The 51,797-nt window shown below is 69.6% G+C and carries 46 protein-coding genes; 22 read left to right on the forward strand and 24 right to left on the reverse strand.

Annotated features, from left to right (window positions below; genetic code table 11):
* On the reverse strand, nucleotides 1-611 hold a 611-nt coding region (locus tag ACWEPL_RS47845; RefSeq protein ID WP_452440174.1), incomplete at its 3' end, for a TetR/AcrR family transcriptional regulator.
* Between the two features lie 22 nt (nucleotides 612-633).
* Here ACWEPL_RS47845 and ACWEPL_RS47850 point away from each other — a divergent pair.
* A complete protein-coding gene (locus tag ACWEPL_RS47850) occupies nucleotides 634-1,551 on the forward strand; it encodes an NAD-dependent epimerase/dehydratase family protein (protein ID WP_452440175.1) in 918 nt (305 codons plus the stop codon).
* Here the strand turns inward: ACWEPL_RS47850 and ACWEPL_RS47855 are convergent.
* The 10 genes from ACWEPL_RS47855 to ACWEPL_RS47900 all read right to left on the reverse strand — a co-directional run bounded on the left by ACWEPL_RS47855 (nucleotide 1,546) and on the right by ACWEPL_RS47900 (nucleotide 11,014).
* Nucleotides 1,546-2,631 (reverse strand): VWA domain-containing protein, encoded by a 1,086-nt coding sequence (locus ACWEPL_RS47855; RefSeq protein WP_363971514.1) that lies wholly within the window; start codon nucleotides 2,629-2,631, stop codon nucleotides 1,546-1,548. The two genes, ACWEPL_RS47850 and ACWEPL_RS47855, sit on opposite strands and share 6 nt — an antisense overlap.
* The gene (locus tag ACWEPL_RS47860) at nucleotides 2,632-3,624 is read right to left on the reverse strand and encodes a VWA domain-containing protein (protein ID WP_452440176.1); all 993 of its coding nucleotides are present in this window, start codon (nucleotides 3,622-3,624) and stop codon (nucleotides 2,632-2,634) included.
* Nucleotides 3,621-4,508 carry a DUF58 domain-containing protein gene (locus ACWEPL_RS47865; protein WP_363971518.1) on the reverse strand — a complete coding sequence of 296 codons (888 nt, stop codon included), beginning with the start codon at nucleotides 4,506-4,508 and terminating at the stop codon, nucleotides 3,621-3,623. The genes ACWEPL_RS47860 and ACWEPL_RS47865 overlap by 4 nt, the downstream gene beginning before the upstream one ends.
* Nucleotides 4,509-4,514: 6 nt before the next feature.
* Entirely contained in the window at nucleotides 4,515-5,504 is a 990-nt protein-coding gene (locus ACWEPL_RS47870) for an AAA family ATPase (RefSeq protein WP_397366536.1), read from the reverse strand.
* Between the two features lie 26 nt (nucleotides 5,505-5,530).
* On the reverse strand, nucleotides 5,531-6,325 hold the full coding sequence (locus ACWEPL_RS47875; protein WP_452440177.1) for a S1C family serine protease: 795 nt from the start codon (nucleotides 6,323-6,325) through the stop codon (nucleotides 5,531-5,533).
* Nucleotides 6,326-6,492: 167 nt separating this feature from the next.
* On the reverse strand, nucleotides 6,493-7,659 hold the full coding sequence (locus tag ACWEPL_RS47880) for an erythromycin esterase family protein (RefSeq protein WP_452440178.1): 1,167 nt from the start codon (nucleotides 7,657-7,659) through the stop codon (nucleotides 6,493-6,495).
* 120 nt (nucleotides 7,660-7,779) lie between these two features.
* The gene (locus ACWEPL_RS47885; RefSeq protein ID WP_452440179.1) at nucleotides 7,780-9,270 is read right to left on the reverse strand and encodes a serine hydrolase domain-containing protein; all 1,491 of its coding nucleotides are present in this window, start codon (nucleotides 9,268-9,270) and stop codon (nucleotides 7,780-7,782) included.
* Nucleotides 9,271-9,414: 144 nt separating this feature from the next.
* A complete protein-coding gene (locus tag ACWEPL_RS47890) occupies nucleotides 9,415-9,762 on the reverse strand; it encodes a DoxX family protein (protein WP_452440180.1) in 348 nt (115 codons plus the stop codon).
* A 175-nt stretch (nucleotides 9,763-9,937) separates the two neighbouring features.
* Complete coding sequence (locus ACWEPL_RS47895; protein ID WP_452440181.1) at nucleotides 9,938-10,735, reverse strand: threonine ammonia-lyase; 798 nt, start codon at nucleotides 10,733-10,735, stop codon at nucleotides 9,938-9,940.
* A gap of 18 nt (nucleotides 10,736-10,753) precedes the next feature.
* Entirely contained in the window at nucleotides 10,754-11,014 is a 261-nt protein-coding gene (locus ACWEPL_RS47900; protein ID WP_452440182.1) for a RidA family protein, read from the reverse strand.
* A 152-nt stretch (nucleotides 11,015-11,166) separates the two neighbouring features.
* Here ACWEPL_RS47900 and ACWEPL_RS47905 point away from each other — a divergent pair, with 152 nt between their 5' ends.
* Nucleotides 11,167-11,661, forward strand: coding sequence for a carboxymuconolactone decarboxylase family protein (locus ACWEPL_RS47905; protein WP_452440183.1), 495 nt, complete (start codon nucleotides 11,167-11,169; stop codon nucleotides 11,659-11,661).
* 164 nt (nucleotides 11,662-11,825) lie between these two features.
* Complete coding sequence (locus ACWEPL_RS47910) at nucleotides 11,826-12,620, forward strand: CPBP family intramembrane glutamic endopeptidase (protein WP_452440184.1); 795 nt, start codon at nucleotides 11,826-11,828, stop codon at nucleotides 12,618-12,620.
* Here the strand turns inward: ACWEPL_RS47910 and ACWEPL_RS47915 are convergent.
* Entirely contained in the window at nucleotides 12,586-13,272 is a 687-nt protein-coding gene (locus ACWEPL_RS47915; RefSeq protein ID WP_452440185.1) for a response regulator transcription factor, read from the reverse strand. The two genes, ACWEPL_RS47910 and ACWEPL_RS47915, sit on opposite strands and share 35 nt — an antisense overlap.
* Nucleotides 13,269-14,546 (reverse strand): sensor histidine kinase, encoded by a 1,278-nt coding sequence (locus ACWEPL_RS47920; protein WP_452440187.1) that lies wholly within the window; start codon nucleotides 14,544-14,546, stop codon nucleotides 13,269-13,271. The genes ACWEPL_RS47915 and ACWEPL_RS47920 overlap by 4 nt, the downstream gene beginning before the upstream one ends.
* A 93-nt stretch (nucleotides 14,547-14,639) precedes the next feature.
* Between ACWEPL_RS47920 and ACWEPL_RS47925 the strand changes: the two genes are divergently transcribed.
* Both ACWEPL_RS47925 and ACWEPL_RS47930 read left to right on the forward strand, forming a co-directional pair.
* Nucleotides 14,640-15,230 (forward strand): DinB family protein, encoded by a 591-nt coding sequence (locus ACWEPL_RS47925; RefSeq protein ID WP_363971542.1) that lies wholly within the window; start codon nucleotides 14,640-14,642, stop codon nucleotides 15,228-15,230.
* Nucleotides 15,231-15,296: 66 nt separating this feature from the next.
* Nucleotides 15,297-15,986 (forward strand): DUF899 domain-containing protein, encoded by a 690-nt coding sequence (locus ACWEPL_RS47930; protein WP_452440188.1) that lies wholly within the window; start codon nucleotides 15,297-15,299, stop codon nucleotides 15,984-15,986.
* Here ACWEPL_RS47930 and ACWEPL_RS47935 read toward each other — a convergent pair.
* The gene (locus ACWEPL_RS47935; protein ID WP_452440190.1) at nucleotides 15,983-16,339 is read right to left on the reverse strand and encodes a hypothetical protein; all 357 of its coding nucleotides are present in this window, start codon (nucleotides 16,337-16,339) and stop codon (nucleotides 15,983-15,985) included. The genes ACWEPL_RS47930 and ACWEPL_RS47935 overlap by 4 nt on opposite strands.
* A gap of 6 nt (nucleotides 16,340-16,345) precedes the next feature.
* Nucleotides 16,346-25,951, reverse strand: coding sequence for a LamG-like jellyroll fold domain-containing protein (locus ACWEPL_RS47940; RefSeq protein WP_452440191.1), 9,606 nt, complete (start codon nucleotides 25,949-25,951; stop codon nucleotides 16,346-16,348).
* A gap of 160 nt (nucleotides 25,952-26,111) precedes the next feature.
* On the opposite strand from ACWEPL_RS47940, the gene ACWEPL_RS47945 reads away from it, so the two are divergent.
* The gene (locus ACWEPL_RS47945) at nucleotides 26,112-28,802 is read left to right on the forward strand and encodes a LuxR C-terminal-related transcriptional regulator (RefSeq protein ID WP_452440192.1); all 2,691 of its coding nucleotides are present in this window, start codon (nucleotides 26,112-26,114) and stop codon (nucleotides 28,800-28,802) included.
* Nucleotides 28,803-28,817: 15 nt separating this feature from the next.
* Here the strand turns inward: ACWEPL_RS47945 and ACWEPL_RS47950 are convergent, their stop codons facing one another.
* Nucleotides 28,818-29,471, reverse strand: coding sequence for a hypothetical protein (locus ACWEPL_RS47950; protein ID WP_363971553.1), 654 nt, complete (start codon nucleotides 29,469-29,471; stop codon nucleotides 28,818-28,820).
* Nucleotides 29,472-29,684: 213 nt separating this feature from the next.
* Here ACWEPL_RS47950 and ACWEPL_RS47955 point away from each other — a divergent pair, with 213 nt between their 5' ends.
* The 5 genes from ACWEPL_RS47955 to ACWEPL_RS47975 all read left to right on the forward strand — a co-directional run bounded on the left by ACWEPL_RS47955 (nucleotide 29,685) and on the right by ACWEPL_RS47975 (nucleotide 32,597).
* Entirely contained in the window at nucleotides 29,685-30,407 is a 723-nt protein-coding gene (locus ACWEPL_RS47955) for a sulfotransferase family protein (protein ID WP_452440193.1), read from the forward strand.
* Between the two features lie 49 nt (nucleotides 30,408-30,456).
* Nucleotides 30,457-31,065: a TetR/AcrR family transcriptional regulator gene (locus tag ACWEPL_RS47960; protein WP_397366550.1), complete on the forward strand. Its 609-nt coding sequence runs from the start codon at nucleotides 30,457-30,459 to the stop codon at nucleotides 31,063-31,065.
* A 10-nt stretch (nucleotides 31,066-31,075) separates the two neighbouring features.
* Nucleotides 31,076-31,603 carry an SET domain-containing protein gene (locus ACWEPL_RS47965; protein ID WP_452440194.1) on the forward strand — a complete coding sequence of 176 codons (528 nt, stop codon included), beginning with the start codon at nucleotides 31,076-31,078 and terminating at the stop codon, nucleotides 31,601-31,603.
* 45 nt (nucleotides 31,604-31,648) lie between these two features.
* Nucleotides 31,649-32,137 (forward strand): hypothetical protein, encoded by a 489-nt coding sequence (locus ACWEPL_RS47970; protein ID WP_452440196.1) that lies wholly within the window; start codon nucleotides 31,649-31,651, stop codon nucleotides 32,135-32,137.
* Nucleotides 32,138-32,204: 67 nt separating this feature from the next.
* Nucleotides 32,205-32,597 carry an RNA-binding S4 domain-containing protein gene (locus ACWEPL_RS47975; RefSeq protein ID WP_452440197.1) on the forward strand — a complete coding sequence of 131 codons (393 nt, stop codon included), beginning with the start codon at nucleotides 32,205-32,207 and terminating at the stop codon, nucleotides 32,595-32,597.
* Between the two features lie 603 nt (nucleotides 32,598-33,200).
* Here the strand turns inward: ACWEPL_RS47975 and ACWEPL_RS47980 are convergent.
* Both ACWEPL_RS47980 and ACWEPL_RS47985 read right to left on the reverse strand, forming a co-directional pair.
* Entirely contained in the window at nucleotides 33,201-33,614 is a 414-nt protein-coding gene (locus tag ACWEPL_RS47980) for a hypothetical protein (protein WP_452440198.1), read from the reverse strand.
* A 163-nt stretch (nucleotides 33,615-33,777) separates the two neighbouring features.
* On the reverse strand, nucleotides 33,778-35,037 hold the full coding sequence (locus ACWEPL_RS47985) for a cytochrome P450 (RefSeq protein ID WP_452440199.1): 1,260 nt from the start codon (nucleotides 35,035-35,037) through the stop codon (nucleotides 33,778-33,780).
* A gap of 261 nt (nucleotides 35,038-35,298) precedes the next feature.
* On the opposite strand from ACWEPL_RS47985, the gene ACWEPL_RS47990 reads away from it, so the two are divergent.
* Nucleotides 35,299-36,324, forward strand: coding sequence for a M36 family metallopeptidase (locus tag ACWEPL_RS47990; protein ID WP_452440201.1), 1,026 nt, complete (start codon nucleotides 35,299-35,301; stop codon nucleotides 36,322-36,324).
* Between the two features lie 640 nt (nucleotides 36,325-36,964).
* Here the strand turns inward: ACWEPL_RS47990 and ACWEPL_RS47995 are convergent.
* Nucleotides 36,965-37,381, reverse strand: coding sequence for a DUF4189 domain-containing protein (locus tag ACWEPL_RS47995; protein WP_363971573.1), 417 nt, complete (start codon nucleotides 37,379-37,381; stop codon nucleotides 36,965-36,967).
* A gap of 466 nt (nucleotides 37,382-37,847) precedes the next feature.
* Nucleotides 37,848-39,005, reverse strand: a complete 1,158-nt coding sequence (locus ACWEPL_RS48000; protein WP_452440202.1) for a PucR family transcriptional regulator — start codon at nucleotides 39,003-39,005, stop codon at nucleotides 37,848-37,850.
* Nucleotides 39,006-39,139: 134 nt separating this feature from the next.
* Between ACWEPL_RS48000 and ACWEPL_RS48005 the strand changes: the two genes are divergently transcribed.
* The 3 genes from ACWEPL_RS48005 to ACWEPL_RS48015 all read left to right on the forward strand — a co-directional run bounded on the left by ACWEPL_RS48005 (nucleotide 39,140) and on the right by ACWEPL_RS48015 (nucleotide 43,719).
* Nucleotides 39,140-40,465, forward strand: coding sequence for an aminotransferase class I/II-fold pyridoxal phosphate-dependent enzyme (locus ACWEPL_RS48005; protein WP_452440204.1), 1,326 nt, complete (start codon nucleotides 39,140-39,142; stop codon nucleotides 40,463-40,465).
* Nucleotides 40,466-40,500: 35 nt separating this feature from the next.
* The gene (locus ACWEPL_RS48010) at nucleotides 40,501-41,667 is read left to right on the forward strand and encodes an acetamidase/formamidase family protein (RefSeq protein ID WP_452440206.1); all 1,167 of its coding nucleotides are present in this window, start codon (nucleotides 40,501-40,503) and stop codon (nucleotides 41,665-41,667) included.
* Between the two features lie 1,212 nt (nucleotides 41,668-42,879).
* Complete coding sequence (locus ACWEPL_RS48015; protein ID WP_452440207.1) at nucleotides 42,880-43,719, forward strand: IS5 family transposase; 840 nt, start codon at nucleotides 42,880-42,882, stop codon at nucleotides 43,717-43,719.
* A gap of 208 nt (nucleotides 43,720-43,927) precedes the next feature.
* Here ACWEPL_RS48015 and ACWEPL_RS48020 read toward each other — a convergent pair whose 3' ends face one another.
* Nucleotides 43,928-44,317, reverse strand: a complete 390-nt coding sequence (locus ACWEPL_RS48020) for a hypothetical protein (RefSeq protein WP_363971582.1) — start codon at nucleotides 44,315-44,317, stop codon at nucleotides 43,928-43,930.
* A 178-nt stretch (nucleotides 44,318-44,495) separates the two neighbouring features.
* Between ACWEPL_RS48020 and ACWEPL_RS48025 the strand changes: the two genes are divergently transcribed.
* From ACWEPL_RS48025 to ACWEPL_RS48040, 4 genes are all read left to right on the forward strand, one after another.
* The gene (locus tag ACWEPL_RS48025; RefSeq protein WP_355200006.1) at nucleotides 44,496-44,618 is read left to right on the forward strand and encodes a hypothetical protein; all 123 of its coding nucleotides are present in this window, start codon (nucleotides 44,496-44,498) and stop codon (nucleotides 44,616-44,618) included.
* 204 nt (nucleotides 44,619-44,822) lie between these two features.
* On the forward strand, nucleotides 44,823-45,395 hold the full coding sequence (locus ACWEPL_RS48030; RefSeq protein WP_452440208.1) for a hypothetical protein: 573 nt from the start codon (nucleotides 44,823-44,825) through the stop codon (nucleotides 45,393-45,395).
* Nucleotides 45,396-45,956: 561 nt separating this feature from the next.
* Nucleotides 45,957-46,544 carry a hypothetical protein gene (locus ACWEPL_RS48035; protein WP_363971588.1) on the forward strand — a complete coding sequence of 196 codons (588 nt, stop codon included), beginning with the start codon at nucleotides 45,957-45,959 and terminating at the stop codon, nucleotides 46,542-46,544.
* A gap of 7 nt (nucleotides 46,545-46,551) precedes the next feature.
* Nucleotides 46,552-47,025, forward strand: coding sequence for a hypothetical protein (locus tag ACWEPL_RS48040; protein WP_363971590.1), 474 nt, complete (start codon nucleotides 46,552-46,554; stop codon nucleotides 47,023-47,025).
* 162 nt (nucleotides 47,026-47,187) lie between these two features.
* Here ACWEPL_RS48040 and ACWEPL_RS48045 read toward each other — a convergent pair whose 3' ends face one another.
* Nucleotides 47,188-48,105 (reverse strand): IS3 family transposase, encoded by a 918-nt coding sequence (locus ACWEPL_RS48045; RefSeq protein WP_452440209.1) that lies wholly within the window; start codon nucleotides 48,103-48,105, stop codon nucleotides 47,188-47,190.
* A gap of 268 nt (nucleotides 48,106-48,373) precedes the next feature.
* Here ACWEPL_RS48045 and ACWEPL_RS48050 point away from each other — a divergent pair, with 268 nt between their 5' ends.
* The gene (locus ACWEPL_RS48050; protein WP_452440210.1) at nucleotides 48,374-49,474 is read left to right on the forward strand and encodes an IS110 family transposase; all 1,101 of its coding nucleotides are present in this window, start codon (nucleotides 48,374-48,376) and stop codon (nucleotides 49,472-49,474) included.
* Here the strand turns inward: ACWEPL_RS48050 and ACWEPL_RS48055 are convergent.
* Both ACWEPL_RS48055 and ACWEPL_RS48060 read right to left on the reverse strand, forming a co-directional pair.
* Nucleotides 49,428-49,814, reverse strand: a complete 387-nt coding sequence (locus tag ACWEPL_RS48055; protein WP_452440211.1) for a transposase — start codon at nucleotides 49,812-49,814, stop codon at nucleotides 49,428-49,430. The genes ACWEPL_RS48050 and ACWEPL_RS48055 overlap by 47 nt on opposite strands.
* 30 nt (nucleotides 49,815-49,844) lie before the next feature.
* Complete coding sequence (locus tag ACWEPL_RS48060) at nucleotides 49,845-50,258, reverse strand: HIT family protein (protein WP_452440212.1); 414 nt, start codon at nucleotides 50,256-50,258, stop codon at nucleotides 49,845-49,847.
* A gap of 286 nt (nucleotides 50,259-50,544) precedes the next feature.
* On the opposite strand from ACWEPL_RS48060, the gene ACWEPL_RS48065 reads away from it, so the two are divergent.
* Nucleotides 50,545-51,255, forward strand: a complete 711-nt coding sequence (locus tag ACWEPL_RS48065; RefSeq protein WP_452440213.1) for a GNAT family N-acetyltransferase — start codon at nucleotides 50,545-50,547, stop codon at nucleotides 51,253-51,255.
* Between the two features lie 225 nt (nucleotides 51,256-51,480).
* On the forward strand, nucleotides 51,481-51,797 hold a 317-nt coding region (locus ACWEPL_RS48070), incomplete at its 3' end, for an alcohol dehydrogenase catalytic domain-containing protein (RefSeq protein ID WP_452440214.1).

Consider the following 51,797-nt stretch of genomic DNA (forward strand, 5'->3'; position numbering starts at 1 on the left):
GGGCCCGAGCCGATCCCGCGCGACCTGCTGGACGAGCTGCCCGAGGAGTACGCGGCCGGCTCCGGGTCGAGACCGCCCGGAGTGTGGCCGATCATGGCCCGGAGCAGCGGATAGTAGGTCAGGGACGCCAGGAGCACGGCCCCGGCCGCCTCCGGATCGTCGACGTCGGCCCGGCCCAGCTCCTTCTGCGCGGCGATCCAGGCGGCCCCCTGGGCGTACACGCCGGCCAGCACCCCCTCCCACATGCGCTCGAACAGATCGGGAAACCCGTCGTACTCGCGCAGCATGATGCGGATGAGATCGCGGTCGCTCTCCAGCGACTCCCAGACCACCCGCGCCATGCGCTCCAGCGCCGCGCGCCCGTCCGCCGGCCGCTCGGCCGTGGCCGCGGCGGCGCGCCGGGCGACGGCCTCCATGTTCTGCCGCACGGCCTCCTCCAGCAGCGCCCGTTTCGACGGGAAGTGCTTGTAGAGCGCGCCCGAGCCGGTGGTCAGCCCGCACGCCGCCTGGATGTCGGCGACCGAGGTCTCGGCGTATCCGCGGGTGGAGAACAGCCGCACCGCCTCGTCGATGAGCCGCTGCCGGGTGACCCCCGGGGTCGATCTCGCCATAGTGAGAGAGTACTCTCTTTCTATGCGAGTGTTCATCACGGGCGGCACCGGCGCGATCGGCCGCCACACGGTCCCTGCCCTGCTCGCCGCGGGGCACACGGTGACCGCTCTTGCCCGCACGCCGGGGAAGGCGGCCGCCCTCAGCAGCCAGGGAGCCGTCCCCCTCACGGTGTCACTGTTCGACCGCGAGGCGCTGGCCTCGGCCTTCGCCGGGCACGACGCGGTGGTCAACCTGGCCAGCGCGATCCCGCCGATGAGCAAGTTCATGAGCGTCACCGCGCACCGCCAGAACAACCGGGTGCGCGCCGACGGCTCGGCCGCCGTCGTGGACGCCGCGCTGGCCGCCGGGGTCGGCCGGGTCGTCCAGGAGTCGGTCAGCATGGTCTACCGCGACCAGGGCGCGCGCTGGATCGACGAGGACGCGCCCGTCGATCACTACCCGATGACCCGGGGCAACTTCGCCGCCGAGTCGAGCGCGCACCGCTTCGGCCGGGAGGGCGGCGGCGCGGGCGTGGTGCTGCGGTTCGGCTGGTTCTACGGGCCGGGGGCCGCGCACAGCGAGGAGATGTACGCCCAGGCCCGCCACCACGTCGGCATGGTGCTCGGTCACCCCGACGGCTACGTGTCCTCCATCCATCTGACCGACGCCGCCGAAGCCGTCGTCGCCGCGCTCGGGGCGCCCGCGGGCACGTACAACGTCGTCGACGACGAGCCGCTGACCAAGCGGGAGTACGCTCACACGCTGGCCCGCGCCGCCGGCACCCGCCTGTGGCTCAGCGTCCCCGGCCGCGCCGCCTACCTCTTCGGCCACCGCCTCACCTCGCTGACCCGCTCACTCCGGGTCAGCAACGCCCGCTTCCGCGCGGCCACGGGCTGGGCCCCGCGCTACCCCAGTGCCCGCGAGGGCTGGCCGGCCACCGCCGCCGTCCTCGCCTCATGACGCCGACGGGGACCGACGAGGCCTATCAGTGGTCCGGGGGCGGTTCCACCAGAGGGACAGGGACAGGGCCGCGGTGATGAGGACGGCGCCGCCGGCGGCGAAGGCGGCGGCCGTGTCCACCCGCTGGTGGATGACGGTGAAGGTGCCGGGCAGGGCGTCGAGGGCGCTCTGGAGCTGGCCGGCGTTCTCGGCGCGGTGGTAGGAGCCGCCGGTGGTCTGGGCGATCTGCTTGAGTGCGGGCTCGTCGATCATGCGGACGTTGCGGCCGCGGTCGAATCCGCCGCGGCCACCGAAGCCGCCGCCCCAGCCACCGAAGCCGCGGCCGTCGAACTGGGAGTTGTCGCAGACCATCGGGGCCGGGTTCGTGGTGCCGAAGCCGATGGTGAAGACGCGGACGCGGCGCAGGGCCGCCTCCTGGGCGGCGGTCTGCGGGTCGACACCCTGGGTGTTGGCGCCGTCGGTGAGCACGACGATCGCGGCCCCGGCATAGCCTGCCCCGCCGCCGTCGGTGGGGTTCGCGCCGGTGGGGGCGACCGACGGGTCGACCTCCGCGATCGCGTCGATCGAGGTGAGCATGGCCTGCCCGATCGCGGTGCCGCGGGACACGGTGAGGCCGTCCAGCGCCTTGATCAGCGAGTCGGTGTCGTCGGTGGGAGGCACGAGCAGCCCCGCGTTGCCCGCGAAGGTGACCAGGCCGATGCGCGGCCCGCCCCGCTGCGACTCGATGAAGTCGGCGGCGGCCTTCCTCGCGGCGGTGATGCGGTTGGGGTCGACGTCCGTGGAACACATGGAGCCGGAGGTGTCGAGCGCGAGCAGGATCGTCGCCGACGTCATCGGCACCGGCACCGACGCCTGCGGTCGCGCGGCCCCGACCGCGAGCAGCGCGAGTCCGGCGATGAAGAGGGCCGCGGGGATCTTCCGCGTCCAGCGCGTACGGCCGGGCAGGGCGCTGCGTACGAGCGCGATCGAGGTGACCCGCACGGCGGCCCGCCGTCGGCGGCGCCCCGCCCACCAGCGGATGGCGAAGATCAGCGGGATGATCAGGACGGACAGCAGCGCCCACGGCCATGACAACGACATTCAGATCACCCGTCCAGACCGGAGCACGGTGAGCGCCGCTCCGGCGGTGAGCAGCGCGAGGGCGAGCCCGATCAGGGCGCCGGCGAGGGGCAGCGGCTCGTCGGAGACGGTGAGCCGCAGATCGATCGTGTCGGCGATCCCGTCGAGCCGCGCGGTGTCGGAGGCGGGGTGGTAGGCGCCGCCGGTGGCCTGCGCGATCGAGGTGAGGGCGTCCTCGTCCAGCGAGGTCTGCAGGCGGTAGCCGTCGACCTGCACCGTCGCCCCTGCCGTGGTGCCGACCCCGACGGTGTGGATGTGGACGCCCGCCTTCTGGGCCACGGCGGCGGCCTGTTCGACGGCCGGATCGCCGGCCCCGCCCTGGTTCTGGCCGTCGGAGAACATCACGATCGTCGCCGACGGCCAGTAGCCGACGTCGGGCGCGGCGCCGTCGCGGCCGATGGCCACCTGCTTGCCGGTGATCAGCGTCAGCGAGGCCGTGATGGCCGTCCCCAGCGAGGTGCTGCCGGTGATCTTCAGCCGGTCGATGGCCTTGAGCGCGATGGAGTGGTCGGCATCGGGACGGGCGGCGGTGAGCCCGCCCCGTGCGAACGCGACGACTCCGATGTCGACGCTGTCCGGCTGCGCCGCCACGAACGCGCGGGCCGCCCGCTGCGCTCCCGCCAGCCGGGTGGGCGTGACGTCGTCGGCGCCCATGCTGTTGGAGACGTCGATGGCGAGGATGACGGTGCCCGCGGTCCGCGGGACCGGCACCATGGCCGCCGGTCCGGCGGTGGCGACCGCGAGTACGGCGACGCCGGCGATCGTCAGGCCGCTGCCGAGGTACGCCCGCCGCGCACCCGGTACGGCGACGCCGGCGGCGGCGAGCGCGGCCGTGCGGCGGCGCGCCGAGACGACGGCCGCCCAGGCGAGCGCCGCCGTGACGATCAGTCCGACGGCCAGCAGCAGCGGGGAGGACAGGGTCATGAGGGTGCCGTGCTCGACAGGCTCGGTCATGGCGATCGGTCCCGGGTTCGGGCGACGACCTCGACGAGCGCCTCGGCCAGGTCGCGGTCGGTGTCGACGCGGTGTACGGGCACCCCGGCCCGGCGCATGCCCGCCGCGAGCCGGGCGTCGCGGGCGTCGACGGCCTCGCGGAAGCGCACCCGCAGCAGCGGGTCGGCGGAGTCGACGACGAGCTGCTCGCCGGTCTCGGCGTCCTCGACCACGATCAGCCCGGCCTCGGGCAGCACGTCGTCGGCCGTGTCCACGATGCGCAGCGCGACGACCTCGTGCCGCCGGGCCAGGCGCTGGAGCGAGCGCTCCCAGTCGCCCTCGCCGATGAAGTCCGACAGCACGACGACGAGCGCGCGGCGGCGCGCGAGCCGTCCGGCCGCATCGAGCATCTCCGCCAGGTCGGTGGTGGTGCCACCACGCGCCGTTCCGGCGGTGCGTTCCAGCTCGGCGCCGATCCGCAGCGCGTGCCGCCGGGAGGTGCCAGGCGGCACGACGCGCAGCATCCCCGTGTCGAACAGCAGGGCGCCGACGCGGTTGCCGCCCCGGCCGAACAGCCGGGCCAGGACGAGCGCGAGCTCGGCCAGCACGTCGTGCTTGCCGCGCCCCGGCCGGCCCGCCAGCATCGACGCCGACCGGTCGAGCACGAGCCACACCGTCAGCTCGCGGTCCTCGGTGAACACGCGCAGGTGCGGCTCGTCCAGCCGCGCGGTCACGTTCCAGTCGATGTGCCGGGCGTCGTCGCCGTCGCCGTAGGGGCGCAACCCGGTGAAGTCGATCCCGGAGCCGCGGTGCGCGGTGCGGTGGGCGCCCTGGAGCCGGCCGTCCAGCCTGCGGACGACCTTCCACTCCAGGCGGAGCAGCAGCTTTTCGGGGGCGGTGGCCATGGCGGCTCAGCGGTTCTGCAGGACGACGTCGGGCGCGCGGACGGCCCCGAGCACCCTGGTGATGATCGTGTCGGCGTCGACGTCGTCCGCGAGCGCCTCGTACGACAGCACGAGGCGGTGGCGCAGCACGTCGAGCGCGAGCTCGGACAGGTCGTGCGGCAGGACGTAGTCGCGGCCGCGCAGGAACGCCAGCGCCCGGGCGCCCGTGACCAGCGCGATCGACGCCCGCGGGCTCGCCCCGTAGGTGACGTACCGCTCCAGCTCGCCGAGCCCGGCCGTCGCGGGCGAACGCGTCACGGCGACCAGCCGGACCGCGTAGTCGACGATCGCCGGATCGACGTACACCTGCTGGGCGCGGGCCCGCATCGCGATCAGATCCTCGGCGGTCACCATCGCCTGCGGCGGCTCCGGCGGACGCAGCGCGCGTTCGACGATCGCCTGCTCCTCGGACTGCGTCGGATAGTCGACGACCACCTTCATCATGAACCGGTCGACCTGCGCTTCGGGCAGCGGGTAGGTGCCCTCCGACTCGATCGGGTTCTCCGTCGCCATGACCAGGAACGGCTCGGGCACCCGGAACGTCTCACGGCCGATCGTCACCTGATGTTCCTGCATCACCTCCAGCAGGGCGCTCTGCACCTTGGCGGGGGCGCGGTTGATCTCGTCGGCCAGCAGCAGGTTGGCGAACACCGGGCCGAGCTCGGTCCTGAACTCCCCGGAGTGCTGGTGGTAGACCCGCGTGCCCACGAGGTCGGCGGGCACCAGGTCGGGGGTGAACTGGACGCGCTGGAAACTCCCGGCGATCGCGGCGGCCAGCGACCTCACCGCGAGCGTCTTGGCCAGGCCGGGCACGCCCTCGACGAGCAGGTGGCCGTCGGCGATCAGCGCGACGGCCATGCGCTCCAGCAGCACGTCCTGCCCGACGATCGTGCGTTTGACCTCGAACAGCACCTGTTCGAGCGGATGAGCCGGCTCGGGGGACTTGGTCGAGGTCATCGTCTTCCTTCTCGAGATGTGTCCGGTCAGATCTGGGGTCCTTCGCCCAGCGGGCCGTCACCGTCACCGCCGCCCAGGGCCACGCCGATCGGCACGGCGAACGCGATGCCGGCGAACGCCTCGTCGCCGCCCGGGTCGGCGATCGAGACCACGATCCCGATGACCAGGCCGCGAGCGTCCAGGAGCGGACCGCCGGAGCTGCCCGGGTTGACGGAGGCGTCGAACTGGATGAGCCCGCCCAGGTCGCGGTCGCCTTCTTCGGTGGTCCGGTTCAGGCCCGACACGACGCCGGTGGAGACGCTGTAGGTCAGGCCGAGCGGGTTGCCGATCGCCACGACGGGCGCGCCCACGGCCACGGCGCCGCCGAGCGTCGCCGGGACGACGATCTCCGGCAGCTTCGCGGGCTTGAGGGCCGCGACGTCGCGCTTGGGGTTCGACGACACGACCACGGCCTTCGCCTTGGTGCCGTCGGCGAACGTCAGGTTGACGTCCTTCGTGCCCTTGATGACGTGGTGCGCGGTCAGGATCGTCCCGTCCTCGGCCGCGATCACGCCGGTTCCGAGCGACTTCCCGGCCTGGATGACCACCACCGACGGCCCTATCCTCTCGAAGACCTCCGCCGTCGTGAGCGTCGCGCTGGGGGTCGGCGTCGGGCTCGGCCTGGGCGCGGCTGCTTCGCCGTTCCCGCCGCTGCTGCCCAGCCAGTACGCCAGCGCCGCCACGAGGACGAGCACGCCGCCCCCGACGACGAACCGCCGAGCCCTCCCGGCCCCGGCTCCCCGAGCCTCGGCCGCATCGGCCTCCTGCGGCACGTGCTCCATCGCCCCATAGTCATAAAACTGAGCTCAAAGTGCCACAAAATCCACCTGAGAACTCCATGAGAACCGGTGGAGCCTGCCGCGCGGGCGCCGGCACGGATCCGGCGTCCGCGTGCTGCCCCGCGACCGGGTCGTCGCGCCTGCCGTGATCAACGGGCAGGCCGCGCCTGTCAGCCCAGCTTTTTCAGGTTGACGGCCTGCTTGAGGAAGACGACGCCGTCGATCGTGTCGAGCTGGGCCGGGTCCAGCGGGAAATAGGCGAAATCATCGGAAACGCGCTTGGCGGGCTTCGTGACGGCCTCGGCCAGGCGGCGGGCGTCGATGAGAGAGTGGTCCCACGGGAGCGTGGACAGCATGCCCTCGACGGTGTCCGGGGACGGAATGTCGTCGCCGACCGTGCCGAAGGCCGAGGCCAGGAAGGCGAACCGGCCTCCCAGGTGCGTCTCGGCGATCGCCCCCGCGCTCCACCACTCCAGCTGCTGGTCGCCGAACGGCATGAAGGTCTTGTTCCGCTGCAGGTGGAGGTTGGAGGCGAAGACCAGGGCCGGGCCGTTCTCGGCGATGGCGCGCAGGTTGGCGGCCATCATCGCGTCCCGCAGCGCCGACAGCCGGGCCCACCGTTCCGGGGAGGCGTCGGCCATCCAGTAGTGGTAGCGGAGCAGGCCGATGGCGGTGCGCCCGTACAGTTCCGCCCGCTCCCTGTCCTCCGCGCTCAGCTGCGGCGCCTGCGTGTCGAGCGCCGCCAGCAGGTCGTCGGCGATCAGCCGCAGCCGCTGGGCGTCGGCGGACTGGCCGATCGACTGGGACGGGTCCATGGCGGTGGCCTCGTTCGACCACCGCTCGTCCGGGCCCAGCAGCGTGTCGAGGGTTTCCCTGCCGCACAGGAGCGGGCCGTCGAGGAGGTCGTGGAGGCCGGTGAGCGCCTGGCGGGGGCTCGCCGCCCAGTACTCCAGAGGGCCGTCGAACCCGAAGAACCGGAGCTTCTCATCATGCTCCTCGTTGTAGGCCCGCATCCAGCGTACGAGCTCGCGGTTGGCCGGTGACGTGCCGAAGGCGTGGCTGAAGCCGCGTTCCATGACGTCGTCGAGCGTGCCCGCGCCCGTCGTCACGTAGTCGTCCACCACGAGGCCCATGAGGCAGTCGCTCTCGATGGCGAACGACCGGTAGCCCTCGTGCTCGACCAGATGCCGGAAGATCTCGTTGCGCAACTCGCCGAGCTCTCCCACGAAGTGCCTGGCCTCGCCCAGGCCGAGCAGCAGGGGCCGGGCGGGAAGCGACCGGAGGAACGCCGAGATGTTCGCGCCATCGACCGGCCGGGCCGTGTCCTTGATGTCCATGCCTTCAACCGTATCGTTGAACACTCGGTGTAAACTTTTTCCCGGATATCCTCGCTATCGTCGCGATGGACCTTCAATCGAGGATGCATCCGCGAGGCGAGTGGACCCGGCGCGCGTTCCTCAGCCCGCGGCCTGCCCGTCGCAGAACACCTCGTTGACGAGCCTCCGCGTCGCCTTCTGGAACGCCTCCGCCAGGGACAGCTCGGCGTCGTCCACGTAGTTCAGCGCGGCGGTCAGGGTCCTGCCGCCGTCGGGCGTGCTGTACATCAGCGCCCCGTGGCCGGCGATGCCGCCGTTGTGGGAGATGACGGTGCCGCCGCACTCCGTGTCCTGCACGAACACCCCCAGCCCGTAGCCGGCCTTCGGCTCCGGCGTGCACATCTCGGCCAGCAGCTCGGCCGGCAGGAGCTTGCCGCCCATCAGCGCGGAGATGAACGTGTGCAGGTCCTGGGTGGTCGAGATCATGTCACCACCGGTGGAGATCCAGGAGGGGTTCTGGCGGGTGACGTCGACCGTCTCCTGCCGGCCGGGCTCCCCGTACCGGTAGTAGGCGTGGGCGTGCGGCTCGGGGATCTCCGGCGAGGTGTCCGGCACCACGGTGCCCGTCAGGCCGAGCGGCCCCAGGATCAGCCGCCGCATCTCCTCGGCCAGCGAGCGGCCGGTGACCTTCTCGATCAGCAGCCTGGCCAGCACGTAGTTGGTGTTGGAGTAGCTCCAGTCGGTCCCCGGCTCGAACCGCGCCGGCTTGGACAGCGCCAGCCGTACCAGCTCCTCGGGCCGGTACGTCCTGAACCGGTTGTCCACCCACTCCTGGCCCGACCAGACGATCCCCGGCACGTGCTCGGGGTAGTAATCGCCGGTGAAGTTGAACACCCCGCTGGTGTGCTGCAGCAGCATCCGCACCGTGATCCGCCGGTCCAGCCCGAACTCGGGCAGGTAGTCCTCCACCGGAGTGTCCAGCCCGATCCTGCCCTCGCCCACCAGCTGCAGCACCACGGTCGCAGTGAAGGTCTTGGTGTTGCTGCCGATCCGGACGTGCCCGTTCACCGGCGGCTCGGCACTCTGGCCCAGCTTGCGCCGGCCGGCACTGCCGACCCACTCGCCCCGCTCATCGTGCACGCGCAGCGTCACCCCGGTGAAACCGGAATCGACGATCTCCTGGATGGCCTTCTGCAGCTCCGGGCGATCCACCCCGGACGGCAGGGTGACCGAAGCGGCGTCGAGGGCTGCGGTGATCTTGCGGACCATCTCCGCCACGGCGGGGCTCGGCCCGCCCTGGTGGGTGGCTGCTTCGAGGGCGACGACGACGGTGCTGCGGAAGTTGCCGGCCTCGGCCGGGTCCTGCTCGTTGAGCAGGCTCATGGCGGCGGTCAGGGCCGGCAGCACGTGGTCGGCGAGCTCGGCCACGGACTTGCCGTTCAGCTTGATGTCTCTGGTCTTCGCGGCGAGCACGTGGCCGACCAAGCCGGTCGCGGAGGCCAGGGCGATGGAGCCCTCGGTGGCGATCCTGTGGGGCGAGCCTGCGGCGCCGGCGGCGGCCAGCAGCGAGACGGCACCGTACGCGGCGGTCCGCAGGGTGAGCTTGTCCTGGTCGGTGAGGGTGACGGACATGGGAGGCTCCTTCAGTACTGTGGCAGCTGAACGGACAGGCGCTGAACCGTTCATGGCGTCCACCATCTCCGACCGCTCTGATACCGGACCGTCGCCGCCCTGACGCGGCCGCTGACGCGAGACGGCGAGCGCGCCGGTGGCCCCTCAGGCGACGTGTCCCAGGGCCAGGGCGGCGATCAACGGGCCCAGGTAGAGCAGGGGAAAGACGACGGTCGAGTACGAGCGCGCCCGGAGCACGGTGACGACGGCCCCGGCGAAGTACAGCACCAGGCCGATTCCGGCCAGCACGCCGACGACCGGCACGAACAGGCCGGCCAGCAGGCCGGCCGACCCTGCGGCCTTGGCCGCGCCGAGCCAGGTCCACCACGAGCGGGGGACGCCGTAGTCCGTCAACGGCTTCACGACCCACTCGGCGCAGCGGAGGAGGGAGAAGGCGGAGAAGCCCACCCAGAGGGCGGCCAGGACGGTGACGACGGTTGCGGTGGTGGACATGGTGACGCTCCTCAGCTGGTGCTTTCTTACGACACCGATCCTGCGGGCCCCGGTTGATAGATCCGCGATACGTTCACGATGCGCGAGGGACCCGGCGGCCCCCCAACTCCCGGCGACCGCCGATCATCGGTACGCGGCCAAGCGGGGCTGGTGGATCGCCGGGACGACTCCGCCGTCATCGCGGCGTCCCTGGACGTACCGGAGTGCTTCGCGGTGCTCTTCGACCGGCATGCCACCGCGCCGCACCGCTACGCCAAAGCGGGAAGGTGATCTCGCCGACGACGGGCGACCGCGTTCCGTCGGCGATCGTGCGATAGGTCGAACCCGCGTCCCACTCGACCCGCCGCCCGCTCGCGAGCGAGTCGTGCGCGTCCGCGGCCAGCTCGGGCTCCACGCCGACCACGCGGGTTCGCGGGGGCAGCGACGCGACCACGACTCCCACCCCCGAGATCAGCCCGCCGCCGCCGATCGGCACGAGCACCGTGTCGATGTCGTCCAGCTCTTCGAGCATCTCCAGGGCGAGCGTTCCCTGCCCGGCGATGACGTCGGCATGGTCGTACGGCGGGATCAGCGTCATCCCCCGCTCCGCCCGCACGGCGTCGGCGACGAGCTCGCGCCGGGCGCCGGGCGCGATGATGACCTCGGCGCCCAGCGCCCTGGTCGCCTCCACCTTGACCGGCATCGCCGCGTCCGGCATGACGATCACGGCGGGAATGCCCGCCGCGCGTGCGGCCCATGCGACCGCCTGGCCGTGGTTGCCGCTCGAGTGCGTGACGACGCCGCGTGCGCGGGTGCCCGGCTGGAGCCGCCCGATCGCGTTCACGGCTCCGCGGAGCTTGAAGGCCCCGATCGGCTGCAGGCTCTCGGCCTTCAGCCAGAGCTCGCCTTGTGCCCAGGAGGCCGACAGCAGGGGCGTCCGTACGACGTCGCCGGCGCTCCGGGCGTGCGCCGCGACGACGTCAGCGATCTTCACGGGAAGCGCGGACCCCATTCAGGCTCCGTCCCGCACGGCGATGGCGTCCAGCTCGACCCGGGCGCGATAGGGCAGCTCCGCGACGGCGACGCAGGTACGGGCCGGCAGCGGCTCGGGAAGGGTCTCCTGATAGACGGCGTCCATGGCGTTGCGGTCGTCCATCGACACCAGATAGACGGTGATCTTCACGACGTGGCGGAACTCCAGACCGGCCGACGCCAGTTTGCTCCGCAGGTTCGCCAGGGCCTGCCACGTCTCCTCGGCGATGCCGCCCGCCACGCGGATGGGCTGACGCGATCGGCGTGCCGTCCGAACCGTGACCACCCCGGCTGGTACGGCGATACAGGAGGAAATCGTGAGGATACCCCCCCATCAGTCCCGGTGAACTGTCCGACGAGCAACGCCCGCTCGACGAACGGGTTCGGCAGATCATGAGCGGGCTGCGGACGCCGTTCACCTCGACCGACGAGAGCGGTGCGTTGATCGGGCCGTTTCCCGTGATGCTGCGCTTTCCCGGCCTCGCCCGGCCGCTGCTGGAGTGGTTCACGACGGTCACGAACGGCAGCGTGCTCCCGGCGCGGGTGCGTGAGGTCGCCATCCTCACCACGGGTGCACGGTACGGCGCCGCGTACGAGCTCTACTCTCACAGCAGGATCGCGGTGGAGACGGGGCTGCCGGACGGGGTCGTCGCGGGGCTGGTCACCGGGCAACGGCCCCCGGAGCTGACGCGGGAGGAGTCGGTCGCGCACGATGTGGCCGCTTGCCTCTATGCCGGCGCGCCACTTCCTGGAGCGCTCTATCGCTGCGCCGTCGGCGCCTTCGGCGAGTTGGGCACGGCGGAACTCGTCTTCCTGATCGCGCAGTACGCCGCCATCTCGATGGTGCTCAACGCCTATGACGTCCCGCTGCCACCGGACGCGGAGTGACACCGGGCGTCGTCGAGTGAGCGCCGGCTTCCTGGACCAGCGGTCTAGTCCCGCGGGCGGAAGGGGCAGGTCAGCGGCGGCCGAAATTCGGATCGCCGGTGGATGGCGGCGGCGACGCGTTCGAGAACACTGGCCAGGCCGGTTCCCCGAAGGAAGGTCTGCCTGTGTTCGAACGGCTCTCTGATCGCGCTACGTCGATCGTCTTCATCGTCCTCGTGCTCACGATCTCGCTGGGCACCGCCGGCATCGCCGGAGGGCTCGTCCTCGCCCTCTCGCCGCTGCTCGTCGTGATGGCCATGCTGCTCGTCATCACCCGAGAGGGGTATTCCAGAGACGGGTGGCGCCGACTCGGTATGGGACGGCTCGGCCTGCGGACCTGGCCGCTCGCGCTCGCCACCACCGCCGGCGTCTGCCTGCTCGCCACCGCGGGTGCGGTCGCGCTCGACTTCGGCCGGTTCACCGCGCCGCAGGGCGACTGGCTTCAGTCGGTGATCGCCGTGTCCGTCACCGGGCCGATCCTGTCGTTCGCGGAAGAGATCGGCTGGCGGGGCTACCTGCAGCCGCGGCTCGCGTTCCTGGGCGAGCGCTCGGCGATGCTCGTGGTCGGGCTGGTCTGGATCGCCTGGCACCTGCCGTACATCCTGTTCACGCCGTACTACCACAGCGAAGGAGACCGAAGCCTGGTGCTCCTGCTGTTCGGCGGCTCGGTGATCGCGTTCTCGTTCCTCTTCGGGTATCTGCGCGTCATGTCCGGCAGCGTGTGGCCGGTCGTGCTGGCCCACTTCGCACACAACGCCACCTTCGCCCTGTTGCTGGAGCACGCGATCTCGACCGGGCAGCCCGTGGTGGTGCGCGAGTACCTGGCCGGTGACACCGGGCTGTTCGTGCTCGCCGGCACGGCGGTCTGCGCCCTCGCGATCGGGATCAGCCGGTCAGCCCCTGTGTCTGCGCGAGGATGACCGCCTGCACACGGTCGCGTAGCTCGAGCTTGCGCAGCACCGAGCCGAGATGCGTCTTGACGGTCGACTCCGCCAGCTGAAGCCGCGCGGCGATCTCGGCGTTGGTGAGTCCCAGGCCGACGGAGGCGAGGATCTCGCGTTCGCGGGTGGTGAGACGCTCCAGTCTGGACGCGGCGGCGGGCGGGGGCTCGGCGGGTGTGGTCACGGGCGGTGCGAGGACGAACGAGTCGATCAGGCGACGTACGAGCCTCGGCGCGACAGGCGCCTCCCCGGCGGCGGCCGCCCGGATCGCCGCCAGCAGCTCCGCCGCGCCCGCGTCCTTGAGCAGGAACCCGGCCGCCCCGGCTCGAAGGGCGGCCAGGACGAGCTCATCGTCGTCGAACGTGGTCAGCATGACGACGTGTGGCGGGTCGGGTGTGGCCAGCAGCCGCCGGGTGGTCTCCACACCGTCGAGCCCCGGCATGCGGATGTCCATCAGGACGACGTCCGCACGGTGCTCCGGCCGCCGCAGCGCGTCCAGGGCCGTCTGCCCGTCGGCGGCCGATCCGACGACCCGCAGGTCCGGGGTGGCGTCGAGGATCATCTCGAACCCCGTCCGTACCAGCTCCTGGTCGTCCACCAGGAAGACGCGGATAACGCGGCCGGGGCTCATCGCTCGCCACTTCGCCCGGTGCCGCCCGGCGCGGCGGCAGAGCCCGCGGGTCGCGCGGAAGGCGGCAGAACGGCGACGGGGATCGCGGCATCGACCACGAACCCGCCGCCGGGGCGTGGACCTGCCTCCAGGGCCCCGCCCAGAGCGCGCAGGCGCTCCCGCATGCCGTCGAGGCCGTAGCCGGGCCTGGAGCCGTGGTCCGTGATCGCGTCGGCGACACCGACTCCGTCGTCCTCGACTCGTACCATGATCCCTCCCTGCGTCCTCGCGACCACCACATGCGCTGCCGCGTACGGGCCGGCGTGCTTCAACACGTTCGTCAGTGACTCCCGGACGACACGGAGCACAGCAAACCGTATCGCGGTGGGAACGTCGTCGAACGCGGCCGGCTCGGCTTCGACCTCCACGGCGAGTCCCGCCGCCCGTACCGAGTCGACGAGCTGCCGCAGCTCGGCGAGTCCGAGCCCGGCCCCGCGCAGTTCGTCCGGCCCGTCGGCGTCGGCCTCACGGAGAACCTCGATGACGCCACGCACCTCGGTGAGGGCCGACCGCGCGGTACGCCCGATGGTGGCGAAGACCCTTCCCGCGTCCCCGCGGTCCCAGGGTTGCGCGTGCTCGGCGGCGTACTCCGCGCCGTCGGCCTGCACGATCACGACGGTGAGAGAGTGGGCCACGATGTCGTGGATCTCCCGTGCCGCGGCGACACGTTGCTGCTGCACGACGAACCGTTCGCGGTGCAACCGGCTCTCCTCGAGCCGGGCACTGGCCTCACGCAGCGCACTCATGTTGGCCTGGCGGCCGCGGACGAGATTGCCGATGACCCAGACCAGCACCGACAGAACCCCCAGAACCACCGCGTTCTTGAACACGTTGACCAGGTATTCCGGCGGCGTGCTCCATCGGAGACCGGCGAGCACGCTCCCGGCCAGCGCGGCACCGAGGGCGAGCAGGCGGATCGGCAGAGAGACGACGTGCGCGGCAACGGTGTAGACGACGACCGCCTGCGCGATGTCGGCCGGCAACGGGATCGGCACCACCATGAGCTGGACGCCGAAGACCGCGGCCGACCAGAGGAGTACCGCGGTCGGGAAGCGTCGCCGCACGACGAGCGGGAGAATGGCCGCCGTCGCGACGAGGAAGGCGGGCAGCCCCGCAAGAGCGCTCGGCAGGCCGGAAACCAGCCACATCAAACCGGTCAGTGCCAGATCCAGCCGCCTGGGGTGCTCGCGTGACCACTGGTCGATGCGTGCGGCGAGGAAAGTCCGCTGTCTCAAAGGGCTCCCGATCCTTCGTGACCGTCCCGCCGAAGCGGCCGCCCCAGGATAGAGGCCCGGCCGCCGGCGCGGACACCTGGCACAATGCCCGACATGCAGACATCGGACCCGAAAGCGGACCTCCATCACTATCTCAAGACCGTCCGCGCGTCCCTCCTGTGGAAGCTCGACGGCCTCTCCGAGTACGACGTCCGCCGCCCCCTGACTCCGACCGGCACCAATCTCCTCGGTCTCGTCAAACACCTGGCCGGCGTCGAGCTCGGCTATTTCGGCGACACCTTCGGCCGCCCGTCCGGCGAGCCGCTGCCCTGGCTCGAGCAGGACGCCGAGGCGAACGCGGACATGTGGGCGACGCCCGACGAGTCCCGCGAGCAGATCATCGCCCTCTACCGTCGCGCCTGGGCCCACGCGGACGCCACGATCGAGGAGCTGCCCCTGGACGCGACCGGTGAGGTCGCCTGGTGGCCGGCCGAGCGCAACCCCGTCTCCCTGCACCGCGTCCTCGTCCACGTGCTCGCCGAGACCAACCGCCACGCCGGTCACGCCGACATCGTCCGCGAGCTGATCGACGGCGCCGTCGGCCGCCAGGACAACGACCTCCTGCCGGGCGCCGACGAGACGTGGTGGACGGACTACCGCGAACGCCTCGAACAGGCCGCCCAGAAGCAGGCCGGCCACCGATGAGTTCGGCGGCCGGGCCTGGTCTCTACCGATGTACCTGCAAACTCCGCACGTGATCAGTGAGGGACCATGAGCACGAACGCACTACCGCCCGTCGTCGACGCCGACACCTGGCAGCGTCAGCTCGAAGCACTGCGTGCCCGGGAGAAGGCCGCGACCCGGGAACTCGACGCCGTCGCCGCCCAGCGCCGCCGCCTGCCGATGGTGAGGATGCCGGACTACACCCTCGAGGGCGAGGACGGACCGGTTCGGCTGGCGGACGTCTTCGAAGGCAAGAAGCAGCTGATCGTCTACAACCACATGTGGTTCCCGGGCAAGGAGTGGCAGTGCCCGGGCTGCACGGGGTTCACCTCGCAGTTCACCCGGCTGGAGTTCCTGGACAGCTACGATGCCCGCTTCGTCGTCGTCACCCAGGGCCCGATCGACGAGGCGCTCGCCTACAAGCGGCGGGTCGGGAACAGGATGACCTGGTACTCCACCGCGAACAGCCCGTTCGGCGCCGACGTCGGCGCACCGCCCGGAGAGGGCTTCGCCGTCAACGTGTTCCTGCGTGACGACGACACCGTCTATCGCACCTGGCACACCAACGGCCGGGGCACCGAGCAGCTCACCCACACCTTCGCGCTGATCGACCTGCTGCCGTACGGGCGGCAGGAGGAGTGGCAGGACTCGCCCGACGGCTGGCCGCAGTCGCCCACCTACAGCCGGTGGTCCACCTCCGAGGACCTGGCCGCGCTCTACGGCCCGGACACCGCCTAGGCCGCAGGGGGGACGAGCTCGTAGTCCGGGATCGTGGCTTTCCGCCGCTGGTACGCCTGCTCGTCCGCCTCCCCCGCCGCCGCCTCGGGGATCTCGACGCTGCCGAGGTAAGGCCCCTTCAGGCAGTGGTCGCACCAGAAGTGGGCCTCACCGACGAGCAGGTGAGGGATCCGGAGCCGGTACACCAGGCGGAGGCAGGCCTGTCCGCAGTTCGGGCAAGGCCCGGAGATCGGTCCGGGCAGCTCGTCACGGGCCTGCTCGTAGGCGTGCAGCCAGCTCTCCCATCGGAGCGCCTGGTCATGGGTGTTCGGCAACGGGTCCGCCTCGGTGCTGTCCTCTGCGTACACGTCCATATTCCGTCACTGGTTACGTGGATGGTTGGCCCACCACTCGTCCTCGAAGGCGTAGGCCCGGTCCTCATACGGTCCCGCTTCTTCCATGGACCTCGGATAGACGCCGCCCTGGCGCAGGTCCTCGACGTGGTACCGCTCGTGGGCGAGGGTGCGGGCCAGCAGTTCCTCGCTGCGGAAGGCCGCTCGCCGGAGCAGGACCGTCTGGTCGGGATAGGTCACCCCGGCCAGCCCGTCCATCCTCTTGTCGATCTTGATGGTCAGGTCGTCGATCCGGATGTCCCAGTCCTGGGCCACCCGCCGGACCGTGTCCATGTTCATCGGGAGCCTGGCGGCCCAGCGCGGCCGGTCGCCGGCGCGTGCCAGCACGAAGGGGTCGTCGGCGGCGAGCGGCCCGCGCGCCCCCGTGCCGGATCCGTCTCCGGCGCTCCCGGTCCCGAGCGGACCGGGCGTGGAGAGGCAGGAGGAGCCGGCGCCCGTCACGCCGCGGCAGGGGTCCAGCCGCACCGCCGGGTCCTGCGGGACGCCCGGGCCCGGATCGACGCGGCAGTCCTGCATCGCGTCCGCGCCGAACACCCCCGAGCACTGGCCGACGACGTGCGGGGCCGGGGCGAACCCGCCGTTGGGCTGCCCGTCGCCCGCCCCGGCCTCGGTCGGCGTGAATGCCACGCCGACCTTGTCCAGGATCTTGTCGATGGCGTTGTCGACCCTGTGCGTGAGCCCCTTGTCGAGCGCGTCGGCCAGCGAGGTGCCCGCCGGACCGGGCAGCCGGTCGTGGTCGATGGGACCCGGCCTGGTCGCGCGCGTCTTCGCGGCGATGTCGGCGAGCTCCTGGGGCGTGGGCGGCGGAGGCGGTGGCGGAGGATCCGTCTTGGGTGTCTTGTGCGGCCCCTTCCCGCCCGTGCCGGGGGTGTCCTCGCCCGGGCCGCCGCCGGTCTTGCCCTTGCCCGGCGAGCTGCCGCCGTCCGGATACTCGATGTACGGCCCGCTGCCGTCCGGCCAGCCCTTCCACCAGTTGTTCTTCCACCACTTGCCCGCGAAGTAGCCCAGGCCCGCGCCGACGCCGACCGCCGCGAGACAGTAGAGCCACACCGGACCGCAGACCCGTGAGCCGCGCGCGGCCGCGCCGACCTCCCCGCCGCCGACGAGGATGTAGTCGGCCGCGTTCCAGATCGGCCGGGCGATGTCCACCTTGACGACCTTGATCACTTCTTTGGCCGTGCCGCACACGAAGGCGGGGCAGCCGAAGTGGCCGGTCGGGTCCACTCGGTTGAGCGGGTCGCCGTCCGCGTAGGTGAAGCGGTTGCCCTTCATCGACGGCACCGGATCCACCTCGAGCGTGTCCCTGCTGGGGAACGCGCCGGTGCCGGGGTCGTACCAGCGGGCGGCCATGTTGACCTTGCCGCTGGCCGGGTCGGTCCAGCCGCCCTGGTAGCCGACGCCCCGCTTGGTGCCCGAACTGGCGACGACCTTCCCGTACGGGTCATAGGCCACCGAATCGGTCAGCGCGCCCGCGCCGGAGAAGGTGGCGGTGAGGTCACCGTGCCGGTCGGTGTAGGCGTACAGGCCCGCGACGGAGACGAGGTCGCCGGCCGGGTCCCTGCCGTAGAGCTCGGCGCCGGCCGCGGCCGGGGTGTTGCCCAGCCCGGAGTAGCTGAACGCGACCCCCGCGGTGGAGGCGAGCCGGTCCAGCCCGTCGTAGGCGTAGGTCGTGGCGCCGTCGCTGATCATCCGGTCGAACGCGTCGTAGCTCGTCGCGCTCGCGCTCCCGCCGGTCGGCGTCCTGGATCTGAGGGTGCCGCGCGCCGTGTAGGCGTAGCCGGCCGATCCGTCGGAGACCAGTTGGTTGCGCGCGTCGTAGACGGCGGCGGCCGGGCCGGCCTTGGTCCGGTTGCCCGCGTCGTCGTACTCGTAGGCGACCGAGTTCCACGAGGTCAGCCTGCCCGCCAGGTCGTAGCCGTAGGTGTTGGCCCCGGCGCCCGCCGTACCGGTCGTGGTCTTGCTGGTGAGCCGGTCGGCGTCGTCGTAGCCGTAGCCGATGGCGGCCAGCGTCGCGCCCGCGGTGGTCTTGAGCGTGTCGGAGGTGGGCCGGTGCAGCGCGTCGTACTCGAAGGAGCGCTTGGCGCCGCCGTAGTCCACTCCCTTGAGCTGGTCCATCGAGTCGTAGGTGTAGGTCGCGGTCCCGCCGGTGAGCGGGTCGCGGACCGTGGCGAGGCGGCTGCCCGCGTCGTAGTCGTAGGTGGCGGTGCCCGCCTTGTCGGTGCGGGTCTTCATGCGGCCGTCGGCGTCGTAGGTGAAGGACGCCGTGCCGGACGGCCCCGCCGTGCTGACGAGGTGATCGCGATCGTCGTAGCCGAAGGTGTCGCCCCCGGCCGAGGTGAGCCGGCTCACGGCGTCGTAGCCGAAGCTGTGGGCGGTCGTGGCGCTCTCGGCGCCCGCGCCGGTCTCCGCGGTGAGCCGGTCCAGCGCGTCGAAGGTGCGGGCGACGGTGACCCCGCCCGGCTTGGTGACCTGGAACGGGCGGCCGGCCGCGTCGTAGTCGGTGATCGTCTGGCGCTGGGCGGGCGTGGTGTACGCCGTGGTCGCCGGGACGAGCATCGCCGTCTGGAGGTTCCACGGATTGTAGGCGTACGAGGTCGCGTTGCCGTTGCCGTCGGTGAAGCGGGTCCGGTTGCCCACCGCGTCGTAGCCGAAGGTCGTGGTGACGGTGTGCGTGGACGTGGTCTTCTCGTGCTGGCCGGTCATCCGGTTCAGCGCGTCGTAGTTGTAGGTGGCGACCCCGCCGCCGGGGCGGTCGACGGTGACCGGGTTGCCCCCCGCGTCGTAGCCGATCGTCATCGACCGCAGCCGGCCGCCCGACGCGTCGAGGTCGGCCATCGCGGTCGCCCGGCCTGCGCCGTCGTACGCGAGGGTGCTGCCGGTGCCGTCCGGGTTGACGACCTTGGTCACCCGGCCGGCGTGGTCGCGGGTGTACCAGTGGGCCTGGTTCAGCGGGTTGACGTCGACCACGACCTCGCCCGCCGCGTTGTAGCCGAACTGGCTGCGCGCGCCCGACGGCGTGTTGACGTAGGTCAGGTTGCCCGCGTCGTCGTACTCGTAGGTCGTGGTGTACCCGGCCGCGGCCGGCGTGCGTTCGACGGCGGTGGTGGAGATCCGGCGGCCGAGGTCGTCGTACGTCGCCCCGGTCACCCGGCCCGCCTGGTCGCGCGTCCAGAGCCACTCGCCGGCCGCGTCGAAGCCCGACCGCGACCGGTTGCCCGCCGCGTCCGTGGTGGCGACCACGTTGCCCAGCTGGTTGTAGGTGTAGGTGTCGCCGTGGCCGAGCGCGTCCACGACGCTCGTCATGCGGCCCAGCGCGTCGTACGTCCTGGTGGTGCTCCCGGTCACCGTGGCTCCGGCGCCGAGCTGCGTGTAGGCGGGCAGGGTGAGGACGAGCGGCCGGCTCATGGCGTCGTAGGTGATCGTGGTCCGGTAGCCCTCGGCGTCCTCGCTCGTCACGACGTCGCCGAAGCTGTTGAAGCCGGTCCGCGTCGTCGGCCTGACGTTGTACGGCGCGCCGCCGAAGTGCTCGATGGCGACCGTCGGCGCCTTGGTCGCGGTGAGCCGGCCCGCCTCGTCATAGGTGTAGTCGGTCACCGCGCCGCGCGGGTCGGTCATCGTCCGCGGCAGGCCCCGCTGGTCCCTGGTCCAGGCGGTCGTGAGCCATTTGTCGCCGTCCCAGACCTTCTGGGAGAGGGGCCGGCCCAGCGCGTCGAGGTCGTACGTGGTCCAGGTGTAGGCGCTGTTCTGGGCCTGGACCAGGGTGATCAGGTGATCGTCGTCGTCGTAGCCGTACGTGGTCTTGCGCTTGATGCCGGTGGGGTCCAGCAGGGCCTCGGTGGTGCGGTTGGCGGCGTCCACGGTGTACGCGGTCGTGCTCTTGCCGTTGCCGGTGATCCGCTGGATGAGGTTGCCCGCGCTGTCGTAGGTGTTCTGCTGGAGCGGGATGTCCCGGGTGGACCCGTCGGCGTTGCGGAAGCCCTCGGCCCAGACCGATTCGAGCAGGTTGTCGTCGAAGTAGCGGTAGCGGGTGGTACGGCCCATGGCGTCGGTGACCGTGGCCAGGCGCCCCGCCGGGTCGTAGGCGCGGGATTCGAGGACGAGCTCCTTGGGGGCGTCGTTGTCCAGCGGGTCGCCGACCCAGTTGGCGATGCTGGTGGTCAGCAGCAGGCCGGTCGGCCCGTAGGTGCGCCGGTGGTCGGCGCCGGTGGCGTCCACGGTGCTGGTGAGGTTGCCGTAGGAGTCATAGCCGTAGGTGGTGGTCTTGCCTGCGGCGTCCTTGACGGACGAGACGCGGGCCGCGGAGTCGTAGGTGTAGTTCGTGGTGCGGGCGGCGTCCTTGCCGGTGGGGTCCGTCTGCTCGACCTTGGAGACGTTGCCGTCGACGTCGTAGGTGTAGATGACCCACGGCAGATGCTTGACGCCGCTGATCGCGTCCGTGGTCGCGGGGCCGACGGTGGCGGTGAGGTGGTTGAGCGCGTCGTACCCCATCGAGGTGACGACGCCGTTCGGGAACGTGTCGGAGACCTCGGTCACGGCGGTGGGCCGGCCGGCGCCGTCGTAGTCGTACTTCGTGGTGAGCCCGGCCGGGTCCACCACCTGGGCGAGGTCACCGTTCTGGCGGTAGCCGTACCGGGTGGTCCTGCCGCCGGGGGTGGTCACGGAGGCGAGCAGCCCGTCCGGGGTGGTACCGCCGTCGACGGCGGCCTCCCTGCCGTCGGTGTAGGCGTATTTGGTGGTACGGCCGGCGGATCCGCTCACGGGAGGCGTGGTGACGCTGAGCAGGTCGCCCGAGATGTCGTAGGTGTAGCTGGTGCGGTGCGCCGGGTCGTTCCCGGCGCCGGCCCGGGCGTCGTACGCGCCGGTGAGCTTGTCGTTGCGGGGGTCCAGCGGGTCGCCGGAGTCCAGGTAGTAGGTGAAGTAGGAGGTCTGGCAGGAGCGCGGGCCCCGGCAGGTCACCTTCATGACCGGGTTGCCCCGGTCGTCGTTGAACAGCTGGGTGGTGTGCCCGTCCGGGTCGGTCACCGAGGCCAGGTTGCCGTTGAGGTCGTAGCCGTACCGCGTGGTGCCGCCCGCGGCGTCGTACAGCGAGGTCGGGCGGCCGCCGTGCAGGGGGTCGAAGCTGTAGACCATCGGCTTGTCGCCCGGGTCGGCGGCGAGCACCGTGGTGGCGGGGATGCCGAACGTCGCGACGTCCTGGTAGTGCGCCTCGATCGCGTCCGTGCTCAGGCTGCTCCAGTAGATCGCCACCTCGTCGATGGTGCCGGTGAAGTGGCCCAGGGTGTCGGAGGGCTTGGCGGGCCAGTTGCCGGCGATGAAGCCGGCGCCGACGTAGACGTGGTTCTGCGCGACGGTGGACACCGGCCCCTTGGACCTGGTCCCGACCACGGCGCCGTCCAGCCAGAGCCACTGGGTGCCGCCGGAGGCCGTCAGCACGACGTGGTGCCAGCTCGCGTCGGTCACGCTCTTGCTCGTGGTGATCGGCGCGACCGCGGCGCCGTCCCAGAACTGGCCGCGCAGCTTGCCGTCCGTCCCGACGTACAGCGCGGGCGTGTAGTTCGCCTGCGGCCCGGCCGGGTCGGTGATGGCCTGGGCCTGGTAGGCGAGCAGGACGCCGGGCTTGGCGGTCTTGAACCACAGCTCGGCCGACAGATCTCCGCCGCCCTTGATCTCCCCGTCGGGAAGCTCCAGGTAGGAGGTGGAGCCGTTGAACCCGGCGGCCGTGTCGCCGCCGGTGGCCAGGAAGATGGGCGCGGTCTGGTTCAGGGAGACGTTGTGGTAGGTCGCGTCGGTGTCGCGCCCGTCGCCGTACGCCGCGCTGGCCGCCCGGGTGCCGGAGTACTCGGCCAGGCGGTAGTACTCGCGCGGCCGGGCGCCCAGGACCGCGCTCGGGTAGTACTCGGTGCCGGCCTGCGTCTGGGCGGGGTAGACCCGCCACTTCCCGCCGCCCGCGTCGGTCACCGAGGCGACGCGGTCGTTCTGGGCGTCGTACGCGAGCGTGGCCTGCAGCTTGCCCGAGGGCAGCTTGACCGTCTCCAGCACGCCCGTGTACTGCCCGGCCGCGTACTGGGCGGCGACCGACGTGGAACCGAGCGGGTGGGTGTAGAAGGCGGGGTCGTCGATCTGGCCGGTGAAGTGGCCGCGCGCGTCGGCGGGCGCGGCCGGGCACCAGCCCGAGGTGGTCGTGTAGCCGGCCCCGACGCTGGCGTACGGCAGATGGGTGGCCTTGATCTGCTTGGTGCGGCTGGCCACCATCGACCCGTCCACGTACAGGCTCTGCCAGGTCCCGCTCGAGGTGAGCACCACGTGGTGCCAGGCGCCGTCGTTCACCGCCGCGGTCGACGCCATCGAGCCGCAGCTGCCGTCGTCGGCCATCTGGCCGTGCAGCTTGCCGTCGGTCCCGACGTAGAGCATCGGCAGGAAGCCCCAGGGCAGCGGGCCCCGGGAGTCCTCCAGCGTGTTCAGCTGCGCGCCGTACAGCACGCCGGCCTTGGTGGTCTTGAACCACATGCCGACCGCCGCGTAGGTGGTCTCGTCGGTGACGCTGTACGGCATGCGCAGGTACGAGCTCGTGCCGTTGAACGTCGCCGAGCCGTCCGTGGTCCCGGCCGGAGCGCCCGCCGCGCCGTAGGAGAGGTTGACCGCCTCCGCGTCGTCCTGGCCGACGAACAGCCGGGCCTCGTTGGACGCGCTCTGGTGCAGCCGGTAGTACATCGCGGGGGCGGCGTCCACGACGGCCGTGCGGTAGTGCGACACCATTTTGTAGGAGTATTTCGTGCAGGCCGTCGTCGTGCCCGGCGGGCAGACCTGGGCGAGCAGGCCGTAGCCGTAGCCGTAGGTCCACGCGGGCGCCCCCTGGGCGGGATCGGTGGCGACCGAGGTCACCACCCCGCTGTTCCAGGTGAAGTAGAGGCCGCGGCCGCTGACCTTGTTCACGACCTTGGCGAGGGTGCCGTCGCCGTTGTAGGTGAGGTACTCGGCGTGCTGGTCGTCGTCGTAGATCGCGGTCAGCCGGCCGTTCGGGTCGAACACGTACGCGCCGCCGGACTTGTCGCGGAGGAACCAGGCCAGATCGGTCTTCACCAGGCTCACCGACCGGCCCTCGGGCGGGGCGTACGTGCCGTCGGGGTTGCGGCCGAAGCGCGCCTGCCGCCCGTCGGGGTAGGTGACCACGACGTTGCCGGTGAAGTCGTTGTCGGTGACGATCTTCATGTCGTAGGCCGTGGTCCAGCCCACGCCGAACATCCCCGTGCGCGAGTTCAGGCTGCTGTACGAGCGGGTGACCGCCAGCGCGGGACCGGCGGTGGTGAGGCTCGCGTCCGTGGTCGTGGCCGCGTACTGGCCGGTCAGCGGGTCGATGCCCTTGACGGCGGCCGTGCCGGCGCTGTCGGAGACGTGTGAGGAGACCAGCGGCTGCGGCACGACCGTGCGGAACGTGCTCCACCCGGACGCCGGGCTGGAGTCCTTGCCGTCGGTGACCAGGACGCGCCACATGTACTGCTCGCCCCACTTGAGCTTGCCCTGCGGCACCGCCCAGCTCGCGGTCTGGGCCCCGGTGTTGGAGTCGCCCGTGACCAGACCGGCCGCGGGGCACGTGTCGGGGTCGGAGACCAGGCAGACGTTGAAGATGAAGTTCAGCTCCCCGCCGGGCCACTCGTCCCCGTCATGGCCGGAGGCCGTGAACTCCGGCGTCAGCGTGGACTCCACGTACCCGCTGCCCGGCCACATCGAGTCGATCTGGGGCGGCAGGTTGAGCACGGTCAGGCTCACGCACCAGACGGGTACGCCCCAATCGGAGAAGAACTGCCCGTTCGTCACCATGTCCCAGCAGATCTGGTACGAGCCCGGGTTGAGCGGGTCGATCGTGGCGCTCACCTTCGCCGAGCCGTTGTTGCCGATCGTGGAGGGCAGCGCGGCGGCCGCGGTGGAGCTGCCCACGAAGGTGCCGCCGGTGGTGTAGACCTTGTAGCCCAGCTTGACCGTGCCGGGGGACCAGGAGTTCATCCCGTTGTTGATCACCGTGACGGGGAGCCGGCCGGCGCTGTTGGCGGTCACCGGCGGGTCGACCGTGGCGCCGGAGTCGATCGCGTACAGCGCTCGCCAGGGGCTGTAGTCCACCTGCAGATATGGCGGATTGGCCGAGTTGGCGCTGGCGAACTCCTTGAAGCTGTCGGCGGTCAGCGCCAGGCCGTTGTTGCCCGCGCCGTTGGCCCAGTCCGACAGGGCGGACAGGCCCGCGCTGTTGATCCCGATCCACGCCCAGGCGGCGCCGCCGCAGGTGACGCCGCCGGTGAAGCTGGCCGAGCCCCAGGTGTCGCCGAGGGTCACGCCGGGATAGGAGGCGATCGTGCCGACGTTCCAGCTGCTGGTGATGGCCTTCACCGTGACGGGGTTGGCCGAGCAGGAGTTCGACAGGGTGTTGTAGAGGAAGAGCGCGGCGCCGGTCACGTAGGCGTGGGGGATCTGGGAGGCGAGGTTGAAGTTGATGTAGGCGTTGTTGCGCTTGGTGCCGTCCTGGGAGCCGACCAGGAGCTGGTCGCTGCCGGAGTGGTTCGCGCCGGAGTGGTTGTCGACGTACGTGTCGGAGGCGGCGCCGCTGGTGGTGCGCACGTACGAGGAGGGGTCGACGACCACCGGGAACGCGCGGTCCTTGTCGCGCAGCCACTTCTGGTCGGCGCTGACGCGCAGGACGTCGCCGACGAGGGTGTAGCGGACCGCGTCGGAGCGGGCGCCCTTGGCGTCGAGCATGAATCCGGCGGGGACGGTGATGCGGACGGCGCCCCGCTCGTCCACGAACTCCACGCCCTGCGACGAGCTTCGCGCCGTCAAGCCCTTGGCCTGGAAGGGGAAGTCCCAGGGGCCGGTCGCGGCCTGGCGCGAGGTCAGGATCAGCGACTCCTTGATACCGTTCCAGGTCGCCTCGACCTCGATGTCCGTCTCAGGCAGCACCCCCCGATATTTCGCGATATTTCGCGAAATAGTGGCCTTGGTGCTCTTTGCGCCTTGGAGGGCGAAGGACAGGCTGTGCTCCGCGTCCAGGGTGAGCGATTGGAGCCTGGGGTCGGCGGCGTCGTCGGCCACCTCGACCCCGACGTCGTTGGCCGCCTGCCGCCAGCGTCCGTCCGCGCCGGTCAGGTTGACGTCGATGTCCGCCCACTCCCCCGTGGCCGTGCGATAACGCACTGGCCTGGAGTACGTGCGCACGGTGTAGGTGTGGTCGGGGTTCTGGAAGACCTTCGACGTCGCGTCTCCCAGCGTGGGCACCGCCTTGCTCTGCTCGGCGACGAACCCGTGGGCTTCCCTCTTGCCCGGCTTGCCGGTCGCCTTGCCCACCCGCTGCGGGGTGTTCGACAGCCGGAAGACAGGCTCGGGCGGCTTCGGGGCCTCCCGCGGCACGGTCCCCTTGGGCGGCTTGGCGGTGGCCCGCTCCGGCAGCTCGGTCTTCGCCCGGGTCGCCTCCGCCGTCGCCTGGTGGGCGCGGTTCGCCGCCGAGCCCAGCAACTGCTCGGGGAGCGTGGGCTCCTCGGGAGCCGCGTAGGCTGCCTGACCTGCTACGCCGATGACAAGAGTGGTCACCGTCAGTGCAGCGCAAAGACGGGTGGCCCAACGGTTCCTCACGGCGGCGACCGTAATCGCGGCCCGTCCGTCCCACATCAGTACGGATGACGTGGATCAAGCACGTCTGAATGTTCCCGGTTAGGTATGAGATCAACTACGAGTCCGGTACTCTCGCCTCGTGCTGCACGGGCGGATCGCGGAGCAGGCCGGAATCACGCGACTTCTCGCTGGTGAGAGCGGCGCCTTGATGGTCCGCGGGGAAGCCGGGGCGGGCAAGAGCGCGTTGCTCGACTTCGCGGCCGAGATCGCCCGTGATCAAATCGTGCTGCGCGCCTCCGGCACCCCCGAGGAGTCCCACCTTCCGTACGGCGGCCTGCACATGCTGCTGGCGACCACCCGCCCGCACTGGAAACACCTGCCCGCCGGGCAGCGCGACCTCCTCGACCGCCTGGGCGAGCCGGAGCCCCTGGAACAGGTTCCCGGCGAACCCGCCTGGCCGCGCTCGCCGTACCTGCCGGTCTGGAACCTCCTGCGCCACCTGGCGGGACGGCGGCCCGTGCTCTGCCTGATCGACGACGCGCACTGGCTGGACCGGGAGAGCCTGGCGGTCCTGTCCTTCTGCGTCCGCCGCCTCGCCGCCGCGCGCGTGGTGATCCTGGTGGTCGCCGAGGGCGAGCTGCCCGCGCTGCGGGAGATCGACGAGCTGGACCTGCGGGGTGTCGACAGGCAGGCGGCGCTGGACATCGTCGCCGAGTGCCGGCCGGGCATCGTCCCGCAGGTGCGCGAGCGGATCGTCGCGGATGCTCGCGGCAATCCGCTGGCCCTGCGCGAGCTGGCCGCGGGGATCGGCCCCGCGCAGGTCGAGGGCAGGCTGTCGCCGCTGGGCCTCCACACCGGCTGGCCCGGACGTTCGCGGCGGGCCGACCAGCTGTACGGCGAGCGCTTACGCGCGCTGCCCGGCCGGACCCGCTCACTCCTCCTGCTGGCCGCCGCCGACCCCGCGGCCTCCCTCTCCGAACTCCTCGCCGCCGCCCGAGCGACCCCGGCCGATCTGGAGCCTGCCGAGACCGCCCAGCTGGTCGAGGTGCGGCCGACCGGGCTCACCCCTCGCCACCTGCTGATCCTGGTCGCCGCCTACCAGTCCGCGCCGGTCTCGGCCCGCATCGCCGCACACCGGGCCCTGGCCGAGGCGTCGCCCGAGCGGCGGGTCTGGCATCTCGCCGCCGCCGCGCTGGAGCCGGACGAGGAGATCGCGCGCGAGCTGGCGGCCATCGGGACGTCGTCGGCGCTGGAGCGCGCGGCCGAGCTGACCGCCGACCCCGAGCTACGCGCCCGGCACCATGCCGCCGCCGCGCTCGCCGCGTGCGACGCGGGGCACCTGCGCCGCGCGGCGGACCTGGCGACCCGGGCGTCCAAGCTGAGTACCGCACCCTCGACGCTGGCCTCGGCCGCCCGCGTGCTGGCCACCGTGGAGGCCGAGATCGGCTCGCCGGCCAAGGCCGCACGGATGCTGCTGGACTCGGTGGCCAGGATCGACGACGACGACCACGCGACGGCCATCGTCATGATCGCCGACGCGATCCGCCTGTTCGGCTACAGCGGCGACGAGGGGCTGGCCGGCCAGATCGCCGCCGCCGTCTGGGCGGCGCCGGCGGCTTCGCAGGTCGCGTGGCCGGAGACCCAGCCCACCTGGTCCGCTCCCCTGGCCCGGTCGCTGCCCCCGCTGGCGAAGATCATGGCGGGTGGCCCGTTCAGCGGCTTCGCCGCCATCGGCGAGCTGGTCGAGCACACGCCCGCCCTGGCCACCCAGCAGGCCATCACCGCCACCTCTTTGGGCCTGATGGCCGCCGACGCCGGCGCGGCGCTCCGCCTCACCTCCACGCTGGTGGCCGACTGCCGCCACCAGGACCTGATGGGGCTCCTGCCGTACGCGCTGCAGCTCCAGTCCCACGCGCTCCTGCTGAGCGGCCGCAACGCCGAAGCGCTCAGGCAGGCCACCGAGGGGCTGAAGCTCGCCGGTGAGCTCGGCCAGACCCACCGGGTCGGCCACCTGAGCGGCGTGGTCGCGCTGATCGCCGCGATGAACGGCGACGAGAAACGCTGCCGGGCCTACGCCGAGTCGAGCCTGGCCCACTGCGCCGACCACGACGCGCCGGCCAGCGCGGCGCTGGCCACCTGGGCGCTCGGCCTGCTGGAGCTGGGGCTGGGCCGGGCGGGCGCCGCTGTGAACCTCCTCGAGCGCGTGGTCATCGGCCCGGCGCACCACCCGGTGATCGCGGTCCGCTGCGCGGCCGACCTGGTCGACGCGGCGGTCCAGGCCGACCTGCCCGGCGCCGCCGTCGAGCCCCTCGCCCTGCTGGAGCAGTGGGCGAAGGACACGCGCCAGCGCTGGATAGGCGCGGTGGCGCTCCGGTGCCGGGCGCTGGTCGCGCCGGACGGCGAGGCGGAACCGCTCTTCGTCGGCGCGCTCGACCTGCACGGCCTGCCCCAGGCTTCCTTCCAGCGGGCCAGGACCGAGCTCGCCTACGGGCAGTGGCTCCGCCGTACCAGGCGCAGGTCCGAGGCCCGCTCCCACCTGCGGGCCGCGCATGCCGCGTTCGAGCAGTTGGGCGGGCTCCCCTGGGCGGAGCGCGCCGCGACCGAGCTGAGCGCGGCCGGGGAGCCGAGCCCGGCAAAGCCGCTGCCGGAAGCCCTGCGCGGGCTGACGCCGCAGGAGCGGCACGTGGTGTTCCTCGCCGCGCAGGGGGCGTCCAACCGGGAGATCGCCGCCCGGCTCTTCCTCAGCCCGCGGACCGTCGGCTACCACCTCTACCGCGCCTTCCCCAAGCTGGGCATCACCTCGCGGACCGAGCTGGCGAATCTGCTGTAGAGGCGGCGGGCGCCCTCAGGGGTAGTACGCGGCCAGCTTGGCCTTGATCTTGGCGACGGTGCCGTCGAAGGGCATGAGCTGCGGGTCGCCGTGCCGGTAGTCGAGGAGCTGGACGGCGTACACGGCGCGACCTTGGCGGACCACGGCGACCCAGAAGTGGTACGTCAGGGTCGAGTACGGGTTGGTGGCGGCGGTGACCCGCAGGACCTCCACGCCGTCCGCCTCACCCGCCCGGGTGATGTCGAACACCGCCGAGCCGCTCTCGCCCGGCTGGTTGCGGTCGACGCAGGTCGCCAGGTCGGCCCGCCATTGCCGCTCGAAGGCGGCCGCGCCGTCCGCGCTCGGGAAGACCCAGACGTCGTTGTAGGAGTGGAACCACGTCGGCGTGGAGAATCTCGCGCTGACGCCCGCGCTCGCGCCGGTGCCGCGCCCGTACTCCCAGCAGGTCGGGCCGGTGACGCCGGGCTCGAAGTACGGGTTGACCCACGGGTCCCCGTACGACTCGCCGGCCGGGGGCTGATCCGCCTTGGTCAGCAGCACGCCGCGGTCGACTCCGGCCTGGGCGGTCGAGGCCAGTGGGACGGAGGCGGTCGCGGGGAGGGCGGTGAGGAGCATCGCGCAGACGACGGTGGCACCGCTCAGAGCAGCCCGGACTGCGGATAAATGCATGTGGTGTCCTCTCTCCGAAACTTGACTCCATTGATCATCCGATGTCATGCGGGAGAGTCATGCAGATTCGGCAATCGTGATCGAAGCGCAACAAAGATCACGGGAATCGCGGCATGATCCCCTACCGGCGGAAAAATGTACAGCCGTTGAGTTTTGTTGCCCGTCCTCCTAGCCTGAGGGCGACCGTCATCGCGGACGACAGGGGAACTCGGCATGATGAAAGTCATCGGCGCGGGCCTTCCACGCACCGGCACCACGTCAATGAAAGCCGCGTTGGAGCGGCTGGGCTTCACCCCCTGCTACCACATGGTCGAGGTGATGACCCATCCCGGCCACGTCGATCACTGGCTGGAGGCCACCGCCGGGAAGGTCCGGACCCGGGAGGACTGGGACCGGGTCTTCGAGGACGGCTACCAGGCGGAGGTGGACTGGCCCGCCAGCTTCTACTGGCGGGAGCTGGCCGACGCCTATCCCGAGGCGAAAGTCATCCTCACCGTACGTGACCCGCACAAGTGGGACCCGAGCATCCGGATGCTGCTCTCCGGCGAGAACCGTCCGGCCCCTTCGGACGAGATGCCCGAGCAGATCCGCCGGCTCTTCACGACCATGCAGCGCATGCGGCCCGCTCTGGACCAGATGGGGCGCTCCCTTTTCGGCCCCGACTGGACCTTCGGGAACGACCCCGGCGACGAGGAGCTGGTCGTCGCGGCCTTCAACCGGCACGTGGAGACGGTGAAGCAGAGCATCCCGGCGGATCGGCTGCTGGTGTTCGACGTGCGGGAGGGGTGGGAGCCGCTGTGCGCCTTCCTCGGCGTGGACGTCCCGGCCGGCGAGCCGTTCCCGCATCTGAACGACGCCGAGTCGATGCGGCAGGCGTTCGAGCGGATGAAGGCGGGCGACATGTCCGGCTTCCCGCTCGGGCGGCCCGGCGGCTGACAGGCCGGTAGTCGATAGCATCGGCCTGCGCAGGAAGAGGTGACCAGCAGTGACCGATGTCATCGAGCAGGCCGGCAACGGTGAGAGAAAGGGCGAGCGCACCCGCCGCCGCATCCTGGAGGCAGGGCGGCGGGTGTTCGGCGAGGTGGGCTACGACCGCGCCACCATCCGGGCCATCGCCGCCGAGGCGCAGGTGGACAAGTCCTCGGTGATCCAGTATTTCGGCACCAAGGAGCAGCTCTTCCGCGAGGCCCTCGACCTCCGCATCAACGTGGACGCGCTCACTGTCGAGGGTGACCCGGCGGCCTCGGCGGAAAGGTACCTGCGCGCCATGCTCGAACGCTGGGCCGCCGCCCCCGACAGCCCCATGGCCGTGCTCCTGCGTACCAGCCTGACCAGCGAGGAGGCCGCCGACCTGCTACGCAGGCACATCACCGCCGAGGCCATCGACCGCATCGCCTTCCACCTGGAGGGCCCGGACCCCCGGCTGCGGGCGGCGCTGGCCGGGGCCGTCATGTTCGGCATCACCTTCCACCGCCACCTGCTGCGCACTCCCGATCTGGCCGGCGCCCCGCTGGACGACGTCCTGCGCCTGGCCGTCCCGCTCATCCACGAACTCCTCGCACCGCCGCCCGCGACCGCCACACAGGAACCCTGACGGCCCGCCCATGATGAGCTGGACCTACGAGGCCGAATGTTGGCTCACCTCAAGCGCTCAGCCCCGGCTCTCCTCGATCCACGGCACCGGTCTGTTCGCCGTCAAGCAGATCCGCCAGGACGAGGTCGTGATGCGGCTCGGCGGACGCGTCATCGGCGATGAGACTCTGGCCCGCCTCACACCGCCCTACAGCAGCCTCACCGTCGCCGAAGGCGTCCACCTGCTTCTCGATCCCGCTCACCCGGTGCGCTACGGCAACCACTCCTGCGACCCCATTCTCTGGCACCGTGACGCGACAACGGTGATCGCACGACGCGACATCGATCCAGGCGAGGAGCTCACCATCGACTACGCCACGCACACCGGTGTCGAAGCGTGGTCGATGGCCTGCCGTTGTGACACGCCTTCGTGCCGTCGCGTCGTCACCGGCCACGACTGGCGGCTGCCACGGCTGCAGGCCGCCTACGGCACCCATTGGAGCCCGCCCCTGCTCGAACGTATCGAGGCGACCTCTAAGGTCAGCGACCAACCGGAGTGACCACAACCCCCGGCGGGGAGAAGTGCTTTCTGCGACGATGGCCGCATGGACGGGAGGGGCCAGGACCACACGGTCAACGTCGTGACCGGCGACGTACACGGGGCCCTCGTCCAGGCCGGGTCCGTCAGCGGCGGCGTCCACGTCCACATGCCGGCGCACCGCTCCGCCTCGCCGCGGAGCCGGGCTGCCGAGCGGCCGTCGTGGCTGGCCCGTCTGTCCGACGGCACGGCCGGCGTACTGCTGGGCCCGCGCCGGATTCTCGCCCTCGGGTCTCCGTCGTCGGCCGAGATACTGGTCGACCTGCCTTTCGGCGGGGTACACGGGCGTTCGGCCACGGTCGCGCTGCGCGGGTCCACCGCCACGGTGCTGGAGTTGGCCGAGCCCGTCGACGTCATCGGGGCGCCGTTGGCCGCGCCGGCCCTCGGCGAGGGGCACGAGTTCGTGCTCGTCATCGGGATCCAGAACGACATCGCCGTCATCGAGACCGAGATCCAGGGCGTCGTCCCGGAACTCGGCACGCCGTCCGAGCCGTGAGCCTCCTGTCGCGCGATCGACGGGTTGTCACGTCACTCAGTACAGTGTCGGGGTGTCAGGTGAGCAGGTGAGTGCGCGGGTGGACAGCTGGATCTGGTCGGTGCGGCTGACCAGGACCCGTTCGATCGCGTCCGACGCCTGCCGGGGCGGTCACGTCCGGGTCAACGGGGTACGGGTCAAGCCCGCGCACGTCGTCCGGGTCGGTGATGAGGTCCGGCTGCGGCACGAGGGGCGCGAACGCATTGTGGTCGTCTCCCGGATCATCACCAAGCGCGTCGGCGCCGCCGTGGCCGCCGAGTGCTACGTCGACAAGAGCCCTCCGCCTCCTCCGCGCGAGGAGACGGTGACGGTGGCCGTCCGGGCTCGTGGCGCGGGCCGTCCCACCAAACGCGAACGCCGCAGCATCGACAAGCTGCTCGGACGCCGGGCGGCCGAGGAGCGGGGGCCCGCCCCCGAGTGAACCCGGCCATTCGTCTGAACCCTCACATCAGCGGACCCGGCCGGGTCACCCCTGTGCCGCGTCAGAACGCAGCCATGATGGCTCTGACCTGTGGTTGGACGGGCCCCGTCCCTGCAGACAAGATCGCGTCTTGTGCTTGTCCGCCTGCTTGACTGGGCGATCGAGCCGTCCTGGCGGCCTTGGCCCGGTGGCTGCCGGCGTGGCATCGTCGTCTGCTACGACGGGCCTGGACCTACCCACATCGGCCTTCTTCCACGTTGGGACGATCTTCCTGCAGCGCCTGGATCAGGACGGTGCGCGCCAAGTGCACCGACCGCATGCTGATCTACGGTGAACGTCACCTGCGCTCGGTTCTGAACGAGTACATCGATCACTACCACGGCCACCGACCACCCGACAAAACGAACAGGTAGTGGTGTCCATGGAAGGCCGGATCGAACGCCACGAGGTACTCGGAGGAGCGATCAACGAGGGCCGCCGAGCCGCCTGGCCCGATCAGCGAAACCCAGATCAGACCCTACGCGCGAGTTATGACGCGCTGCACCACTGGCTGATCGTTCGCTCGGACTGCGCCAACCTCTCCTCGTGCTTTTCGCTCGCGGGTCAGGCCAGGGTTGAGAAGTCCGGGGAGGTGGAGACGGTCATGATGGCTCCCACCGCCGTGATCATCGTTGGCCCGACCAGCCTTAGCCAGTACAAGTCAGGCAGACCGTCGAAACGAGTCACCAGCCCGTCGGCTTCACTGGGCCACGTCGTGGCCGTGCGCAACAGCGGCGTGAGAGTGATCTCGTCGACGAGCGATGATTCTATGTCCGGGCCCTTGTCGACGGTGACGTGCCGCACGTCCTCCAGCAGCAGGCTCACCATCGGCCATGTCAGGGTCTGGACGATCTTGATGTCGAGATAGTCGCGCTCGCCGAGAGCTGTGAAGGCCACCGTGTCGAGGAAGCCACCGGCGCAGTGCGCAAGCACCGCGCCGGCTCGCTCACAGGTCATCTGGACCGTGTTGTCCACCATGGGTTGCTCAGCATTGCAGGTTCTCGCCCGTGTGGTGGGACAACGTCCTGACAGGGCGTACGAGCACGGCCGACATCACTCATGATCATTCCACCGATGACGACAGCCACCCCTGATCCTGTCTCCGCTGTTGCGGTCGGCGGTCTCGCCCGAGTCGGCACGCTCAGCCGTCCTTCATGACGTAGCGGATGGGGAGGCGTTTGAGCCCGCCGACGAATGTGGTGGCGGTCCACACAGGCTCGCCGTCGAGCTCGACGCTCGCCAGCCTGGGGACGAGTTCGGCGAAGAGCGCGCGGATCTCCATGCGGGCGAGCGCGGCGCCCAGGCAGTAGTGGATGCCGAAGCCGAAGGCCAGGTGCCTGTTGGGGTCGCGGCCGACGTCGAAGCGGAACGGTTCGGCGAAGACCTCCTCGTCCCTGTTGGCCGACGGGTACGACAGCAGCACGGATTCGCCCTTCCTGATTGGCGTGCCGTTGACCTGCGTGTCAGCGGAGGCGGTGCGCATGAACTCCTTCACAGGGCTCACCCACCGGATCATCTCCTCGACGGCCGTCGGCAGCAGGCCGGGGTCGTCCCGCAGTCGCCGCAGCTCGTCCGGGTGCCGGATGAGCGCCTCCAGGCCACCGGCGATGGTGGAGCTGGTGGTGTCGTGCCCGGCCGTGGCAATGAGGATGTAGTAGGAGGCGGCAGTGTTGTCGTCCAGCAGCCGGCCGTCGATGCGGGCGTTGGCGATCTCCGAGGCGAGGTCGCCGGTCGGCCTGGCCCTGCGCTCGGCCGTCAGCTCGTGGAAGTAGGCGAAGAGGTCCTCCAGCACGGAGGTGTGGCCCTGCGGGCTGCCGCCGCGCCCGGTCTCCTCGTCGTGCTGGCCGAACAGCTCCTGCGTGAGCCGCAGCATGCGCGGGAAGTCCGACTCGGGCAGGCCCAGCAGGGTAAGGATGACGTAGAGCGGATAGTGCACGGCGACTTGGCGGGCGAAGTCGCACGCGCCGCCGTACTCTGCCATCCGGTCCACGTGCAGGCGGGCGAGCTCTCGGACCCGCATCTCCAGGGCACGCATCGCCTTGGGGCGGAACCAGTCGGCCCCGACGGCGCGCAGGACGCGGTGCTCCGGATCGTCCATGTGGACGATGCTCCTGAGCGCGGTCCCCCGCGCCCGGCGCGTTTCGAGTGCGGCGTCGAGGTCCGCGGTCCTCAGCACGGGGCGCGGGGCGCTGAGCCACAGGGTGTGGTCCCGCTCGATCTCCAGCACGTCGGCGTGGCGGGTGACCGCCCAGAACGGGGTGTATCCGGGGACCTCCACGCGATGGACGGGAGATTCACGGCGCAGCAGCGCGAGTGCCTCGTGGAGGCGGGTCTCGTCGGTGTACGCGGCGGGCCTGGCAAATGTTCGCCCGGCTTCGCTCACGGACATGGTGGGGTTCACGGTGAAGCCTCCTGTCTCATCGGGTGGCGCGACGGGGGCAGTACATCCGGCCGGGAGGAGTGCCTTCCCTCCGGCGCCCTCCAGGCCAGGAGGTGCCATTCCCGCGGCGCCGCCTCCCCATGCGGGGAGTCGATTCGATCAGACGTTGACCCGGTTCTCTGAACGTCGATGGGGACAAACGTCGCCGCACCGACACGGGGGTGACAAAAGGATCATTTATCCCGTAAGTTCACCGGATTCCCACCAATTGGAGGATCTACGGTGAGCACCCCCCAACGTCGTATGGCTGCGGCCTGTTTGGCGTTCGGCACCATCACGGCGCTCCTCACGCCGGGCACCGCCCAGGCCACGACCGAACCGACCGCCACCGTCTTCTACCCCAACGCGGTCCAGAGCACGGGCGACGAGTCCCTCGTCGACGACCACGACCGCGACGGCGCGGCCTTCGCCCCGGCGTACCGCACCGTCACCCTCACCGACCTGGACAGCTCCGGCACCCTCACCGGGCGCTACGTCACGGTCAAGAGCGAGACCGGCAAGGCCGCCAAGACCGTGGACGGGGCCTTCCCGACCTGGCACCGCGACACCGACCAGTTCGAGCAGGTCATGGGCTACTACTGGGTCACCACCGCCCAGCACTACATCCAGTCACTGGGCTTCGGGTCCCGGCTGCGCCCGGTGAACCAGCGTCAGATCGAGCTGCGGATCAACCAGTACGGCGGCGACAACTCCTTCTTCAGGGAGGACAAGGCCAACATCACCCTCGGCAAGGGTGGCGTGGACGACGCCGAGGACGGCGAGGTGATCGTCCATGAGTACGGCCACTCTGTGCAGGACGGCCAGGTGACCGGCTTCGGCACGACCCTGGAGTCGGGCGCGATCGGTGAGGCCTTCGGCGACTACCTCGCCGTGGCCGTCAGCAGCTGGAAGACCGGCGTACCCACGCGGACTCCCGAGGCATGCGTGGCCGACTGGGACTCGGTCTCCTACACGTCAAGGGCCCCGCACTGCCTGCGCCGACTGGACGGCACCAAGCACTACCCCGAGGACATGGTCGGCGAGGTGCACGCGGACGGCGAGATCTGGTCGTCAGCCCTGTACGACATCCGCACCAGGCTTGGTGACACGCTGGGAAGCACGGTCATCATAGACGCGCAGTTCGACTTCGCCAAGGACACCACCTTCAAGGCGGCGGCCGAGGCCACGGTGAACGCGGCACAACGGCACGGCGGTGACACTGCCGTGGCAGCCGTACGTGCCGCGTTCACCTCCAGAGGGCTTCTCTAGCTCCGCCGGAGCGCGGGCATCGAGATCGGAACGGCGTAGGCGGTGGCACCTCCGCCTACTCCGCCCTCACACAGCCTCCAGCCCATGGCCGAAGACGGCCATGGGCTTCACGAGGAGCGCTGTTTTGACCTGCGAGGCTCAGTCCGAAGAGCATGAGGCTGAGAAGCGCCAAGCTGCTGGTCGGGGTCGCCTGGGATCGTACGCCGTTACTCGGGGCCTGCGGGTTCACCGACGCCGACCTGCGGGTCATCAAGAGTCCACCGCAGAGCCATCCTCGGCTGCCTCATCCACGAGTACCAGATCGGCAGCTGACGAGGCGTTCAACAACCGGCATCGGGCCCATCAAGCCCTGGCTCAGGCGGCTCCGCTAAGCGCCGTCCCGGATCCGGCTGGAATCGTCGACCTGAACGTACGCCGACGAGACCGGCTGGGTGGGGTTCTTCACGAATGCTCCCGTGCCGCTTGAACTGCACGGACGGAGTTTTCGGCAGGCGCACCGTTCAACGCCGTCACCGGCCACGCACCGTCCCTGGAACACGCCGCCCACTGGTCACCCTGGCGACGCCGCCACCAAGCACGCGCCCGCCTGACCACCGCATACATCCAGCTCAACCAACCAAAAATGGCTGCCGTACCAGCGTTATCCCCATCGCCTGGTGCATTGATAGGCGATCCAGCGACCGCCGCCCGCATTGGCTACGGCGTTCCTCTTCGCCCTGGCGGGCGTGCTCCCCCTGCCGCCCCAAAAGACGTTTCTCCTGGAATTGTAGGCGACGGCGCCGCACCCGTTGACGAAGGTGACAAGGACTTTGCAGCTGGAGCGGCCGCATTCTCTCAGTGCCCGCCGTTTGGCGGAAGCCAGTGTTCTGTAGTCCCAGGACCTGCCGGTCCGGCCGTTCCGCGCCACAGCGATGGCACCGTAATAGTAACGTGCTTGACTTTCCCCCGCAGTAGCCGATGTAGCCGCAACAGCTGCCACGGGAGACGCCGTAGCCAGCACCCCGCTCGCCATAAAGACGCAAGCGGCCATAGCAGTGAGCCTCTTGCCTAGCTGCATGATGTCTTCCCTTCGTGCCGTCCAAGCGGACGGCAGCGTGATTCGTGAGGAGAGTCTGTATTGTGCCACTTGCAAACCGCTTAAACCGATAGATGCTCAAGGGAGCAATGTGATGGCCGTCAGCGGAACGGGCAGGAGTTGAGCCGCTTGCGCGCCTCGCGGAGCGGCGCCGAGCCAATCCCGTTGCATAGGGCTTGAGCTGCACGTTCTTCAAAGCGCCTATGCGCGTCCCGCTCAGAAACACGATTTCGTGCTCTGAACTGGGCTTTTGCTGTGCGCGGATCGGAACGGTCGCGGCGTCATCGGAGCGATCAACCGCGGTGGGGAGGCTCTTGTCCACGTGACAGGAGCTGAGCCACGGCGGCGCTCCCAAACCCGCGTGTGATCGCCGCTCCCGGAGCGGGGACCTTCAACAACCCGCCGGAGGAGAACGTCGTGGCGGTCACGATCAATGTCTCCGCTCAGATCACCAGGAGTGCCCGTTTGAGGGCCGGCCGCTGAGACGACGTGCCTTCAAGGCGAGGTGCAGGTGGGAGCGCACCAGCCCGTCGCGAAGATCCGCCCCGAGGGTCGTGGCTATCCGGTCGAGCCGGTAGTACACCGTGGTGCGGTGCAGATGCAGCGACGCCGCCGTGCGCTGGACATCACAGCCGGCATCGAGGTACGTCTCCAGGGTCCGCACAAGCTCTTCATCATTCTCAAGCGGGACGAGCACGGGATCAGGCCCCGGCGCGACGGGAAGCAACATGCGGTACGGCCCGGCGCCCGACCACGGCAGAACGCGCGGCAAGGCCGGATCCAGCGCGGCCACCCCGGCCGCCGCCCTGGCTTGCCGGTACGCCTCGCGCACCGCGCGAACTTCGAAAGGCACCGGGTCACCGATCCCGATGGCGAAGGGACGACGGGCGGACTTGCGCAGCGCCTCGTCCAAGGCCGTGGGACCGTTGGGACCGTTGGGACCGTTGGGACCGTTGGGACCAGACAAGAGCAGGGCGGTCACGTGCGTGGGAGCGACGAAGCAAGGAAGCGCCCGCGGTAGAGCCGTGCCGAGGCGCTCCAGCTCGGCGGCGGACAAGGCGGGCACCTGCTGGCGGTGGCGACTGATCGGCACGCCGACGCAGATGAGAACCTCGGAGGAGAGCAGCGACGGCTCGAGCACAGCCAGCCGATCACGGGCTCCCTCCCCGGTTCGGTCCGGATCGAGCAACCAGCGGATCAAGTCCTCGCGCTCGTCGCCCCGCCCTGCCAGGACCCGGGCCAGTTCGGCGGCGGCACCCTGCAGCGCGCCGAGCGCAGTCTCGTCGAGCGCCTTACCGTCCGCGGAGGCCCACAGGTAGCCGAGGCATCGCCCATCACGCCGGATGGGGACGCAGAAGCGAGCCCGTATGCCGAGCTCGGCGTTCGGGGGCAGGCGGACGACCTTCGTGGCCTTGGAGATCCCGTACCGGTTCTGCCACTCACGAATCTCAGGCGCGACCCGGCGCGACATGACCGAGGCGACGCGGGCCGGGTCCGCGTGCGCGTCCTGCTTGCTGTAGCCGAGCATTCGGCCATCCGTCGAGTCGACGAACAGTCCGCGGCCCAGCCGCTGAGCGAGGTCTTCGAGCAGGTCTTGAAGATCCATGCATGACTCTCCCTCCGCTGTGCGACAAATGTCGAGACCGATACGACATGATCTCGGCGTCGATCCGATGTGCCGGCCGCCTGTCGCTGCTTACCGTCGAACCGCACGAGCCCGAACCGGGAGATGAGACCGTGATGCGTGCCCGCTTTCCCCGTCCCTGGATCTCCGCCGCGACCGAACGGCTGACGCGCGAGGTAGCAGGCGCCGTGGCCGGGCGATCCCCCGCCGCCACGTTGGAGGAGATCGGCCGTCTGGTGGCCTGGAATGACCGCATTCACCAGGCTGAGGCGGTCAATCTCAATCCTGCGACGAACGTCATGAACCCCCGGGCCGAGGCGCTGCTGTCGGCTGGGCTCGGCACACGTCCCTCACTCGGCCATCCGGCGGAGAAGTACGAGACGGGCCTGGAGGCCATCGAACGGATCGAGATCATCGCCGCCGAGCTGGCCGCGCAGGTCTTCGACGCCGACTACGCCGAGGTCCGCGTCGGCTCCGGCGCGCTTGCCAACCTGTACGCCTTCATGGCGACCTGCCGCCCCGGCGACACGATCATCGTTCCACCCACGAGCGTCGGCGGCCACGTCACCCACCACGCTGAGGGCGCCGCCGGACTGTACGGACTCACCACCGTTCCCGCCCCCACCGACGTGGGCGGCTACACGGTCGACCTGACCGGGCTGCGGGAAATGGCCATGCGGCTCCGTCCGAAGTTGATCACCATCGGTGGCAGCCTCAACCTCTTCCCCCACCCGATCGCGGCCGTGCGGGAGATCGCCGACTCCGCCGGAGCACGCGTGCTCTGCGATGCCGCCCACATGTGCGGCATCATCGCCGGTGGGGTCTGGCCGAACCCGCTGCGCGAGGGCGCGCACCTGGTCACGATGAGCACGTACAAGAGCCTTGGGGGGCCGCCCGGCGGGCTGGTGGTCACGGACGATGAGGAGCTGGCGCAGCGTCTTGACGCCATCGCCTACCCCGGGTTGACCGCCAACTCCGACGCCGGTCGCATCGCCGCATTGGCCGTCACGATGCTCGACTGGCAGGCGGAGGGGGCCGCCTACGCGCAGGCGATGGTGGCGAACGCGGCCCGGCTCGCGGCCGAACTGCGAGCACTGGATGTGCCGGTGTTCGCGGATGGGACCAGGTCGCACCAGTTCGCCGTGCCCGCCCACCGCTTCGGCGGAGGGCAGTGCGCCTCCCGCCGGCTGCGAGTCGCCAACCTGCTCGCATGCGGCATCGGCCTGCCTATGGCGCCAGTGGCCGGCGACCTGAACGGCCTGCGGCTCGGCACCCCGGAGATCACCCGTATCGGCATGAACGAGGACGACATGCCCGCTCTGGCCGCCTTCATCGCCCGTGCTCTCGCCTCCGACAGCGTGCCGGCCACGCTGGCGGCCGAGGTCACCGCATGGCGTGCGCCCTTCACCGAAGTGCGCTTCACAGCGGTCCCCCACCAGTGAGGACCGCGTCACGCCCCCTTCGACCAGCAAGGACCATGATGGAGCCGCTTTCCCGTTACAGCGACCGCTATTTGGATGTGCCCCGGCTGACCTGCCAGGTCGGGGTCCCGCTCGCCGATCAGCCCAAGATCGGGCACAACCGCTGGCATCCCGAGATCCCACCGGCCGTCACGGTGGATCCAGGCGGCGAGGTGATCCTGGAGTCAGCCGCTTATGACGACTACCAGATCCACGACAACGGCAGTCTCGACGAGTTGCGCCACGTCGATCTGTCCCGCATGCATCCGCTGACCGGCCCGGTGCACGTCGACGGCGCACGGCCCGGTGACGTGCTGGTCGCGGAGGTGCTCGGCGTCGAACCGCTGAGCGGCATCGCCTTCGCCAACATCCTGCCCGGCACGCCCGGACTACTTGGCGAGATCTTCCCTGACGGTTATCGCTCGACGTGGTACGCCCGCGGCGGCATCGCCGAGTCGCCGGAGGTGCCAGGCGTGCGCATCCCCGCCCAGCCCCATGCCGGAACCATGGGGGTCGCGCCATCGTACGAGCTGATGCGCCTGTGGGACGAGCGCGAGAACCCCCTGTACACCGACGATCGCGCCTTCCCCCCGGATCCGCGCAACGCGTTGCTGCGCGGCCTCGGAGCCGACGCCGCCCGGATGGCGGCCCGAACCCAGCCGCCCCGGGAGAACGGCGGCAACATGGATATCAACACTCTCGGTCCGGGGGCCACGGTCTACTTCCCAGTGTTCGTGGAGGGCGCACTACTGTCGCTCGGCGACCACCATCTCGCGGCAGCGGACGGGGAGTGCAGCTTCAACGCGATGGAGATGGACGGCCGCACCTGGCTACGGCTGCGTCTGATCAAGGACGGCATGGCCCGTCACCGAATCACCACGCCGATCGTCCGTCCGGCGCCCCTGGTCGCGCAGTTCGGTGCCGACCGCTATCTCGGCTTCACCGGTTTCTGCTTCCGCGGCAAGGAGCAGCGGTATCAGGACGCGAGCTTCGCCGCCCAAGAGGCGGTGCGCCGGGCCGTGGACTACCTGACAGGGCTGGGCTACAGCGGCGAGCAGGCGTACGTGATCCTGAGCGTCGCGCCCGTCGAGATCCGCGTCAGCTGCATCGTCACCATTCCCAATCCGACGGTGACGCTCTACCTGCCGATCGACATCTTCGACCGGGACGTCTTGCCGAGCTGACATCCAGCCCCGGCCAGGTCGGCGATCACACCGTTCTCAGCGCTCTGTCGGTGACAGGCGTGCGGCCCACACGGCGGCAGGAGGCCCGCGACGATCGGCCCCGGCGGCTTGCATCGCCTGCGAGTTGTGAGCGCGTCCTCCCGCCGGCGCGTCGAGACCCGCACGAGCTGCTGTTCCAGTCGGGGATCAGCCTGGCCATCATGGCGGTGGTGTCAGTCGAGCTGGGCTGGTTGGCCGCGGACCGCGCTCGGGCGTCGGAAGGTACGGATTCCGGACTCGTGGTGTGGGGTGAGCTGGGTATCGGACGCATCCGGGGCACCGCAAGGGCGCGCTCACCGTCGAACCACGCTCGCTCTGCCCGGCTGGCGACCTCGTGCCGCGGAAGTGGTCCGGGAAACGCTCGCCGACTACCGGGGCCGACCGGAAGGCGTTCGTTCTGGAGTCGTTGGCGGCGGTGGGGCCGCCTCAGGATCACCTGCGCATGCGGGCGGTCGCGGAGCGGATTCGGTGGAGAGTCGAGTACGACCGGACGTTGCCGGCCGCGAGTCCGCCGCATCTCTCGCCAACTCGGTCGGCGGCCTGACGGCCACTTCAACCACCATCGCCCGCGTCAAAGCCGTTCGCTTCGCCCGCCGTTGCACGAACCTGGTGAGGTGATCGACATGGCCTCCCGGATGCACCGTCGAAGGACCGTCGCTGGACTGATCAGCGAGTACCGGAAAGCGGCCTGATCGCCCTGCGAACGCCCAGTTCAGCAAATGGTACTCGCCGTTCTGGCACCCCACAGGCCGTGCTCATCCTGGTGCTCGCCCTCACCAGACACGCCCCTGCCCCAAGCCACTCCGTACCGGCGGAAAGCGGGCACAGCAGGTGAGGGGCCGGGAGCAGGCCCTGCGGGCACGTCCTTGAGCCGCTACGGCAGCGAGGACCATTGAACGGCAGGGGCCCCGGGTGGAACGCCCGTGCGGGTGCCGACAAATCAGGTCTCAGAGGGCGTTTCTCTATGTTTTGTGGCGATGTGCTGGCTTTGCGGCCAGAGACTTTGGTCCGATTTGCCCTCTAGCGGTGCATTCATAGCTGCCGGCGCGATCATGGGAGCGCCTGTTTGGCAAGCATATGCACCTCGAATTCCGTCTGATCTAGAGATGAGACAGAAACTCCCTAATCGTGGAGAGCCGCCGCCGATCACACAGTACGGGGGAAAATTCTGCCATGAATGAGCAGAAGCCGTACCCCAGCGACATATCCGATGCCCGCTGGGCGTTAATCGAGCCCACCTTGACCGCCTGGCGGCAGGCCAGGCTCAACCGCCGGCCCACCGGCCAACCAGCCTCCGTCGAGCTACGGGACATCTTCAACGCGATCCTGTACGTCAACAGAACAGGAATCGCCTGGAAATACCTGCCGCACGACTTCCCCTCCTACAACACCGTCTACACCTACTACGCAGCCTGGCGCGACGAAGGAATCTTCGCCCAGCTCAACTACGAGCTGACCGGCCTGGCCCGCGTCAAGGAAGGCCGAAAAGCCGAACCAACCGCCTGCGTGATCGACACCCAGAGCGTGAAGACCTCCACCAACGTGCCCCTCACCAGCCAAGGCACCGACCCCAGCAAGAAGATCGTCGGCCGCAAGCGAGGCATCGTCACCGACACCCCAGGCATCATCCTCGCCGCGACCGTCGCCGCCGCAGGCCTGTCCGACAACGTCATCGGAATACGACTGATCAACCAAACCAAAACCGCCTACCCGACGATAACGAAAACCTGGGTCGACTCCGGCTTCAGAAACGCCGTAATCGAGCACGGCGCCACATTAGGCATCGACGTCGAAGTCGTAGCCAGAAAGCCCGAGACCCGCGGATTCCATGTCGTCAAACGCCGATGGGTCGTCGAACGCAGCCTGGGCTGGCTCATGCTCTATCGCCGCTTAACCCGCGATTATGAAACCCTCCCCTCCAACTCCCAAGCCATGATCCACCTCGCATCAATCAACAACCTCACCAAACGCATAACGGACGAGACCACCCCAACCTGGCGAGGCGCCTACTAGGACATAAGCCGCAACCTACTCAAATCAAATGCCCTCTTAGGCGACCCCGCCGACACGATCCTGCACGAACTCTGACTGGTCGGCACGCTGGAGCAGGCCCGCGCCGCCCCTTGCATGCTCATCCGCAGGAAGCTGGGGCCATGATTATGCTGGCTGTCCCATAGGTGCACTGATGCAGATGGCCGAATTGTTGGAGTTCTGAATCGTCTCAGTGAGTGGCGATGAGTTTCTGTAGCTGCGGACCGCTCTGCGAAATAAGATGAGGATAATGTCGAATGAGCAGCTTTGCCACGAGATCGTCGACATTTTCCCTAAGGAGGCTGCTGTTCATGCTGAGAAGCTCTTCGCAGATGTCGAGGAAGCACCTGATCACGTCCTTGTCGTCGTCCTCCTCCACGGCTGGCATAAACACTTCGGCAACGACCTCGAGCAGATATTCGAACATGCTGATGTAGGTTTCACCGTCTTGCTCGGCCTCCGCGTCGAGCGTCTGAATGAGCCGTCGCGCAGAGGGCATCTTCCAAAGGATCTCACGAGTTCGCCGGATCTGTTCTTCCAGGCTCACAAACTCGTCGCGATCAAAGTCATTCATGGTCATCCCCGAGGGAATATTCGCCGAATACTGAAGTGATAGGTCGAGGAGGCCTCAGGCCGCTGCGCAGTGCGCCTGCCCATAATTACATCCGCCCAGGTCATGACCGTGCGAGAGCTTCGCGTGGTGTGCGCGAGCTCCGGCCATCCAGGAGACGGAACCAAGTGCGGCATGATGATCAGCCGTGCTCCTTCGCCTGGCCTACCTCACCATCACGAACACGTTCGCCGCGCTGCGGTTGCTGCCCATGGGCGATCGGGACAAGGATTCGCACCTGAGGACCGAGCCTTTCTTACCGCCCTGCTGACCTCGTTGCCCCGCGAGGTCCTGCGCCGACTGCGACTCCTCGTCCGGCCAGACACCGTCCAGCGCTGGCGCCGCGATCTGGATACAACGGCGTCATGCCCGCACCTGCCGGCCGAAGCAGCCTGGGCGCCCACCCACGGTCCGCTCCATCCGCACTCTCGTCCTGCGCCTGGTTCGGGAGAACCCCGGCTGGGGATATCGGCGGGTGCATGGTGAACTCACCACGCTCGGCATCAAGGTCGCACCGTCCACGGTCTGGGAGATCCTCAAGCAGGAAGGTCTTGATCCGGCGCCCGAGCGGGCGTCCACCACGTGGGCCGATTTCCTGCGCTCTAAAGCAGACGCACTGCTGACCTGCGATTTCATCGAGACCATCACGCTCAGCGGCCAGCGCCAGTACGTCCTGGCTGTCATCGAGCACGCCGCTCGGCACGTCCACGTGCTGGGCACCACCGCTCACCCGAGCGGGAACCAGGTGATCCAGGCGATGAAGAATCTCGTGATGGATCTGGAAGATGCGGGCTGCCAGGCACGCTTTCTGATCCGAGACAGGGATGGGAAGTTCCCCGCCCTCATGGACGAGATCCTCGCCGACGCAGGCATCCAGACCGTACTCACCGGCATCCGAATACCTCGCATGAACTCAATCGTGGAACGCTGGGTGCAGTCCCGCCACGACCTCCTCGGCCGTTGCCTGCTCTGGAATGAACACCACCTGCGCCACGCCCTGCGCGAGTACGAACACTTCTACAACCAGCACCGAGCCACCAAGGCATGAGCCAAGCGGCTCCACTACGCTCCGTTCCGGGCCCAATCACCGATCCAGCCATGATCGACAACCTCAACGTACGCCGACGTGACCGGCTCGGAGGAGTCGTGCACGAGTACGAACATGCCACTTGAACTGCATGGATGTAATTTTTGGCAGGCGCACAGTTCTCGGAGAAGGCCACGCGGATTGATGTCAAGGACACCCAGCCCACAACAGCCAGAAAGGGGACGTTTCTTATTAATTCCGGCAATGGTGTGAGCTTTTGTTATGGAGTACCAGTAAACGGGTGTCCATAACTCGGCAGGAGTGGCATTTGATAAACCTGCAAACGGCTGTTAATCGCGCCGTCGAGCTGGCAGTCGTAGCCGAAATCCAGCCTTGCGGGCACCGCTAGCACGTGGATCAACGCAGCGCAAGAGGTTGATTGCCATTTGTCAGCGTGAGTAACTGTCAACGCCCGACGGAAACGCCGGCAAAGACCCAGCAGCTGCACGGACGGGTGCCGCGACCAACGATCCCCGCCCGTGGAGCACCATTCGATGCAAGGGGAGCCTACCCGCTATGTCCATGAAACGCACGCTCTTACCGGCCACTCTGATCGCGCCGTTCGCGATGCTTGGCGCGCCCCCAGCATTCGCCGACGATCCTCAGCCGCTTCCGGACAATCCCAACGTTGTGGTCGGATACGACAACGAGACGGAAATCTTCCCCGCCAAAGAGGCCCCTCCCTCGATGACCATGGCCTGCCGGACGGGAGACGCCACCTACCGGGTCTCCACGTACAGCAACAGCCACAAGGCCGTCGGCCCGACGCAGTCCAATCACAACGGAACGTCCCGCGCCGCCACATCGACCTTCACCGCCACGGTGTCCGGAACCGTCTCGATCTCCTGGAACGTCTCTGGCAGCCTGAAGGTGGACAGGCTCATCGCGGGCGCCGAAGTGGCCGCAGGCGTCAACCTGTCCGCAAGCCTGACGGCCTCGTTGGGGAACCAGATCGCCGTCCCGACCCCGCCGCGCAAAACGACGCTCGCCACGTACGGCGTATGGCGCAAGAAGACCAACGGCATTTACCAGGTTTGCGGCCAAAGCCGTCGGCGACACGTGACCGCGTGGACCCCCTGGCAGGTCGGCTGGTACGTCAAGCAAAGGTGATCTCGACATGACAATCCGACAGGTAGTGCCTCTCCTTGCTTCCTGCACCATCATCGGCTTGGCGGTGGCCTGCGCGGCCCTGCCTCCAGCGAATCCGGTGCCGGACCGGCGAGGCACCACCTCGTCGGCCGTCCCGACCGAGACCGCAGTGACCACACCACCACCGCCCAACCTCACGCCGCTCCGCATGCCAGGCATGGACGCGGGCACAAAAACCGTCCTCAAGGCAGGGCCGAGAAGAGGGTCCATGGTCGTCGGCGACATCCCATCCGGAAAGAACGAGCTCTGGGTGCTGTTCAACTGCCGGGGAAAGGGCAAGGCGGAGATCATCCTCGAGCCGGGCTATAACATGCCCTTCACCTGCCTCGACAACCTGATCAGCCCCATCATGAACCGGCTCGACCTCGGCCAGAGGGAGACCCTGACGGTACGAATCCAGGCCCCGGACTCAGTCGAGTGGGCCTTGCGCGTCACACGCTGAGCCTCAGAGGCGTTTCCCAAATCTGTCGCAGATACGGGAGTCAGTCTCTCCACGACCGTCCATGATCAGCTCATTTGCTCTCTGGTGTGCCCCAGGTTGAGCGGAGGTGTGTCATCCATCTGGCAGGAGACCTGTCAATCCCCTGAAAACGTGGAGACGGCCCTATGCCACAGCGGTCCTCAGCAGGACCGATGAGGCTTTCCTCTTCTCGATCATGTGACGCTCGAATGTGACGGGCGACGAGCCGTCGTTGGCACTGTGCCGCCGGGTGATGTTGTAGAAGTCCGCGATCCAGGTCGCCATCTTTAGACGAGCCTCGACCCTGGTGCGGAACCGGTGGCGGTGCACGTACTCGACCTTGAGCGTGCTGTTGAGCGCCTCGGCCGCTGCGTTGTCGAGCGCGCAGCCGACCCGCCCCATCGACTGGACCACGCCCAGATGCCGGCACAGGTCCTGGTAGCGAGCCGCGGTGTACTCCGAGCCGCGGTCCGAGTGGAAGATCACCCCGTCCACGTCGCCGCCGCGAGTGGCGACGGCCATCTGCAGTGAGGCGCAGGTCAGCGCGGCATCGTGATGCTCGGACATGGCGTAGCCGAGCAGCCGGCGGGAGAACAGGTCCTCGACCGTAGCCAGATACAGCTTGCCCTCGCCGGTGTCGATCACGGTCACATCGCCGCACCACAGCACGTCCGGAGCAGGCGCGGTGAACTTCCACCGGACCAGATCCGGGGCGGCCGGCCGCTTGCCCTGCCGGGTCAACGCCCGCGACTTGCGATGTTTCCGGCCAGCCAAACCGAGCTCGGACATGCGTGCCGCGACGGTGCTCTCTGATACCCGCCAGCCCACTTCATGCAGGTCACGCGTGATCCGGGGCGAGCCGTAGGTTCCCCCGGAGGCCTCGAACAGGCGGGTGATCTCCGCGTCCAGGTCGGCCCGCCGGCATTCGCGGGCAGTCGGCGCGTCCTGGCCGATGCGGTTCTTCCACTTGTAGAACCAGGACTGCGACTCCCCTAATGCCCGGCAGGAGGTGACGTGGTCGATGCCGTGCTCGGTCTTCTGGGAGCTGATGAAGGCCGCCACGCTTATCGGCCCATCGCCTCTTTGACCCACAAGACCACAGAGCGCTTGAGCACTGTGAGACTGAAGAGGCACCGCCCGACAAGCCAGGGTCTGACCCAGCTTGAGACTGGCCACCGTGCCTTGGTGATGACCTGTCGCCCTGGCCCGGGCGGTGCCGCCGGACCAGGCGTGGATGGGTCCCCAAAGGGGCCTCGCCATGTGCATCATCACAGTCCTGACCTCCTCGCCCGGCCGGTGACCATCACCTTCCGAGCCTGTGAGGAGATCCGTGATCCGCCCCGCCGACGACCACACCGTCCCTGCCGACGCCGACGTTCATGAGGAGATCGTCCTCGGCGTGGACACCCACAACGACGTGCACGTCGCAGCAGTGATCACCGTCATGGGCGTGCTCCTCGGCACCCAGGCGTTCCCGGCCACCGCCGACGGATATGCCGCGCTACTGGACTGGGCGCGCGGACACGGCCGGCTGCGACGAGCTGGAGTCGAAGGCACCAGCTCGCACGGCACCGCGCTCAACCGCTTCCTGCGCCGCCACGACATGCAGATCCTGGAGATCAACCGACCCGATCGGGCCCGTCGGCGGCGGCGCGGCAAGAGTGACGCCATCGACGCCGAGAACGCCGCCCGAGCCGTGCTGTCGCAAGAGGTCACTGCCATCGCCAAGACCGGTGACGGCGCCGTCGAGATGATCCGCATGCTCAAAGTCGCCAAGGATTCGGCGGTCAAGGCTCGCACGCAAGCCATCAACCAGTTGCGGGCCGTCCTCATGCGCGCCGACCCGACGCTGCGCGATGCGCTCGCTGGCCTTGGGCCGACCACGCTCATCCGCACCTGCGCAGACCTGCCCGAGGATGAGCATCGCACCATCGACGACGCGGCCCGCACCGTGCTGCGCATGCTCGCCCGCCGGATCCTGGCCCTGACCGAAGAAGCTCGCGCTCACGAACGCGCACTGGTCACGATCATCACCGAACGCGCGCCGCGACTGTTGCAGCGGCACGGGATCGGACCGGACACCGCCGCCGCGCTGCTCATCACCGCCGGCGACAACCCCGACCGGCTCGGCAGCGAAGCGGCCTTCGCCGCCCTGTGTGGCGTCAACCCGATCGAGGCGTCCTCCGGCAAGACCGTCCGGCACCGGCTCAACCGCGGTGGCGACCGGCGCAGCAACAGCGCCCTCTACACGATCGTCGTGACCCGCCTTGGCCGCGACGCGCGCACCCGCGCCTACGCCGAACGCCGCACCACCAAGGGCAAATCCAAGAAAGAGATCATCCGCTGCCTCAAGCGCTACGTCGCTCGTGAAGTCTTCCCGATCATCATCCAAGCACTCTCACCTGCGGATACCTCGTCCGCTGCGGCTTGACAAGCATAGGGGCGTCGTCACGCTCGTCTTCCAGCTCGGCGCGTTCCTTCTCCCACACCGCTTTCTCATCGGCGTGCTGCTTGACCAGCGCGGCCTTCTCACGCCGCAGCCGGGCCAGCTCCTCCCGCTCGGACTCCTCCAGCGTTCCACTCCCGTCGCCGTCGCCGCCGCCGTTGTACTGCTCGGCGAGCCGATCCATCTGCACCCAATTGTGCAGCGTGTACGGGCTGATCCCCAGATCCCGCGCCACCTGAGCCACGGACTTGCCGGTCTCCTTCACGATACGCACCGCCCCAGTCCGGAACTCCGGATCAAAGCGCCGCCGCGTAATGGCTGCCACGACCAAACCTCTCCCGATTCGGTCTCCACGCTATGAGGGGAAGCGCATGTGATCGGCCAGTGGCGACAGCGACGACAGTGGCAGTTCCCGATGCGTCCATGCCTGCTTGAGATCCTCGGGGGTGTAGCGGGGAAGCAGGTGAAGGTGGAAGTGGAACACGGTCTGCCAGGCCATAGGGCCGGTAGCGTGCCAGATGTTCATCCCGCCCGGTTCCAGCGCGCGCCGCAGCAGGGCGGCGGTGTGCACAGCACCCCGCATCAGCAGGCCCGCGCGGTCCGGGCCGATGTCGATCAGGTCGCGACAGTGCTCGCGGGGGACGACCAAGGTGTGACCGCGAGTCGCCTGCGAGATGTCAAGGAAGGCGACCACGTACTCATCGGAGTAGACGATCTCCGCGGGGATCTCCCCAGCAACGATGCCGCAGAATGTACAGGTTTCGGTCATGGCCGCCCTTCCTCCACTTGATCGAACCAGAGCGTAGCGACGCCGGATCAGGCGCAAGGGAGCGAGGCATGTCTGTCAAGCTGGGCACCGGCCGCAGGTGGGCGGGACGGGCGCTGCCAGCACGCAGTTGCCGAGCCATCTCGCAGAACTGGCCAGTTGTAAGAGAGGTGGCGAGACAGCGACCCAGGCGAACTCGGCGATAACCATGCGGCATGCTGGCCTCGCACGACTCCTCATGCATGACAATGGCCACCGTCAATCCGCACGACACGAGAGGCACAGCACGATGGTGAACCGCGACGGCCAGGCCGCTGCACTCGACGACCCGGTGGGTGAATCACTACGCGGTCACCACGCACACCTCGCCCGCCGGCTGGGACGGGCTACCACCTACCTGCCGGAAGTGGCGACCTTCTCCGCGGTAACCGCCGACCCGGGCCCGCAGGAGTGGGCCGACCTCGCCCAGCTGCTGGGGCGAGGCGAGTTCGCCGACATGTTCAGCTGCGCGGCCACACCACCGTCGGACTGGCAACCGGTCTTCGTCCTCGAAGGCCGTCAGATGATCTGGCCCGGCGGCAGCCGGCCCGATCACCCACATGGCAAGACCGTCACCGGTGTGGTCGAACTGGGCGCGGACAGCGTGCCCGAGATGCTCGACCTCGTCGCGCGGGCGCAGCCGGGACCGTTCTGGCCGCGCACCCACGAGCTCGGCGCCTATCTCGGCATCCACGACAACGGCACGCTGGTGGCGATGGCCGGCGAACGACTCCGGCCACCGGGATGGACCGAGATCAGCGCCGTCTGCACCGCTCCCGAGGCACGCGGGCGAGGCCATGCCGCCCGCCTGATCACTGCGCTCGTCGCGCGTATCGCCGCTCGAGGCGAACGTCCCTTCCTGCACGTGGCCGAGGCCAACACCGACGCGATCGCCCTCTACGAGCGGCTCGGCTTCGAAACCCGCAAGCACGTAACCTTCCGGGGGTTCCGTACACCGTGACCGCCTGCGCCGCGCCTGGCTTCCAGCGACTTCTCGCGGATGTACGCGCGCTCGGACTCGGCCATCCCGGCGAAGAAAGCGAACAACGCCGCCCCATGCCCGGCAGGGCTGTAGAGCCTCTACACCGACGGGGTCTTCTTCATAGCCCTCGGGTACGACCTCGTTCGGGAGATGACGTCGTACGCGGACGCGTGTAGGCGAGGGCTGGACATAGGGGGATTCCGGATGAAGGCGATTGTGGTGACGGACAAGGCCGCGGGAACGGCCGGGATGACGCTGGTGGAACGGCCCGAGCCGCAGGCAGCGCTGAACGACGTCGTCGTCCAGGTCCATGCGTCGGGATTCGTCCCGACCGAGATGGCGTGGCCCTCGACCTGGACCGATCGCCTCGACCGTGACCGAACACCGTCGATCCCCGGGCACGAGCTGGCCGGAGTGGTCACCGCTCTCGGCTACGGCACCAGGGGCAGGTCGGTGGGACAGCGGGTGTTCGGCCTCACGGACTGGACCCGCGACGGCACCCTGGCGGAGTATGTGGCCGT

The organism is Nonomuraea sp. NPDC004186, assembly GCF_053603495.1.

Excerpts from the sequence above, each read along its gene's own strand:
- ACWEPL_RS47850 (WP_452440175.1), top strand. The coding sequence starts at position 634 with ATGCGAGTGTTCATCACGGGCGGCACCGGCGCGATCGGCCGCCACACG.
- ACWEPL_RS47855 (WP_363971514.1), bottom strand. The coding sequence starts at position 2,631 with ATGTCGTTGTCATGGCCGTGGGCGCTGCTGTCCGTCCTGATCATCCCG.
- ACWEPL_RS47860 (WP_452440176.1), bottom strand. The coding sequence starts at position 3,624 with ATGACCGAGCCTGTCGAGCACGGCACCCTCATGACCCTGTCCTCCCCG.
- ACWEPL_RS47865 (WP_363971518.1), bottom strand. The coding sequence starts at position 4,508 with ATGGCCACCGCCCCCGAAAAGCTGCTGCTCCGCCTGGAGTGGAAGGTC.
- ACWEPL_RS47870 (WP_397366536.1), bottom strand. The coding sequence starts at position 5,504 with ATGACCTCGACCAAGTCCCCCGAGCCGGCTCATCCGCTCGAACAGGTG.
- ACWEPL_RS47875 (WP_452440177.1), bottom strand. The coding sequence starts at position 6,325 with ATGGAGCACGTGCCGCAGGAGGCCGATGCGGCCGAGGCTCGGGGAGCC.
- ACWEPL_RS47880 (WP_452440178.1), bottom strand. The coding sequence starts at position 7,659 with ATGGACATCAAGGACACGGCCCGGCCGGTCGATGGCGCGAACATCTCG.
- ACWEPL_RS47885 (WP_452440179.1), bottom strand. The coding sequence starts at position 9,270 with ATGTCCGTCACCCTCACCGACCAGGACAAGCTCACCCTGCGGACCGCC.
- ACWEPL_RS47890 (WP_452440180.1), bottom strand. The coding sequence starts at position 9,762 with ATGTCCACCACCGCAACCGTCGTCACCGTCCTGGCCGCCCTCTGGGTG.
- ACWEPL_RS47905 (WP_452440183.1), top strand. The coding sequence starts at position 11,167 with ATGAGCGGGCTGCGGACGCCGTTCACCTCGACCGACGAGAGCGGTGCG.
- ACWEPL_RS47915 (WP_452440185.1), bottom strand. The coding sequence starts at position 13,272 with ATGAGCCCCGGCCGCGTTATCCGCGTCTTCCTGGTGGACGACCAGGAG.
- ACWEPL_RS47925 (WP_363971542.1), top strand. The coding sequence starts at position 14,640 with ATGCAGACATCGGACCCGAAAGCGGACCTCCATCACTATCTCAAGACC.
- ACWEPL_RS47930 (WP_452440188.1), top strand. The coding sequence starts at position 15,297 with ATGAGCACGAACGCACTACCGCCCGTCGTCGACGCCGACACCTGGCAG.
- ACWEPL_RS47935 (WP_452440190.1), bottom strand. The coding sequence starts at position 16,339 with ATGGACGTGTACGCAGAGGACAGCACCGAGGCGGACCCGTTGCCGAAC.
- ACWEPL_RS47950 (WP_363971553.1), bottom strand. The coding sequence starts at position 29,471 with ATGCATTTATCCGCAGTCCGGGCTGCTCTGAGCGGTGCCACCGTCGTC.
- ACWEPL_RS47955 (WP_452440193.1), top strand. The coding sequence starts at position 29,685 with ATGATGAAAGTCATCGGCGCGGGCCTTCCACGCACCGGCACCACGTCA.
- ACWEPL_RS47965 (WP_452440194.1), top strand. The coding sequence starts at position 31,076 with ATGATGAGCTGGACCTACGAGGCCGAATGTTGGCTCACCTCAAGCGCT.
- ACWEPL_RS47970 (WP_452440196.1), top strand. The coding sequence starts at position 31,649 with ATGGACGGGAGGGGCCAGGACCACACGGTCAACGTCGTGACCGGCGAC.
- ACWEPL_RS47980 (WP_452440198.1), bottom strand. The coding sequence starts at position 33,614 with ATGGTGGACAACACGGTCCAGATGACCTGTGAGCGAGCCGGCGCGGTG.
- ACWEPL_RS47995 (WP_363971573.1), bottom strand. The coding sequence starts at position 37,381 with ATGCAGCTAGGCAAGAGGCTCACTGCTATGGCCGCTTGCGTCTTTATG.
- ACWEPL_RS48000 (WP_452440202.1), bottom strand. The coding sequence starts at position 39,005 with ATGGATCTTCAAGACCTGCTCGAAGACCTCGCTCAGCGGCTGGGCCGC.
- ACWEPL_RS48005 (WP_452440204.1), top strand. The coding sequence starts at position 39,140 with ATGCGTGCCCGCTTTCCCCGTCCCTGGATCTCCGCCGCGACCGAACGG.
- ACWEPL_RS48010 (WP_452440206.1), top strand. The coding sequence starts at position 40,501 with ATGATGGAGCCGCTTTCCCGTTACAGCGACCGCTATTTGGATGTGCCC.
- ACWEPL_RS48015 (WP_452440207.1), top strand. The coding sequence starts at position 42,880 with ATGAATGAGCAGAAGCCGTACCCCAGCGACATATCCGATGCCCGCTGG.
- ACWEPL_RS48020 (WP_363971582.1), bottom strand. The coding sequence starts at position 44,317 with ATGACCATGAATGACTTTGATCGCGACGAGTTTGTGAGCCTGGAAGAA.
- ACWEPL_RS48035 (WP_363971588.1), top strand. The coding sequence starts at position 45,957 with ATGAAACGCACGCTCTTACCGGCCACTCTGATCGCGCCGTTCGCGATG.
- ACWEPL_RS48040 (WP_363971590.1), top strand. The coding sequence starts at position 46,552 with ATGACAATCCGACAGGTAGTGCCTCTCCTTGCTTCCTGCACCATCATC.
- ACWEPL_RS48060 (WP_452440212.1), bottom strand. The coding sequence starts at position 50,258 with ATGACCGAAACCTGTACATTCTGCGGCATCGTTGCTGGGGAGATCCCC.
- ACWEPL_RS48065 (WP_452440213.1), top strand. The coding sequence starts at position 50,545 with ATGGTGAACCGCGACGGCCAGGCCGCTGCACTCGACGACCCGGTGGGT.